Genomic DNA, 42,705 nt, shown 5'->3' with positions numbered 1-42,705 from the left:
TCCCAGACTTGGGGGGTGGGAGGCGATGGGACCCCCGCCGAAGTTCTAGTGGTTGGCGGCCTCGGTCGCGCGGTGCAGGAGTTCTTGGGACATCTGGGAGAACTCCTCGCTTCCTTGGCCTCCGGAGCGGGTTCGTGATGCTTCAGTTCCCGCTCCGAGACCAATCTTCCGAGGCTTGGCACTCCGCTGCTATCCCACAACTGGCTAATAGCCGGGGGAAAATTTGGGTCCCCCAGTAGCGGGGTCCGCGTGTCCCCCGATTGGGGGACAGGGTGCTCGGCGCGAACGTGCGCATGAAATCGCCGTCTCTAGACGTTCGCGGCTACGCAGATCGATTGCGAAACGGGTTAGTGGGCAAACCTTTACCGCACCGTGTTGTGAATGTGACCGCCGCCCAGCAGTGTATTCAGCGATTTATGTGGCACGTGTCCAAGAACCGACAGATGAGAAGGCGGAGATGACGGCATCGATGATGGCCCTTCGACTCTTGGCCTCGGCTGCCGGGGTGCTTGGCATGTCCGCGACCATGGCGGCACCCACGCACGCCGACATGATGGGTAATGCCTTCCTGACGGCCTTGAACAACGCCGGCATTTCATATGGGCAGCCGGCGGCGGCGATGGCGATCGGCCGGTCGGTATGCCCGATGGCAGTCCAACCGGACGGGACGTTCGAATCCGTCGTCGCGAAAATGGCCGAAGACAACGGGATGTCGCACGATGTGGCAGCCGCATTCACCATTGTCGCCATCGCGACGTATTGCCCGGCGGTGATCTACCCGCTGTTGCCCAATCGGCTACAGGCATAGACCGATTGTGAGGACCGATTGTGAGCTGATCGGATGTGCCCGTAACCTCTAGCGGGTGGTCGACGACAGGCATGACCGCAGCGGCGAACGCAGGCCGCGACCGGCATCGGGTGGTGTACCGCGGCGTGGTCCACAGCGAAAGCGTGACGTTCCCTGGTCGGGTCCGGGCCGGGCTCGCCCGGCTCACCCGCGATCGGCACCTTCCGAGGTAACCCGCGAGTCTCGGGACGGGCCGGCGATCCCGCCGGGAGTGGATGCCAAGCAACTGGCGCCGGAGATCCGGCGCGAGCTGAGCACCCTGGACCGGGCCACCGCCGATGCGGTGGCGCGGCACCTGGTGGCCGCCGGGGAGCTACTCGACGAGGATCCCGAAGCCGCCCTGAGCCACGCGCGTGCGGCCCGGGCCCGCTCGGGCAGGATCGCCGTCGTTCGCGAGGCTGTCGGGATCGCCGCCTACCGCTGCGGCGAGTGGGCTCAGGCGCTGGCCGAGTTGCGCGCGGCGCGGCGAATGGGCAGCAGATCCCCGCTGCTGGCGCTGATCGCCGATTGCGAACGCGGTCTCGGCCGCCCGCTGCGAGCTATCGAACTTGCGCGCGGCCCCGAGGCGGCCCAGCTGAGCGGCGATGACGCCGACGAGTTGCGGATTGTCGCCGCCGGCGCGCGTGCCGATCTCGGGCAGCTGGAGCAGGCGCTGACCGTGTTGTCGACGCCCCAGCTCGACCCGGCCCGCACCGGCTCGACGGCGGCGCGACTGTTTTACGCCTATGCCGAGACGCTGTTGGCGCTCGGGCGTCGCGACGAGGCGATGCGATGGTTCTTGCGCGCCGCCGACGCTGACCTGGAAGGCGTCACCGACGCCGAAGACCGGGTCGCCGAGCTGGGTTGAGCATCAGGTGAAAAGTCTTGCGCAGCAGTATGATTGCCTGCTGATCGACCTGGATGGGACGGTATTTCGCGGTCGGCGGGCCACCGAGGGCGCGGTCCAATCGCTGGCGGAGGTGAGCAGCCGCAAACTGTTCATCACCAACAACGCGTCGCGCAGCGCCGACGAGGTCGCGGCGCATCTGCGCGAGCTCGGCTTCGACGCCGCCGGCAGTGACGTGGTCACCAGCGCGCAGAGCGCCGCCCGGGTGCTGGCCGATCAGCTCCCTGCAGGTTCACCCGTGCTGATCGTGGGCACAGACGCGCTGGGGGCCGAGGTCGCCGCGGTGGGGCTGCGTCCGGTGCGTCGCTGGGACGACGGACCGGTTGCCGTGGTTCAGGGTCTCTCGATGACCACCGGCTGGCCTGAGCTTGCCGAGGCCGCGCTGGCCATCCGGGCCGGCGCCCTGTGGGTGGCGGCCAACGTCGACCCCACCTTGCCCACCGAACGCGGCCTGCTGCCGGGCAACGGGTCACTGGTCGCGGCGCTGCGCACGGCCACCGGCGCCGAGCCGCAAGTGGCCGGCAAGCCGGGTCCGCAATTGATGGCCGACGCCGTGGCCCGCGGCGATTGCCGTGCGCCGTTGGTGATCGGCGATCGGCTCGACACCGACATCGAAGGTGCCCACGCCGCGGGGCTGCCGAGCCTGATGGTGCTCAGTGGGGTCAACAGCGCGCGGGACGCGGTGTTCGCGCCACCGCGGCAGCGTCCCACGTATCTTGGCCACGATCTGCGCTGCCTGCACCATGATGGCGAGCTGCTGGCGATAGGGTCACAGCCGGGCTGGCGGGTCGACGTCGCCGACGCGACGGTAACGGTCAGCGCCACCGGTGACCAGGACGGGGATGATCTCTCGGTGGTACGTGCGGTCGCGAGCGCGATCTGGGACGCGCATCCGGACGGACGGCCCGTCAGTATCGGGGCCGGCGACGAGGTGGCCCGCGACGCATTGCGCCGCTGGTCCCTGGAGCGCGGTGACTAGGCGGCAACTAGCGTAGGGAGCGCAATGACTATTGACCCTGATCAGATTCGCTCGGAAATCGAAGCCCTGGTAGCCCAGCTGCCCGATGTCGACGACGCCGAAAACGGGCCGTCTCTTGCCGAGCTCGAGGTCATCGCGCGCCGTCTGTCGGAGGCTCACGACGTGCTGTTGCGGGCCCTGGAGTCGGCGGAGAAGGGCTGAGGGCAACGGTGGCCCGGCGTGCCCGCGTTGACGTCGAGCTGGTGCGGCGCGGCCTGGCGCGATCTCGTCACCAGGCTGCGGAATTGATCGAAGCCGGCAAGGTGCGCATCGACGGCCTGCCGGTGGTCAAGCCGGCGACCGCCGTGGCCGTCAGCGCGGCGTTGACCGTCGCGGCGGATGGCGCCCGCGGCTGGGTTTCGCGGGGTGCCCACAAACTCATCGGCGCGCTGGATGCCTTCGCGGTTCCCGTTCAAGGCCGGCGCTGCCTCGATGCGGGCGCGTCGACCGGCGGGTTCACCGAGGTGCTGCTGGACCGGGGTGCCGCCGAAGTGGTTGCCGTCGATGTCGGCTACGGCCAGCTGGCCTGGTCGCTGCGTAGCGATCCGCGAGTGGTGGTCGTCGAGCGGACCAATGTGCGCGACGTGTCGCCCGGGGCGGTCGGCGGCTGCGTCGACCTCATCGTGGCCGACCTCTCGTTCATCTCGCTGGGCACGGTGTTGCCCGCGCTGATCGACTGTGCGTCGCCGGGCGCAGATATTGTTCCCATGGTGAAGCCACAGTTCGAGGTGGGCAAGGGGCAGGTCGGTCCGGGCGGGGTGGTTTCGGACCCGCAGTTGCGCGCGGACGCGGTGCTGGCTGTCTCGCGGCGTGCGGACGAGCTGGGTTGGCACACCGTCGATGTCGCGGCCAGCCCGCTTCGGGGTCCGGCGGGCAACGTCGAATACTTCCTGTGGTTGCGCGCACAGACCGATCGATGGTTGGCCGGCGACGAACTGGTGGCCGCGGTGCGCCGGACGATGAGCATGGGGCCGCAGTGACTTCACAGACGAGCACCGAACGCACCGTCCTACTGGTGGTCCACACCGGACGCGACGAGGCGACCGAAACCGCGCGTCGCGTCGAGAAAGTATTGGGCGACAACAATATTGGGCTTCGAGTGCTGTCCGCCGAGGCGGTCAACCGCGGATCGCTGCGGCTGGCTCCCGACGACATGCGAGCCCGGGGCGTGCAGATCGAGGTGGTCAACGCCGACCCGCACGCTGCCGATGGCTGCGAGTTGGTGCTGGTGCTCGGCGGTGACGGCACCTTCCTGCGGGCAGCCGAGCTGGCCCGCAACGCCAGCATTCCGGTGTTGGGTGTCAACCTGGGCCGGATCGGATTCCTGGCCGAAGCCGAGGCTGAGGCTATCGACCTGGTGCTCGAACATGTGGTGGCACGGGACTACCGGGTGGAAGATCGGCTGACCCTCGATGTCGCGGTGCGCCACGGCGGCCGCGTCATCGACCAGGGCTGGGCGCTCAACGAAGCGAGCCTGGAAAAGGGCCCCCGGCTGGGCGTGCTGGGGGTGGTCGTCGAAATCGACGGCCGTCCGGTGTCGGCTTTCGGCTGCGACGGGGTGCTGGTGTCGACGCCGACCGGGTCCACCGCCTATGCGTTCTCGGCGGGCGGCCCGGTGTTGTGGCCGGATCTCGAGGCGATCTTGGTGGTGCCCAACAACGCTCACGCGTTGTTCGGCCGGCCGATGGTCACCAGTCCGGATGCCCGGATCGCGATCGAGATCGAGGCTGACGGTCACGACGCCCTGGTGTTCTGCGATGGCCGCCGCGAAATGCTGATACCCGCCGGCGGGCGGCTCGAGGTGACCCGTTGTGACACGCCGGTCAGATGGGCACGATTAGACAGCGCGCCGTTCACCGACCGTCTGGTGACCAAGTTCCAGTTGCCGGTGACCGGTTGGCGCGGGAAGTAACCGGTGCTCACTGAGATCCGAATCGAGTCGCTGGGCGCCATCAGCACCGCCACCGCCGAGTTCGATCGCGGGCTGACCGTGCTCACCGGCGAGACCGGTGCCGGTAAGACCATGGTGGTCACCGGGTTGCAGTTGCTGGGCGGTGCGCGGGCCGACCCGACCCGGGTGCGGTCCGGGGCTGATCGCGCCGTTGTCGAAGGCCGTTTCGTCACAACCGATCTCGACGATGCCACGGTCGCCAAGCTCGACGAGATCCTGGACGCCTCCGGGGCGCAGCGCGACGAGGACGACAGCGTGATCGCATTGCGCTCGGTCAGCGGTAACGGCCCGTCGCGTGCTTACCTCGGCGGTCGCAGCGTGCCCGCCAAGTCGCTCAGCGGTTTCACCAACCAACTTCTGGCGCTGCATGGCCAAAACGACCAGTTGCGGTTGCTGCGACCGGAGGAACAACGCGGCGCGCTGGACCGCTTCGCGGCCAGCGGCCACGCGTGCGAGCGCTACCGCAAGCTGCGCGACGCGTGGCTGTCGGCGCGGCGGGACCGGTCTGACCGGCGTAACCGGGCGCGCGAGCTGGCCCAGGAGGCGGACCGTTTGCAGTTCGCCCTCAACGAGATCGACGCGGTGGACCCGCAGCCGGGCGAGGACGAGGCGCTGGTCGCCGACATCGTGCGGCTCTCCGAGCTGGATACGCTGCGCGAAGCCGCGTCGGGGGCGCGCGCGGCGTTGGCCGGCGGGCCCGACGACACGTACGGCGTCGGTGCCACCGAATGCCTCGGGCGTGCCCGGGCGGCTCTGGAATCGACCGACGATGCCATGCTGCGGGCGCTGGCCGAGCAAATCGGCGAGGCGCTGACGGTGATTGTCGATGCGGCCGGGGAGCTTGGCAACTATGTCGACGAGCTGCCGGCCGATGCCAGCACCCTGGACGCCAAACTGGCCCGCCAAGCCCAATTGCGTACTCTGACACGCAAGTATGCCGCCGATATCGACGGGGTGCTGCGGTGGGCTCGGGAGTCCCGGGACCGGCTGGGCCAACTCGACGTCTCCGAAGAGGGCTTGGCGGCGCTGGAACGCCGCGCCGAGCAGCTGGAGCGCGAATTAGCCCAAGCGGCAGTCGATCTGAGCAAGATTCGGCGCAAAGCGGCCAAGAAGTTGGCCACCGAGGTCACGGCAGAGCTGTCCGCCCTGGCGATGGCAGACGCCGAATTCACCATCGGCGTGAACACCGACCTGGCCGAGCACGACGATCCCGTCGCGTTGACGTTGCCTTCGGGCGAGCCGGCCCGCGCCGGTGCCGATGGCATCGACAACGTCGAGTTCGGCTTCGCCGCACACCGCGGTATGACCGTGCTGCCGCTGGCCAAAAGCGCATCCGGCGGTGAGTTGTCCCGGGTGATGCTGGCGCTGGAAGTGGTGCTGGCGACCTCGCGGAAACAAACAGTCGGCACCACGATGGTGTTCGACGAGGTCGACGCCGGGGTCGGCGGCAGAGCGGCCGTCCAGATCGGGCGACGCCTGGCGAAGCTGGCGCGCACCCATCAGGTCATCGTGGTCACGCATCTGCCCCAGGTGGCTGCGTATGCCGACGTGCATTTGACGGTGCACAGCACCGGACGCGGCGGCGCCAGCGGGGTACGCCGGCTGAACGACCAGGAGCGCGTCGCCGAGCTGGCCAGGATGCTGGCCGGACTGGGTGAGTCGGACAGCGGCCGCGCCCACGCTCGTGAGCTGCTCGACGCCGCGCAGAACGACCAGATCTAGCCTCCCAACGTCGACGTCGTGTTGCCATCTGGTCGCGATCGGCCAACAACTCGGCGCCGCGCGGCGTCGTGTGTGACAGTTGTGACTCTATATAACTTATGGGGCTGATGTTACGGCGCGCCTCCCGGCTCCGGCCGTGCATCCCCGACAGAATCGCCCCCATGAAGATGTCCGCACTTCTGTCTCGTAACACCGCCCGGCCAGGTCTGGTCGGCACCGCCCGCGTCGACCGGAACATCGACCGCCTGCTGCGGCGGGTCTGTCCCGGTGACATCGTGGTCCTCGACATCTTGGATCTGGACCGGATCACCGCGGACGCACTGGTGGAAGCTGACGTCGCCGCCGTCGTCAACGCATCGTCGTCGGTTTCGGGTCGCTATCCGAACCTGGGCCCCGAGGTATTGGTCAACAACGGGGTCACCCTGATCGACGAGACCGGGCCCGAGGTCTTCAAGAAGGTCAAAGACGGTTCGAAGATCCGGTTGTACGAAGGCGGCCTGTATTCGGGCGATCGCCGGCTGGTCCGCGGTACCGAGCGCAGCGACCACGACATCGCCGACCTGATGCGGGAGGCCAAGAGCGGGCTGGCCGCCCATCTGGAGGCGTTCGCCGGCAACACGATCGAGTTCATCAAGAGCGAGAGCCCGCTGCTGATCGACGGAATCGGCATCCCCGACATCGACGTCGACATGCGCCGCCGGCACGTGGTGATCGTCGGGGAAGAGCCTAGGGCCACCGACGACGTCAAAGCGCTCAAGCCGTTCATCAAGGAGTACCAACCGGTGCTGGTCGGCGTCGGTACCGGCGCGGACGTGTTGCGCAAGGCCGGGTACCGTCCGCAGCTGATCGTCGGCGACCCCGACCAGATCAGCACCGAGGTGCTCAAGTGCGGCGCCCAGGTGGTGTTGCCCGCCGACGCCGACGGCCACGCGCCCGGCCTGGAGCGCATTCAGGATCTCGGTGTCGGGGCGATGACGTTCCCGGCCGCCGGCTCGGCGATCGACCTGGCGTTGCTGCTTGCCGATCACCACGGCGCCGCACTGCTGGTCACCGCCGGCCACACCGCCAACATCGAGACGTTCTTCGACCGGACGCGGGCGCAAAGCAACCCGTCGACCTTCCTCACCAGGCTGCGGGTGGGGGAGAAGCTGGTGGACGCCAAGGCGGTCGCGACGTTGTACCGCAACCACATTTCGGCTGGAGCCATTGCGCTGTTGGCGTTGACGATGCTGATTGCCATCATCGTCGTCTTGTGGGTGTCACGCACCGATGGTGTGGTGCTGCACTGGATCATTGACTACTGGAACCGCTTCTCCCTCTGGGTGCAGAACCTGGTGACCTGACCCCTTCGAGGACGGTGCCTTCATGATCTCGTTACGTCAACATGCGATTTCGCTGGCTGCCGTCTTCCTGGCGTTGGCGATTGGAGTGGTGCTCGGTTCGGGCTTCTTCTCCGACACGCTGCTGTCCAGCTTGCGTAACGAGAAGCGGGACCTGGCCGCCCAGATCACCGGACTCAACGACCAGCGCAACGCGCTCAACGAAAAGCTCAGCGCGGCAAATAGTTTCGATAACCAGGTGCTTGGGCGGATTGTGCACGACGCGTTGGCGGGCAAGTCGGTGGTGATCTTTCGGACCCCGGATGCCAACGACGACGACGTCGCCATGGTGTCGAAAATTGTGGGGCAGGCCGGAGGGTCGGTCGTCGGCACTGTGTCGCTGACCCAGGAGTTCGTTGAAGCCAACTCGGCGGAAAAGCTGCGGTCGGTGGTGAATTCGTCGATCCTGCCCGCCGGTACCCAGCTGAGCACCAAGCTCGTCGACCAGGGTTCACAGGCCGGTGACCTGCTGGGGATCGCCATGCTGACCCCCGCCAACTCCACCAATCCGCAGGCCCCGCCGGTGGACGACGCCCAGCGCGGCACCGTGCTGGCGGCGCTGCGCGAGACCGGCTTCATCACCTATCAGCCCGCGGATCACATCGATGTGGCAAACGCCGCGATCGTCATCACCGGCGGGGGCTTGCCCGCGGACGCCGGCAACCAGGGGGCCAGCGTGGCGCGGTTCGCCGCCGCGCTGGCGCCGCACGGTTCCGGCACCGTGCTCGCCGGCCGGGATGGTTCGTCGACCGGCAGCGCGGCGGTCGCGGTCACCCGTGCAGATGCCGGCATGGCCGCCACCATCAGCACCGTCGACGACGTCGACGCCGCGCCCGGCCGCATCACGGCGATCCTGGCCCTACACGACCTGATCAATGGGGGTCACCCGGCCCACTACGGCACGGGCCACGGGGCCACCTCGGTGACGGTCCCCCAGTAGTCCCCGATAGTCACCGGCTACGACCGGTCGGGCGTGTTCGCCGCGAGCGGGCGTCGCGGGTGTTAGGGTGGGATTCCGTGGGTCGGCAGGCCCAGCTAGGTCAGGCTAGAAAGGCAAGCCCTGCCCGTCTTCACGGAGGTCGCCCAGGTGCGCAAGCATCCGCAAACTGTCACCAAGCACCTCTTCGTCAGCGGCGGGGTCGCATCCTCGCTCGGCAAGGGATTGACCGCGAGTAGCCTCGGCCAGCTGTTGACCGCCCGCGGGTTGCAGGTCACGATGCAGAAACTCGATCCGTACCTCAACGTCGACCCGGGCACCATGAACCCGTTCCAGCATGGCGAGGTTTTTGTCACCGAGGATGGCGCCGAGACCGATCTCGACGTCGGCCACTACGAACGCTTTCTCGATCGCGACCTGTCCGGCTCCGCGAATGTAACGACCGGACAAGTGTATTCGACGGTGATCGCCAAAGAGCGCCGAGGCGAATACCTCGGTGACACCGTCCAGGTGATCCCGCATATCACCGACGAGATCAAGCGTCGCATCATGGCGATGGCCCAACCCAACCCGGACGGACACCGCCCCGACGTCGTCATCACCGAAATCGGCGGCACCGTGGGCGATATCGAGTCACAGCCCTTTCTGGAGGCGGCGCGCCAGGTGCGCCACGACCTCGGCCGGGAGAACGTCTTCTTTCTGCACGTGTCGCTGGTGCCCTACCTGGCCCCGTCGGGCGAGCTCAAGACCAAGCCGACCCAGCACTCGGTGGCCGCACTGCGCAGCATCGGTATCACCCCGGACGCGCTGATCCTGCGCAGCGACCGCAACGTCCCCGAAGCGCTGAAGAACAAGATCGCCCTGATGTGTGACGTCGACATCGACGGCGTGATCTCCACTCCCGACGCGCCCTCGATCTACGACATCCCCAAGGTGTTGCACCGCGAGGAACTGGACGCGTTCGTGGTCCGCCGGCTCAACCTGCCGTTCCGCGACGTCGACTGGACCGAATGGGACGACTTGTTGCGCAGGGTGCACGAACCGCACGAATCGGTCCGAATCGCCTTGGTGGGTAAGTACGTTGAGTTATCCGACGCTTACCTGTCGGTGATCGAGGCGTTGCGGGCCGGCGGGTTTAAGCATCGGGCCAAAGTCGAGATCCTCTGGGTGGGTTCCGACGATTGCCAGACTGACGGCGGTGTCGCGGCGGCGCTGGGCGATGTCCATGGGGTGCTGATTCCAGGAGGGTTCGGCATCCGCGGCATCGAGGGCAAGATCGCTGCCATCTCATACGCCCGGGCTCGGGGCCTGCCGGTGCTGGGACTATGCCTGGGTCTGCAGTGCATCGTGATCGAGGCCGCCCGTTCGGTCGGTCTGAGCCAGGCCAATTCGGCGGAATTCGAACCCGACACCCCTGATCCGGTCATTTCCACGATGGCCGACCAGCAGCGCATCGTGGCCGGCGAGGCGGATCTGGGCGGCACCATGCGCCTGGGTGCCTACCCCGCGGTGCTGGAGCCGGATTCCATTGTGGCGCAAGCGTATCAATCGACGAAGGTGTCGGAGCGGCACCGGCACCGCTACGAGGTCAACAATGCCTACCGGGATCAGATCGCCCGAAGCGGCCTGCGGTTTTCCGGGACCTCACCCGACGGCCGGTTGGTCGAGTTCGTCGAGTACCCGCGTGACCAGCATCCGTTCCTGGTCGGCACCCAGGCTCACCCCGAGTTGAAGAGCCGGCCCACCCGCCCGCATCCGCTGTTTGTCGCATTCGTCCGAGCGGCCATCGACTATAAGGGAGGCGAGCTGCTGCCCGTCGACATCCCCGAGATGGCCGAGCCCGTGTCAAACGGAAACGAGCGGCGGAACGAGCATCGAGACGGCGTCGCGCCGCCGCTACCTGAGCCCGCGACTCGTGGCTGAGCACGACTTCGAGACGATATCGTCCGAAATCTTGCATACCGGAGCGATTTTCGCGCTGCGCCGGGACCGGGTGCGAATGCCGGGTGACACCATCGCCGTGCGAGAGGTCGTCGAGCATTACGGTGCCGTCGGTGTCGTCGCGGTCGACGATGGCGGCAACATCCCGTTGGTCTATCAGTACCGCCACCCGTTCGGTCGGCGGCTGTGGGAGCTGCCGGCCGGATTGCTGGATGCGTCGGGGGAGCCGGCGCATCTCACCGCCGCCCGTGAATTGCGGGAGGAGGCGGGTTTGCGGGCCGCTATCTGGCAGGTGCTCGTCGACCTGGACTCCACGCCGGGCTTCAGCGACGAATCGGTGCGGGTCTATCTGGCCACCGGGCTCAGCGAGGCGGAGCAACCCGAGGCGCACCACGAAGAAGCCGACATGACGGTGCAGTGGTTTCCCCTCGCGGAGGCGGCGCGGAAGGTGTTCAGCGGCGAGATTGTCAATGCCATTGCGGTGGCCGGGATTTTGGCCGCGCAGGCCGTGACCGGTGGGCTGGCTCAACCGCGTCCGGTGGACAGCCCCTGGATCGACAAGCCGACGGCCTTCATGGCGCGAAAGAACGCGCGTTGACGACGCTGCCCCTGGGCACACAACTGCAGGGCTACCTTGACCATCTGGCGATCGAACGGGGCGTGGCGGCCAACACCCTGAGTTCTTACCGGCGCGACCTGCGCCGCTACACCAAGCACCTCGAAGACCGGGGAATCACCGACCTGGCCGCCGTCGGCGAGGACGACGTCAGCGAGTTTCTGGTGGCACTGCGGCGCGGTGATCCTGAATCGGGGGCGACGGCGCTGTCCGCGGTGTCAGCGGCCCGCGCGCTGATCGCGGTGCGCGGCCTGCATCGGTTCGCCGCCGCCGAAGGCCTGGCCGAGCTGGATGTGGCGCGCGCGGTCCGGCCGCCGACACCGGGCCGGCGGCTGCCCAAGAGTCTGACGGTCGACCAGGTGCTGGCTCTGCTGGAAGGTGCCGGCGGCGACAACCCGGCCGACGGACCGTTGACCTTGCGCAACCGGGCTCTGCTGGAGCTGTTGTATTCCACCGGGTCGCGAATCTCCGAAGCCGTGGGTCTCGACGTCGATGACGTGGACACGCACGCCAGGTCGGTGTTGTTGCGCGGCAAGGGCGGTAAACAACGGCTGGTGCCAGTGGGGCGCCCGGCCGTGCACGCGCTGGACGCCTACCTGGTGCGCGGGCGCCCCGACCTGGCCCGGCGGGGCCGCGGCACCGCGGCCATTTTTCTCAATGCCCGCGGCGGCCGGTTGTCACGGCAAAGCGCCTGGCAAGTGCTGCAGGATGCGGCCGAGCGTGCCGGCATCACCGCGGGTGTGTCGCCGCACATGCTGCGGCATTCGTTTGCCACCCACCTGCTCGAGGGCGGCGCCGACGTCCGGGTGGTGCAGGAATTGTTGGGCCATGCCTCGGTGACGACGACACAGATCTACACGCTGGTCACCGTTCATGCATTGCGGGAGGTGTGGGCCGGGGCGCATCCCCGCGCGACGTGACGGGTGCCGTCGGGCAACTGCTGTGCGCGCCGGCGCCCAAAAGCGTTGGCGCGATGCTGGCTGCGGCAATAACACTTGAAATTTGTTGCAAGTCATATGTCCACCCTCAAGCGGACCAGAGGACGTCGATAGGGACGGCGGCGAAGCGATCGCCGAATGGCTGGGCTTGTGGGCCGGTGTGGAGGATGAGGCCGGCGGCGAAGCGTTTGCCGAGTTTGTCGCGGAGTTTTGTGATCCAGCGGGTGTCTCGGCCACGGAGGGTTGCTGCCGACTTGATCTCGATCGCGGCAATGAGGCCATCTGCGGTTTCCAGTATGAGGTCTACTTCTGCGCCGTCTCGATCGCGGTAGTGGAACATTCGAGGCGACTGTTGCGACCATCCGAGTTGTCGCCGGAGTTCTGAGATTACGAAAGTTTCGACGATGGCTCCTGCCGCGTCTGGGTTGGCATTTGGTCCGACTCCGGCAGGTGAGACGTTGACAAGGCGAGCGGCCAGTCCAGAGTCGAGGAGGAGGACTTTCGGTCGATCGACGACACGCTTCGAAAGGTTAGTCGACCATGAGGGTATGCGGTCGATGAGATACAGGATCTCGAGAAGGTCGAGATATGGTGGCAGGGTACGCACGGGGATCTCGGCGTCGGCAGCTAGGGAGCTCAGGTTGAGTTCGGATGCACTGCGTGCGGCTAAGAGTCGGATGAGGCGCGGCAGGTCGGCGATGCGCTGCAGATTGGAGACGTCCATCGCGTCGCGCTTGACGATGCGGTCGATGTAATTATCCAGCCACGCATTTCGGCGTTTGGTTGACTTTCGGCTGACAGCCTCGGGGTAGCTGCCGGTACAAGCGCGGGCGAGATAGTCGTGACGTGCCAGGTTACTCTCGTGACCGAGGAAGAGGTCGCCGGCTAATAGCCGGTCGATGAAGGTTTCAGTGACTCCTTCGAGTTCGCCTTGGCTGAATCCGAAGGGTTCAAGGCTCTCAGCCCTGCCGGCGAGGCTGTCCTCGGTCGCCAGGAGCTGTAAGAGATTGGCGGACCCGGTGAGCAGATATTGACCCGGCCGATCGTTGGCGTCAACGCTGGTCTTGAGCGCAAGAACCAGTTCCGGAACCCGCTGCACTTCGTCGATCGTGAGTAGTCCGTCTGGGAATTGGCGAACGAAACTGTAGGGATCTGTGGCCGCTGTTGTTCGGGTCACGTCATCGTCAAGTGTGACCAATCGTCCGTCGAGCCGGCGCGTGATCTCGGCCGCAAGGGTTGACTTGCCAACCTGACGGGCGCCCTGAACGACGACGATCCGTGTGTCGCTGAGTGCCTCGTCAACCCGCGGAAGCAGGTTCCGGGCAATGCGAGACGGCGGATTCACCTCAACCGTGTATCCGATTTTCGCCGATTTGCGAGCATATTGTCGCCGATATGCGCCTGTACTTTCGCTGATTCGCGGATACGTGCTCGCCGATTCGCGATATCTGACGGGACCGGTGGTCTCTCGGAGCCAGGGATGTCGGGGCGGACCGGCGGCGGTCGCACGACAGCTTGGACCATTGCGCGGCAGCACGTGATCTCATGTTCAGCAGCCGGTTGACGTCAGGCATGTCGAAGTCGCGGGTGTGCCGCGCGCCGGGCGGGCGCCCAGGGCAGTTACTCGGTGCGGATCCAGCAGTCGGGACAGTCCATCTGGAGGATCCCGCCGATCAGCCAGTGCCGCATGCCCCGAGAACTGCGGCAGACGGTCAAATGCGGTGTTGACGCGTACCGGGCGGGCGTCCTCGGGATTGAGGTTGGTGTGGTAACCCCGAAACCTAGAGCCGCACCGCGTGCGCGTCCCTCACTTCACCGATAAAGCGCTGACACGCATTAGCCAATCAAACCGCCCTGAACAGCACGAAAACCCTGGAGCGCCGCATGCATTCGGTCATGGCGCGCGGGTACGGCAAGACAACGCCCGGACCTCAGCTCAGCAGTCCGCGGATGTCGTCGGCGGTCAGCGCGGAGGCGAAGGCGTTGCCGTCATCGATCACGCTGGCGAAGAGCTTGGCTTTGCGCGCATTGAGCGCGACGACCTTGTCCTCGATAGTGTCGCGGGCGATAAGGCGATACACCATGACATTGCGCTTCTGCCCGATGCGGTGGGTGCGATCGACAGCCTGGGTTTCGGTGGCCGGATTCCACCACGGGTCGAGCAGGAAGCAGTAGTCGGCCTCGGTAAGGTTCAACCCGAAACCGCCGGCCTTGAGACTGATCAGGAAAACCGGCGCAGTCCCTTCCTTGAACTGCTGAATCACCTTGGGGCGGTTGCGGGTTCGCCCATCCAGGTAGCAGTAATCGATGCCCTCGGCGCCGAGGCGATCACGCACCCGGCCAAGGAAGCGAGTGAACTGGCTGAACACCAGCGCGCGGTGGCCGCCGTCGGCGACGTCGCGCAGTTGCTCCACCAAGACATCGATTTTCGCGCAGGTCATCGCGTCATGCGTAGCGTCGACAAGGCCAGGGTGCAGCGCCATCTGGCGCAGCACGGTCAGAGATTTCAGGATCGTGAATCGGTTGCGCTGCATGTCGTCGAGCAAGCCGAGCACCTTCTGGCGTTCGCGGTGCAGTCGCTTGTCATAGAGCGAGCGGTGTCTGGGCGGCAGCTCGATATCGAGCGATTGCTCTTGCTTGGCTGGCAATTCGGCCGCCACCAGTCCCTTGGTGCGGCGCTTCACCAGGGGCTTGATGCGGCGGCGAAACAGTGCGAGCAGTTCCGGATCGCCGGTCTTCTCGATGGGTTTGGCGTAGTAGTCGGCGAACTTCGTCGGGCTGGGAAACAGTCCCGGGGCGGTGATCGATAGCAGCGACCACAGTTCCATCACGTTGTTTTCCATCGGCGTACCCGTGATTGCCACCTTGATGGGGGCGGGTAGCCGGCGCGCGCACTGGTAGGTCTTGGCGTGCCGATTCTTTACGTACTGGGCTTCGTCCAGAATGAGGCCGGACCAGATTTGGGCGGCGTAGGCGTCGAAGTCGAGGCGAAACAAGGTATAGGAGGTAACGACGACGTCGGCGCCGGCGACCAACTCGTCAAGGTCGATGCCGCCACGGCGCAGGGTATCGCTGATCGCAGCCACCGACAGTTCCGGTGCGAACCGCGCGGCCTCCGCGGCCCAGTTTGAAACCACACTCGAGGGCGCCACCACCAAGAACGGGGCCGGACTCGGATCCTCTTGCCGGACATGGCAGATCAATGCAAGCGACTGGAGCGTCTTGCCCAGGCCCATGTCGTCGGCGAGGATCCCGCCCAGCCCGTGCGCGTGGAGCGTGGCAAGCCACGAGAAGCCGTCGGCCTGGTAGGGCCGCAGCTCGGCGCGCAAGCCGCTGGGCATCGGCACCGGTTCAACTCCCTGTAGTGCGCGCAGTCCGCGAACCTGCCGACGCCACTCGTCGGCCTGTTGGGTGACCACTCCCAGTGCGGCGAGTTCGTCGAACAGCCCGGCCTGGAACCGGCTGATCCGGGGTGGACCCTCGTCGGCATCGGTGAGCGCGCGAGCCTCCTCGATCAGCCGGCGCAGCTTCACCAGCTCCGGCTTGTCCACCGCAAAGTAGGCGCCGTCGGCCAGTAGCACATGTGACTGGCCGGAGGCCAGCGCGGTGAACACGCTGACGAACGGAATCTGCTTGCCTTCAAGGCTGATTGTGATGTTCAGGTCGAACCAGTCCGTCTGTCCAGGCACCGCATTCGTGGCCACGCCGATGACCAGGGACTCGCCGGCCTCCCGATAGTCGACGGGGTCGCCGGTCACCTCCAGCATGACGTCGGACAGCCCGGTGAGCAGCGGTTGGAGTTCGGTGGTGAACCGCATCGTCTCCAAGCCGCACAATTGGGCTCGGGCAATCAGCCTGCCGTCGGGGGCGCGGAGCCCGAACCGCTCCAGCGGGGCGTCGATGCCGCGCGCAAGCCCATTCTCCGTGTCCGGGTCGCGGTAGCCTCGATCACCAGACGCGTCCACACCGACGCGAAACTCGCTGTCGCCCACCCGGTACGCCCACTGCAGCGTCAGCTCGACCTCGTGCTCGCCGCGATAGTCGGCACGTAGCACCAGCGTCGGCCCGGTGATTGTCGGCGGCGTGAACGAGCTGTCCGACGATGTGATGGCCGCGATGTGCCGCAGCTTCGGGTAGTACTCGGCGGTGAACTGCGCCGCCTCAGCTGCGGGGATGGTCAGGATCTGATCGCCAAGGGTCATCCGCTGCAACGTCACCGAGACCGGCTGGTCCATCCGTGCCAGCCGCAGCCCGCCGTCGGAGCAGACCACGCCATGGCCCGACGACCCGATGAAAGCCACCGCTTGCGCGGCCGCTCCGTCGACTTCAAGCAACGGCATGACCGTGAGGTTGCCCGATGGGTCGGCGGTGACATCCAAGGACAGGCGTGCCGAAGCATACGGCAGCACGTCGTGGTGGTCCTGCGCCTGCACTAACCGCACGCCGACTCGGCGCACCTCGTCCAGTAGCGGCCACAACTGGGGCGATTCGAACTTCAGCAGCGAGATTGTCTTCACGTCCCCGTACGAGGTATACGAATAGCTGTGGTAGCCAGTCGAATTCGGGGCTGACGTCCGGTAGGCGGCATAGAACTCTTGTAGCACCTGGATGTGCGCGTCGGGATAACCGTAGTGCCGCAGCGCGGCCAAGCGGCCCCAGCTCAGGTCGGCGGCGACCCAGCCACCGCGCTTACCCGGGCGCACCACCCGCGCGTCCAAGCCGCTCGCCGACAGGTTCAGCTCGATAGCCAGCGGCGTGCCGACGACGCTGCCCGGCGACGATGTCGGGAACAATGCGTCCAGCGACGTGCGCCACGGCGATGGAGCCGGGGGCAAGGCCGATGGGCGTTGCGATCGTGTCTTCGTCGTCCCGCTGGCCGCGATGAGGATCGCGGCCACATGCTTGCAATCCACCTGCATGGGGCAGGTGCACAACCCGATCTCGAGACACCAGGAGTCGGCGTAATCCATCGACAGTTGCGCGGTGGTGGTATAGGTGCGGCCCCGATTACCACGAACGCTCCCCGTGAGATTGTCGTCGCCGGGGTTCCACAGACAACGCACCACTCGTCCTTCGCGGGCGTAGGCCAGGCCGCGACGGTAGGTGTCGGCGCCCAGATGCGATTCGGCGTCGTCGAGGTCGATCGAGGGATACATCAGTGACTGCACGCCCGCACCGTAACGACCCGGTCCGACAAAAACCGATAGCCACGCCCGCCCACTAGGCAAAGTGGTGCGGATGAGGCTCAGGTTTCGGGTGTGGCGACACTGCTCGCCGGGCGACTAACTCAGGTACTCCGATTCCAGCACCAGGTCGGGCACCAGGGTCTGGTATTCCAGGTGAGCCTTGTGTTCCACGGTGTTCCACAGCCTGCCCTGCTCGCGCCGCATGTAGGCGCGGTACTTCGGCGCGCCGGGCACCAGGACGTTGTCGGCTACCACGATCGCACCCGGATGCAGCCAGTCGCGGTCCAGGATGGCCTGCAGGTCGTCCAGGTAGACCTTCTTGTCATGGTCGATGAACACGAAATCTAAAGTGCCAGAAGAGAATCCGTGTTCGTGCGCCAGCACGTCCAGGGTGCGTCCGCCGTCGCCGATGGTGCCGACCACACAGGTCACCCGGTCGGCGACGCCGGCATGAGCCCAGATCTGCCGGGCATTGGCGGCGTTGGCTTCGGCCAGTTCGACGGAGTACACCCGGGCCGTCGGCGCCGCCCGGGCGATCCGCAGTGCGCCGTAGCCGCAGTAGGTGCCCAGCTCCAGCGCCAGCGCCGGGTTGGCCCGCCGCACCGCCGCGTCGAGCATCGGCCCCTTTTCGTCGCCGATATTGATCAGCATCGACTTTTCATAGGCGAACTTGTCGATGGTGGCCAGCACGTCGTCGATGTCGCCGGCACGGGCGTGCCGGAGTACGTAGTCGACAGCGGCCGCTTCGCGACCGTCACCGATCTGACCCGTCCTGGTGAGGTTGCGGATCCCGGGTGCCATGCGCCAGACCGACCACCGCAACGGGGCCATGCGTGCTCTGAAGCTCATCGTTGCCAGCTTACGTACAGTCATTGATCAGCCGAGACCAATGCGCGGTGTTAGCATCCTTTGCTTAGAAAAACCAATTTGTCACGCGCGAGACATCAGATTTTTGCAGCGTTCGGCGATCGAGGACGGCGCGATGGACCACGACGACACCACATCCCGGGTGACCGCGCAGCCCCGCTGCGGCCTGTGGCTCAGTGGCGCGCGGGGGTCAGTGGCGACCACGTCGATCGTGGGTCTGTATGCGCTCAGCGCCGGTCTGATCCCCGAAACCGGCTGCGTGACGGCGACTGCCGACTTCGCCGGCGTCCCATTGCCGAAATATGCCGACTTCGTGGTCGCCGGACGTGACCTTTCGACCGCTCCGTTGGCCAAACGCGCCGAGGCTCTGGTCGAGGCGGGACTGCTGCCGCACCGAGTGGTCGCGGCGGTGTCAGATCGCCTGGCGGCCACCGAAGACGAGATCGTCGGTCCGTCCTGCGTGGCCACGCCGGATCCGTCCACCGTCGGTGCCAGCACCCAAGCCGAGCTGATCGACCGGCTCAGCGACGCGATGGGCTCGTTCATCTCGCGCAACGCACTTGACGTCTTCGTGGTTATCGACGTGGCATCGACGCAGCCGCCGGTGCCGGACCGCCCCGAGTACCACGACCCTGACCTCTTGCGGGCCGCGCTGTGTGAAAAGGACCGCATGGTGCTGCCGGCGAGCGCGCTGACCGCCCTGGCGGCGATCCGCAATGGCGCCGCCTACTCCTGCTTCACCCCGTCGCCCAGCATGGGCGTTCCCGCATTGCGCAGCTTGGCCGATGAGGCCGACATTCTCTACGCCGGCCAGGACGCCAAGACCGGCCAGACCTTGCTGCGCACCGTGCTGGCGCCGATGTTCGCCAGCCGGGCGATGACGGTGCACTCCTGGGCGGGAACGAATCTGCTCGGCGGCGGCGACGGAGCCACGCTCGCCGACCCGGTCGCCGTGCAGTCCAAGCTCGCCAGCAAGCAGCGTGGCATCCAGCAAATGCTCGGCGGCGCCGTCAATGCTCCGCTGCATATCGACTACGTGCCCGATCTCGGGGAAACGAAGGTTGCGTGGGACCACATCCACGCCACCGGATTTCTGGGCGGTCAGATCACCCTGCAAACCATCTGGTCCGCGCCGGATTCCGCTTTGGCCGCGCCGTTGGTTCTCGACGTGGCGCGGCTGCTCGCGATGGCCCGGATGCGCGGTGCGCACGGTGTCGTCGGGCAACTCGGCTTCTTCTTCAAGGAACCATGGGGCTCGTCGACGCATTCACTTGCGGCGCAATACGAGGCACTGGTGCATTGGGCCAAGTCCTTTGCGAACCCGGTTTCGGCCGGGCAGTGAAGATCAAGGCATACCTGGACCTGATGCGGGCGCCTGCTGCGCTCACCGTGCTGGGTGACACTGCGGTGGGCGCCATCTGGGCGGGGTATCCGCTGACCGGACGCCGGCTCGCGCTACCGCTGGCGTCGGCGCTGCTGTATTGGAGCGGCATGGTGCTCAACGACTGGGCCGACCGGGAGCGCGACGTCGTCGAACGCCCGGAGCGGCCGATTCCGTCGGGTGAAGTGTCGGCCGCTACGGCGCTGTCGGTCGCAGCCGGCCTGGCCGGGGCTGGGCTGGCGACCGCAACGGCGGTCGGCGGCCGCCACGGCCTGGCCGCCGCGGGCCGAATCACGTTGTGCGTCGCCGCTTATGACCTGGTTGCCAAGGACACCGCCGCGGGGCCCTTGGTGATGGCGGGCTGCCGGTTCCTCGATGTGATGCTCGGCGCCGGCCCGAATTATCGGCGCGCGCTAGTGCCGGCGTCGGTGATCGGCGGGCACACCACGGCGATCACGGTGCTGTCCCGCAGTGAGGTCACGGGTTCGGAACCGAGATTGCCGGCGATCGTCGGTGGTATGGCGACGGCGGTGGCCGCCGCGGCGATGGTGAGCACGCCGGGGTTTCGCGCCGCACCGGCCGCGGCGGTGTACGCGTGGTCGTTTGGCCCCGGTTTGTGGAAGGCGTGGCAGCAACCGACCGCCGAGGTTCTTCGCAGCGCGGTGCGCAGTGGCATCGCGTCGACGATCGCGGTACAGGCGATGTTGGCCGCCCGGGCGCCGCGCACCATGCTGGCGTTGTGTGGGCTGGCAATTGGATTGCGGTTCAAAGTTTCTGCGCCCCGACCCACTGAGGTGACCTGATGCACGTTGGCTACAACACGAATGGCTTGACCGATCACCCGCTTGCCGACGCGCTCGCGCTGATCGCCGATCACGGGTATACCGCCGTCGCGCTGACCATCGGCTACCCGCATGTCCGACCGTTCGACTCCGATCTCGGTGCGCAGCTGGGCGCGTTGCGCGCGCTGCTGGACACTCACGGATTGCAGGTGGCGATCGAAACGGGGGCACGCTATCTGCTGGATCCGCGGCTCAAGCACAAACCTGCGCTGGTCGATATCGCCGCCGAACCCCGCGTCGAATTCCTGCGGCGGGCAATCGATATTGCCGCGGACCTCGGGGCCACCTGCGTGTCGCTGTGGTCGGGCTATGCCGTTGACTACAGCGACCCCGACACCACCCGGGAGCTGCTGGTCGGCAGGCTGGCGCAGGTGGTCGACTATGCGGACCGCAAGTCGGTCACGCTCGGATTCGAGCCCGAACCCGGCATGTTCGTCGAGACGGTAGAACACGCCCTCGAGGTGTGCCGGGCACTGGGCGATCCGCCGCGACTGGGGATCACGCTCGACGTCGGTCACTGCGTGATGACCGAGCCGGGCGGTGCGCACGCGGCCATCGCCGACCTGGGCGACAAGCTCGTCAATGTCCACCTCGACGACATGACACCGCTCAAACATGAACACCTCGAGTTCGGCCATGGCGCCCTCGATCTCGGGGCGGTGATGGATGCCCTGCAGACCAGCGGCTTCGCCGGTGTCGCCTCGGTCGAATTGCCACGTCATTCCCACGACGCACCGAATGTGCTGCGGCGCAGCATGTCCGCCATCAATCGCGCCAGGCTGCCGAACGCGGCACGCTCCTGGATCTACAACGCCGCGGCCGTGATCCGCAGCGGCCCGGACAAGATCCTGGAAATCTTCCCCAAGGCGCAGCGCTGGATGTCGCAGATTTCCGGTGACGCGACCCTGATGGCCCGGGTGCAACTGCTGACCACGCTGGTGGCCGAAATTCCCGACGAGACAGCGGGTCCGCTCGTCGAAAGGCTGTACCAGTGGGGGGATAGCGACGAACGCCTGGCGGTGCTGCGCGGCCTGGAGACGGCGGCGCTGGACGGCAACTTCGGACCGGTTACCACAGCGGCCGGCGTGACGCTGGCCGAGGATGCGTTGCGGTGCAACGATCCACGGCTGGTCGGCGCGGCGCTCGGCGGATTCGGAACCCGGTTCCTGGCCCAGCCCACCTGGCGTCATGGCGTGATGAAGCTGATCTTCATGGAGGTGCCGTTGCGTGCCGTACCCGGCCTGCGCATCCGGGCCGATGCGGAATTAAGCCGGATGGCAACCGATTACATCAGCGAACGGACTGCCGCCGGACGGCCGGTGTCGGCCGACGTGCGGATGCTGCAGCAGCTGGCCGCCACGATGACGGAGGTGCCGGAGTGAGGATCTTCGACCCGCACATTCACATGACGTCACGGACCACCGACGATTACCAGGCGATGTATGCCGCGGGCGTGCGTGCCGTCGTGGAGCCGGCCTTCTGGATGGGCCAGCCCCGCACCTGCGCGGGATCGTTCGTCGACTACTTCGACAGTCTCATCGGCTGGGAGCGTTACCGCGCGTCCCAGTTCGGTATCGCCCACAACTGCACGATCGCGCTGAATCCTAAGGAGGCCAACGACAGCCGCTGCCGGGCCGTGCTCGAGCAGATCCCGCGGTATCTGTCGAAGAGCGGTGTGGTCGCCGTCGGTGAGATCGGCTACGACTCCATGACACCGGAGGAAACCTCGGTGTTCCACACGCAATTGGAGATGGCCGCCGAGCACGGCCTGCCCGCGTTGGTGCACACCCCGCACCGGGACAAGCTCGGGGGCACACTGGCCAGTATCGAGCTGGTGAAGCGGGTCGGAATCGATCCGGGAATGGTGCTGCTCGACCACCTCAACGAGGTGACCATTGAGCCCGCCCGAGACAGCGGATGCTGGATGGGCTTCTCCATCTATCCGGACACCAAGATGGACGAAGCGCGAATGGTCGTCTTGATGCAGCGTTTCGGCCTCGAACGCATCATCGTCAACTCGGCCGCCGATTGGGGACGATCCGATCCGCTCAAGACGGTCAAGACCGCCAAGGTGATGCTGGCGGCCTCGTTCAGCGACGACGACGTCGACCGGGTAATGTGGCGCAACCCGGTCGAGTTCTACGGCCAAAGCGGGCAACTTCGCCTGTTGAGCGAAGAGCAGCAGGCGGCCTTTGCCGGCAACACCATCAACCGCGGCGAAAAGCGCTGATGCTGTCCTACTGCAGCAACGTCGTCGCTGCCGACAGTGTGCAGGCGCTGGAGCACCGACTGCTGTCGGTGTTCGCGCCGGCTCGGCAACGCGCGGGTCTGGAACGCCTCGGCGTCGGCCTGTGGTTGCCGGCCGCCACCATGGCCCGGTTGGCCGCTGATCGAGCAGCGCGCAGCCGGCTGGCCGCGATGCTGGCCGACAACGGGCTTGCCGTGGTGACCATGAACGCTTTCCCCTACGGGGTCTTTCACGGCGACTCGGTGAAACATAAAGTATACCAACCCGATTGGACGTCGCCGGCCCGGCTGGAATATACCCGCCACTGCGCCGAGGTGCTCAGTGACCTGCTGGCCGGCGCCGAACACGGCACCATCTCGACACTGCCGCTGGGCTGGAGCACCCCATGGGACGACTCGGCCGATGCCCGGGCCCGGCAGACGCTGGCGGCGCTCAGTGACGATCTGCGGCGCATCGAAGAAGAGTCCGGGCATCGAATCAGGATGGCCATCGAACCCGAGCCCGGCTGCGTGATCGGATCATGCCGTGACGCCATCGGTTGGTTCGGCCGCGGCAGCGTCGATACCCGCTACATCGGGCTGTGCCTGGACACCTGCCACCTGGCCGTGATGGATGAGAACCCGGCCGAGGTGGTGGCCGGCCTGGCCGACATCGGCATCGACGTGGTGAAGATCCAGGCCTCCAACGCAATTGCGATCGACGACCTGGCCGCCGACGGGGTTGCCGAAGCCTTCGCCGAGTTCGCGGGCTCCCCGTATCTGCATCAGGTCAACGGCATCGACGCCGACGGGCGCCAGTGGTTCCGCGACGACCTGTCCTTTGCGGACCCGTCGACACCGCGAACCGGCAGCGCCCGGGTGCACTACCACGTCCCGCTGCACCTCGCTCCGCCCGCACCATTGGGCAACACGTCGCACGTACTGGCCGACGTGATGGCAATGCTGGGCGAAGGGGCGTTACCTCAACCCATCGACGTCGAAATCGAAACCTACACCTGGGAAGTTCTTCCGTCGTCGCTGCGGAAGGGCAGCCTGGCCGAGGATATCGCGGCCGAAATCCGTTGGCTGAAAGACCTGTTGCGCGAACGGGACGCGGCATGACCCGACGAGTTCTGCTGGTCAACGTGGTCGGGCTTACCCAACCGCTGCTGCGGCAGATGCCGAATCTCGCCGCGCTCGCCGCCCAGGGAGCGATGCGACAACTGGCACCGGTGTTCCCGGCGGTCACCTGCTCGGTGCAGTCGTCGATGGTCACCGGCCTGATGCCCAACCAGCACGGAATCGTCGGCAACGGCTGGTATTTCCGTGACCTGGGCGAGGTGCTGCTGTGGCGCCAGAGCAACAAGCTGGTTGCGGGGGAGAAGGTTTGGGAGACCGCCGCCGGGCGCTTCGACGGATACACCTCGGCGAACGTCGGCTGGTGGTATGCGATGAACGCGAGCAACGACGTGATCGTCACGCCGCGGCCGGTGTATCACCAAGACGGACGCAAATCGCCGGACTGCTACGTCGTGCCGTCGGATCTGCACGACATCCTGACCGACAAGCTGGGCGTGTTCCCGCTCTTTCAGTACTGGGGCCCGACGGCCGACATCACGTCGTCGCGCTGGCTGGTGGACGCCTCTCTGGAAATCCTGCAACGGTATTCGCCCACCCTGCTCACCGCGTATATCCCGCACCTGGACTACGACTTTCAGCGCTACGGTCCCCGGTCACCGCAGGCAATCACCGCCGCCGCCGACGTCGACGCGGCGCTGGCGCCCTTGCTGGCGGCGGTCGCCGAGCACGACATGACGACCATCGTCGTCTCCGAGTACGGGATCGCACCGGCTGAGCGCCCGGTGGATATCAACCGTCAACTCCGGCGGGAAGGGTATCTGAATGTCTACACCCAGCAGGGCCGGGAATACCTGGACCCGTGGACATCGCGGGCGTTCGCCGTCGCCGACCATCAGGCCGCCCATGTCTATGTGCGCGACCCGTCCGATATCGCCCGGGTAGCGGGCCTGGTCGCAGCGCTTGACGGGGTGGACCAGGTCATGGACCGAAACGCGCAGCAGCGCTTGGCAATTGATCATCCGCGGGCAGGTGAGCTGGTGGCGGTCGCCGAACCGGGCGCCTGGTTCACCTACTACTACTGGCTCGACGACGCCCGGGCTCCGGAGTTCGCGCCGTGCGTGGACATCCATCGCAAGCCGGGATACGACCCCGCCGAGTTGCTGATGAACCCCGACGATCGGACCGTCAAAGCCAAAGCCGCCGCGGCACTGGCCAAGAAGGCGTTGGGCCTTCGATACACCATGGGTGTGATCGCTCTGAACGGCAGGCATGTCGGCGGCACGCACGGCAGGCTGCCGGATGGCGACGAGGACACGCCGCTGATCATCACCTCGTCACCAGATCTGCTGCCGGATCAGGCCGCGCCCCTGCCGGTCACCGCGGTGCGTGATGTGGTGCTGAAGGCTCACGGCAGGCGGGCACGCTCGGGGCGCGCCGCCGGACCATCAGCCAACCCCCGGTGAGGGTCATGAACCAGAGCGGGACCAACGCCAACGCGACCGCGGTTTCGGTCTTGGTGGTGAGGGTCCAGATCACGAATACAAAGAAAGCCAGGACCGCCCAACACATGCTGACGCCGCCGGGCATCTTGTAGAGGGAGCCGGCGTGCCGCTGTGGGTGCCGGCGACGGTATACGAGGTAGCTGACGACGATCGTCGTCCACACGAACATGAAGAGCAGCGAGGCGACGGTGGTGATCAGGGTGAAGGCGCCGATCACCGAACCGCCCGCGTAGAGCAGCGGTATGGAGGTCAGCAGCAGCGGAGCCGTGAACACGATGGCCGACGCGGGCACCCCCCCGCGGTTGAGCCGTTGGAACACTGCCGGCGCGCTGCCCTCGTCGGCCAGACCGAACAGCATCCGGCCGGTGGAAAACACCCCGGAGTTCGCTGACGAGGCGGCCGCGGTGGTCACCACGAAGTTGACCACTGATGCTGCTGCCGCAAGACCCGCCAGCGAGAACATTGTCACGAACGGGGATTGGCCGCTGGCGAAGCGCCGCCAGGGCACCACGGCCAGGATTGCCACCAGCGCGCCGACGTAGAAGATCGCCACCCGCACCGGAACGGCATTGATCGCCCGGGGAATGGTGCGGGGCGGGTTGGCCGTTTCGCCGGCGGCGGTGCCGACGAGTTCGACACCGATGTAGGCGAAGAACGCGATTTGGAAGCCACTGGCCAAGCCCATGAAGCCCTGAGGGAACAATCCGCCGTCGTTCCACAGGTTTTCGATCGTCGCCCGATCCCCTTGCGGGGAAACGAAGTTGGTCACCACCAGGAATGCGCCCAAGAGGATCAGGCTCAGTATCGCCACGACCTTGATCAACGCCAGCCAAAATTCCATCTCGCCGAAATGGCCGACGCTGAACAAGTTGACCGTCAGGATGAGGCCAACGGTGAGCAGCGCCGGTAACCACATCGGCGAGGCGGGCCACCAGAACCTGGCGTAGCCGGTGATCGCGACCAGGTCTGCGATGCCGGTGACGACCCAGGCGAACCAGTACGACCACCCCAGATAAAACGCCGCGGCAGGCCCCAACAGGTCGGCAGTGAAATCGACGAACGACTTGTAGCTCAGGTTCGACAGCAGCAATTCACCCATCGCCCGCAGCACGAAAAACACGAAGAACCCGATGATTGCGTACACCACCAGGACGGCGGGTCCGGCAAGGGAAATGGTGCGTCCGGAGCCCATGAACAGGCCGGTGCCGATCGCACCCCCGATGGCGATCAGCTGGATGTGACGGTTGGAAAGCCTGCGCTGCAGGTGCGGCATGTGGGGTCCTCATCACGTGGTGGATTGAATTGTGCACCACCGCAGCGGCGGTCATCCCGCAAATGGCGGCCGGGACATCACGGTGACTCGAAACCCGTACTTGGGTCCCGCGCCGGCGGCGGCAGCGCCCGGGCCGGCCAGTGGCAATCCGCCCAGCAGACTTCCCGGCGCACCGGCCTCCGGCGGGTTGACGATGTCGCTGGCCAATGGCGCGGCGTCCGCGACCGCCGGGCCCGGGCCCGGATTGGCGGACCAGGTGGGCGGCACCGACAACTTGCCGAGGGCGGATGCGTTGCCCAAACCGGCGGTTACCGGTCCGGCGCCGCCGAGAGCCGCTGGCGCGGCGGTTGCCGCTGCTGACGCCGCTCCGGCGGCGGCATCGGCGGCCTGCGGTCCGATCCAACCGAGCGCCCGCCACGACGTGATCAGGCTGTTGCCGATACCGATGGCGAAATATGGCAGACCCACGGTGTTGTAGAGGAGTTGCGATATCGGCATATACCAGTCGATGAGCCACTGCAGCCATCCCGGATTCGAGGTCAAACCCCCAGCGGTCAGGACCGATGAGACGGGTGATGCGAGTCCCAGCAGCATGCTCGGCAGCTCAGAAATCAGCCCCGCCAACGTGTTCTGCGCCGCCCCGGCCGAGGTTGCGACGGCTTGGGTGACCGCGGCGGACTGGGTTGCGGCCGCGGCGGGGCTGGTGATGTGCGGCGGCGGGGTGTACGGGGTCAGCTGCGCCGCGCTCGCCGAGGAACCCGCATAGCTGTACATCGCCCTGGAGTCCTGCGCCCACATCTCGGCATATTGAGCTTCCAGGGCCGCGATCGCGGCGCCGTATTGTCCGTACACGTTTTTCGCGATCAGCGATGCCAGCTGAGCGCGATTGGCCGCGATGAGCGGTGGGGGCACGACGGCGGCAAACGCCGTCTCGAATGCCGCCGCCGCCGCCCGTGCCTGAGTTGCGGCCTGCTCGGCCTGCGCGGCGGCGGCTCGCATCCACCCCAGGTACGGTAGGACCGCCTCCATCATCAGCGTCGACGCCGGCCCCAGCCATTCTTCGGCGTGTAGCGTCATCACCACCCGCTCGTAGCCGTCGGCGGCCAAACTCAGCTCGGAAGCCAGCCCGCTCCAGGCCGACGCCGCCGCGACCAGCGGGGCTGATCCCGGTCCGGCGTACAAGCGTCCGGAGTTGACCTCCGGTGGCAGCGCCCCGAAATCCATCGCTATGAGCTCCTTACGTAATGGCGGCTCGCCATGTCGATCACTGAACCGGTTATCCGGCGTTCGGCGGGCGACATGTCACCCGGATTCGTGATCCATACCGGCGGCCGAAGTTGCCGCCGGCCTCAGCCGCTCGCGACCGTGACGGTGATACGCCCGGCAGCAGGCCCGACATTTCACCGGCCCGGACGGCGGCGCGGACGCCACGGGGCGACACCGTCGTCACCTTGGCGCCTGCGGCCGAGGGCACGGGGTCCCACCCCGGTGGCACCGACATCGGTCCGATCTTGACGGCCAGACCGGCACTGATCGCCGCCGGTCCGGCGCCCACTTGCGACAAGCTCCACGCCGCGGCGGCGCCGGGCACGCCGGCCGCCGCTGCGGCCGCGGCGGCCGGCGCTTCGGCGTTGGCAGCGTTGGACCACAACATCGCTCCGGCGACCTGCAAGCCATTGAGGGTCAGCCCGCCGCCGTCGTAAACGAACGCCTCCGTGATGGCCAAGGCGTTCAGAATCGTGGTCCAGTACTCGAGCAGGGTGTCCCACGGAATCGACGTCGGGTAGGGGTTGGCGGCCTTCGGTGGCGGGGTGAACGGCGTCAATGCCGAGGCGATCGCCGCGGCGGCGGCGTATTCGTGCATGGCGGTGGCGTCTTGAACCCACATCTCGGCGTAGTGGGCTTCGGCCGTCGCGATCGCCGGGGTGTTTTGCCCGAACCAGTTGGTCGCGACCAGCGCCGTCAATAACGCCCTGTTGGCCGTGATCACCGGCGGCGGCACCGTCAGCGCAAACGCCAACTCAAATGCGGCTGCGGCCGCGCCGGCCTGAATTGCGGCCTGTTCGGCAAGTGCCGCTGTGGAACCGAGCCAACTGACAAACGGCAGAACGGAAGCCACCATGGCATCGGCGGCCGTACCGCGCCACGGCAGGGCGGTCAGCTCCAGGATCAGCGAACTGTAAGCAGTAGCCGCGGTCTCCAGATCATCCGCAAGGCGGTTCCACGCCGCCGCGGCGGCCATCAGTGGCCCCGAGCCGGGGCCGCTGTACATCCGCCCGGAATTGATCTCGGGCGGCAACGCCGCGAAATCGGACAGCAGCCCGGGGCCGATGCCGCCGACCACCGGCGGACTTGCGGCAACAGGCAAAATCTGTACGCCGGGCACGGCCTACCGTCCGATCGCGACGGCCGATGCCCGACCGCCGACCCCGCCTGAGCGTGCGGAAGCGACGCGACGAGAGCAATCAACGTCGTTGGCAGAGAAATTGACGGTCATCGACACCACCTAGCGCTTGGGACTGACGCGGCCGGTCGCGACGACGATGTCGGCAAGATGTCGGCAATCAGTGCATTAGTTTGTATCCGCAGTCCCTGTGACGCGCAGGCCGAAGTGAAATTACGGCTTTGTTAAATCCCCCGGTAGGAGTAGTTAACGAAGATTAAAATCACCGCTCGTCTAATGTCTGACCCGCGTGTCGGTTCCCGGCAATTAGCGCTGGTAGCGACCTCTCAGACTTGACAAAACTTCATAAGACTTCTTGATAGGTGCCGCCCGCAACGGCCGGCGCCGCTTGCGGTGGAATCGCCAACCGCTCGCGAAGCTCCACCACCGGTACCTCGGCGTAGCGTCGCCAGTCCCAACTCCCGTAGGTAAGGTCGGCTTTGCACTCCAGGCCGCGCCGAAAAGCATCCATATAGCCGGCGGGATCCAGTGATCCGGTCAGCGCCTCGGACCGAAAGTCAATTTTTATGCCGGCCTGAAACTGCAGGAGCACCAGCAGCAGCGGTGCAAATGGGTTGCGGGCCTTATATCCGACCGTGAACGCTCCGGCAAGAATTTCACCGGCAGGCTCCGTCGAATACGCGGACAAAACGTGAGCCACGTCATGCGAAACAATGAACTCGCCCGTGGTGCCTTTCTCTCCCGGAAACCTCAGGTTGTTCCGGACATAGTGGGCCCACAGTTCGCGTCCGAGCAGGCCCGGTTCGAGGAGGCCCAGCTTGTGATAGGACGCAGCCAGCACCGGATCGGTCGAAAGCCCGAGGTAACCCGACATGTTGTCCCAGAAGCCCTTCAGCACCTGAATGCGGGAGGTGCCATGGCTGCTCATGAGCTTTGCCCTGATTCGCATGGCCCCGATGAATTCGCGCCCGCGGGCAATATCGAGTAGGTCATCGAGGAACCCCTCATGGCAACCGAGCGTCCTCGCGATCTTCAGGCTCGCCTCGACTCTCGGCAGCTGAACGCTCCCGTGGGCGAAAATCGCAGCGGTCATCAGGAACAACGCGCAGCGTTGAGCGACGTCGGATTCGAGCCTGGCCGATATGTCGTCGGCCGGGCGCTCGGCAACCTTTCTCCAGTCGATGTCGTCATCGGCCAGATACCTGCTTGCGGCTTCCAGGAGGCTCTCATCGATTGCTGAGAGGCCGTTGGACTTGGCAACACCGGCCATTGCGGCAATGCTGATTTCCACGTCGCGTTTCGTCGGCAACCGTTGCGGATTCTCGCTGGCGATGTGCGACGGTCCTTCCCGCGAAGTCATCGTGCAAGCATATCCAGACGAGCGGCTGGTTATTTCACACTCTGTGACATCTGACCCGCGGGCTTGCGCGGCAGAAATGCCACCGGGACCAGTGTCAACGCCACCAGCACCACCGCTGCCGCGAACACCACGCTGTATGCATGCGAAAGGTCATGCAGCACATTGCCTTTGAAGTCCGGGTTGAGTGCCTGCGGCGGAATCGACGACGGGTCGACCGGTACCCCGCGCCGGGCCGCATCCTCTTGTAGGTCCGCGATCTTGCGTGCGGCGGCGACGTTTTCGCTGCGATTGAACTGGCTGGTCAGGATCATCGACATCAAGGCCGTTCCCACCGATGCGCCCACCTGCTGATTGACACTGACCAGCGTCGAACCCCGCGCGATGTGATGCGGGGCCAGGGTCTGCACCGCGGCGGCGGAAAGCGGCATCATCGTCAAACCCATGCCCAGGCCCATGATCGACAATCCGATGAGCAGCGTCGGCAGGTACGCCGCTTGTCCGGCCACCCCGTAGGCGAAGATGCCCATGCCCGCCGCGATCAGCGTCACGCCGACCAGCAGGATCTTGCCCGGGCCGCGTTTGTCCATCATGGATCCGGCCAGTGGCATGGTCACCATGGCGCCGATTCCCCTCGGCACCATGCTCATCCCGGCCCCTAATGGCGTCTGGTGCAGCAACTCCTGAAAATAGCTCGGGAATAGCAGTCCGGCGCCGAAAAAGGAGACGGCGAACAGAAACATCGCCGAGTTGGCAAGTGCGACCACGCGGTTAGTGAACAACCGCAGATCGATCAGCGGATGCTCGGCGCGGTAACCGGCATGTAAGACGAACCCGACGATCAACGCCAGACCGAGCGCGGCCGGTATCCACACATGGCGATCGGTCACCGTTCCGCGCGCGGGAATAACCGACACCCCGTACAGGAATGTGGCCAGGCCGGGGGAAAGCAGCAGCATGCCGAGAACGTCGAACGACTCCGACGGTGTCGGCTGATCCCCCGGGAAGACGATTGCCGCAAGCAGCAATGTGACCAGTCCGATCGGCAGGTTGATCCAGAAGATCCATTGCCATCCATAGCTGTCGATCAGCCAGCCGCCCAGCACCGGGCCGAACACGGGGCCGAGCAGCATCGGAATGCCCAAGATGGCCAGCACCCGCCCGAGCCGCCGGGGGCCCGCCTCTCGGGTGAGGATGGTCAGCACCAGCGGCATCAGCATGCCGCCGCCGAGGCCCTGTACCACCCGAAACGCGACCAGCAGAGTGATGTTGGGCGCCATCGCGCACAGCAATGAGCCGAAGGTGAACGCCAGCAACGAGCCCATGAAGGGCCGCTTGGTGCCGAACCGGTCGGCTACCCAACCGGCCAGCGGGATCACCGCTGCCAAAGCAAGGGTGTAGCCGGTCATGGTCCAGGCGACCATGGCTTGAGTGGTGTGGAACGTGGCGACGAAGGTGCGCTGCGCGACGGTGACCACCGTCGTGTCCACGATCGACATCATCGAACCCAGGACACACACCCCGGCGATCCGCAGTAGCCGGGCGTCGAGTTGATCGGCGTGGCTTCGTCGGCCGGTGCTCGTGTCGTCCATAGCAGCTCCCAAGAAATGCGCTTGCCGGAGAAGCATGTCACAGCGCCGCGGTCCTGGGGCTGCCGACGACGGCATAGCTCCCATAGTTGCCCGCGGGTCTCCCGGCGCAGGCGGAGGAAGCCGTTAGACTTTCCTGCGATGCCCATCCTGACGCCCGTCACCCTCAGCCGCGACCGGGTATGACCGACCACCCCGACAGCGGCATCGAAGTCGGCCTGACCGGACGGCCGCCGCGGGCGGTTCCTGACCCGGTGCCGCGGACCGCACACGGGCCGGCCAAGGTGGTGGCGATGTGCAACCAGAAGGGCGGCGTCGGGAAAACCACGTCGACCATCAACCTGGGTGCCGCGTTGGCCGAGTACGGCCGGCGGGTGCTGCTGGTGGACATGGACCCGCAGGGGGCGTTGTCGGCGGGCCTGGGTGTCCCGCACTACGAGCTGGAAAAGACTATCCACAACGTGCTGGTGGAGCCGCGCGTGTCGATCGACGACGTGCTGATTCACACCCGGGTCAAGGACATGGATCTGGTGCCCAGCAATATCGACCTGTCGGCCGCCGAGATCCAGCTGGTCAACGAGGTGGGCCGGGAGCAGACCCTGGGCCGGGCGCTGTACCCGGTGCTGGACCGCTACGACTATGTGCTCATCGACTGCCAGCCATCGTTGGGTCTGCTCACCGTCAACGGGCTGGCCTGCGCGGACGGTGTGGTCATCCCGACCGAGTGTGAGTTCTTCTCGCTGCGCGGCCTGGCGTTGCTGACCGACACTGTCGACAAGGTGCGCGACCGGCTGAACCCCAAGCTGGAGATCAGCGGCATCCTGCTGACCCGGTATGACCCGCGCACCGTCAACGCCCGAGAGGTGATGGCCCGCGTCGTCGAGCGGTTCGGTGACCTAGTGTTCGATACCGTGATCACCCGCACGGTTCGTTTCCCCGAGACCACCGTCGCGGGCGAACCCATCACGACCTGGGCCCCCAAGTCCGGCGGTGCCGTGGCCTATCGTGCCCTGGCTCGCGAGTTCATCGACCGATTCGGCGTGTGAACGACACCGCGAATCCAGACACCGTACCTCAGAACGGCTTTCAGGTCCGGCTGACCAACTTCGAGGGTCCGTTCGATCTGCTGCTGCAGCTGATTTTCGCCCACCGGCTCGATGTCACCGAAGTGGCCCTGCATCAGGTTACCGACGACTTCATCGCCTATACCAAAGCCATTGGCGCCCAGCTGGACCTGGAGGAGACCACGGCGTTTCTGGTGGTCGCCGCGACCTTGCTCGACCTCAAGGCGGCCCGGCTGTTGCCGGCCGGGCAGGTCGACGACGAAGAGGATCTCGCCCTGCTTGAGGTGCGTGATCTGCTGTTCGCCCGGCTGCTGCAATACCGGGCGTTCAAGCACGTCGCGGAGATGTTCGCCGAGCTGGAGGCCACCGCGTTGCGCAGTTACCCGCGCGCGGTGTCATTGGAAGACCGGTTCGCCGGCCTGTTGCCCGAAGTGATGCTGGGTGTCGACGCGGAGCGCTTCGCCGAGATCGCCGCGGTCGCCCTGACTCCCCGGCCGGCTCCCACGGTGGCGACCGCACACCTGCACGAGCAGACCGTCTCGGTCGCCGAGCAGGCCCAACACCTACTCGCGATGCTGCAAGCGCGCGGCGGTGGCCAATGGGCCACATTTTCTGAGCTGGTCGCCGACTGTCAGGCGCCGATCGAGGTGGTGGGGCGCTTCCTGGCGCTGCTCGAACTGTATCGGTCCCGGGCGGTAGCATTCGACCAGTCAGAGCCCCTAGGGGTGCTCCAGGTTTCGTGGACCGGGGAACAGCCGACCGGGGGGCACCGCCCGGTTGCGGGGGACGAAGCTGTGGTGGAAGCGCGAGACCAACGATGACCCGCGCCGGCAACGATGTGACGATGCGGCGGGATGAGATGCGGAGGAGCGGCGCGTGACTGACGATGCTCCCGACCCCTACCTCGGGTATGCCATGTCATCGGGCATCCCGGATATCGCTGAGCCCACCGAGATGGATCCCGACGAACTCGGACGGGTGTTAGAGGCGCTGCTGCTGGTCGTCGACACCCCGGTGACCGCCGAGGCGCTGGCCACGGCCACCGAACAACCGGTCTATCGGGTCGCGGCGAAACTGCGGTTGATGGCCGACGAACTCGCCGAACGCGATAGTGGCATCGATTTGCGACACAGCGGTGAAGGCTGGCGGTTGTACACCCGCGCCCGATTCGCGCCTTACGTCGAGAAGCTGCTTCTGGACGGAGCGCGGACCAAGCTCACCCGCGCCGCGCTGGAAACCCTTGCGGTCGTGGCTTACCGTCAACCGGTGACGCGTGCGCGGGTGAGTGCGGTTCGCGGGGTCAACGTGGACGCCGTGATGCGTACTTTGCTGGCGCGCGGCCTGATCACCGAGGTCGGTACCGACGAGGACACCGGTGCGGTGACATTCGCCACCAGCGACTTGTTCTTGGAGCGTTTGGGTTTGACGTCATTGTCCGAGCTGCCCGATCTCGCGCCGCTGCTTCCCGACGTCGACACGATCGATGACCTGAGTGCCTCTCTGGATAGCGAGCCGCGTTTCATCAAACTCGCCGGCGGCCAGCCATCCGACCAGACGCTGACATTCGACGTGGACAACGACTGATGGTTGAGCTGGAGCAGTCGCCGGGCATTCGATTGCAAAAGGTGTTGTCCCAGGCCGGAATTGCGTCCCGGCGGGCTGCCGAGAAGATGATCATCGACGGCCGTGTCGAGGTCGACGGGAAACTGGTGACCGAGCTGGGTACCCGGGTGGACCCGGACGTCTCGGTGATCCGCGTCGACGGGGCCCGGGTGGTGGTCGACGAGTCGTTGGTCTACCTGGCGCTGAACAAGCCGCGGGGGATGCACTCGACCATGTCCGACGACCGCGGCCGGCCGTGTATCGGCGACCTGATCGAGCGAAAGGTCCGGGGCAACAAGAATCTTTTTCATGTCGGGCGGCTCGACGCAGACACCGAAGGACTGATTCTGCTGACCAACGACGGCGAGCTGGCGCACCGGTTGATGCATCCCTCACACCAGGTGCCCAAGACCTATCTGGCCACGGTGGCCGGGACGGTGCCGCGGGGGCTGGGCAAAAAGCTCAGGGCGGGAATCGAATTGGACGACGGGCTCGCCCGGGTGGATGGTTTCGCGGTGGTGGACGCGATCCCGGGCAAGACGTTGGTGCGGGTGACGCTGCATGAAGGACGTAATCGAATCGTGCGCCGGCTGCTGGCGGCGGCGGGGTTTCCGGTGGAGGCATTGGTGCGCACCGATATCGGCCCGGTGACACTGGGCAAGCAGCGCCCGGGCAGTGTGCGGGCGTTGGGTCGCGACGAGGTCGGACAGCTGTACAAAGCGGTGGGCCTGTGAGTGATGCAAGCCAAGCGGGTCGTCGGCCTGTGGCGGCGGCGGTCATTGCCATCGACGGTCCGGCCGGGACTGGAAAGTCTTCTGTTTCAAGGGGATTGGCTCATAGGCTGAGGGCTCGCTTTCTGGATACCGGGGCGATGTACCGGATAGTGACGCTGGCGGTGCTGCGCGCCGGAATCGATCCGGCAGACGCGCAGGCGGTCGGGGACTGTGCGTCGGCCGCGCAGTTGTCGGTTGGCTATAGCCCGCACGCGAGCAGCTTTTACCTTTCCGGAGAAGACGTTTCGGCGGAGATCCGGGGAGATGATGTCACCCGGGCGGTGTCGGCGGTGTCGGCGGTGCCTGCGGTGCGTGAGCGACTGGTCGAGCTGCAACGTGCCATGGCCGAGGGGCCGGGCCGCATCGTTGTGGAGGGCCGCGACATCGGGACCGTGGTGTTTCCCGATGCGCCGGTAAAGATCTTTCTGACCGCGTCGGCCGAAACCCGCGCCCGGCGCCGCAACGACCAAAATGTCGCGGTCGGGCTGGCAGACGACTACGACGCGGTGCTCGCCGACGTGCGCCGGCGCGACCATCTGGACTCCACCCGCGCGGTGTCGCCGCTGCGAGCGGCGGCTGATGCGATCGTCGTCGACACCAGCGATATGACGGAGGCCCAAGTCGTCGATCATCTCGTGGAGTTGGTGACGCAGCATAGCGGAGCCCTGCGGTGACCCACGACGGCACCTGGTCCGACGAAAGCGATTGGGAGCTCGACGATTCGGATCTGACCGAGCTGTCGGAGTCGGCGCCCGCGCCGGTCGTGGCGATCGTGGGCCGGCCCAACGTCGGCAAATCGACCTTGGTCAATCGGATCTTGGGCCGGCGTGAAGCGGTGGTACAAGACGTTCCGGGCGTGACGCGTGACCGCGTGTCCTACGACGCGCTGTGGAGTGGACGGCGGTTCGTGGTCCAAGACACCGGGGGATGGGAGCCGGACGCCAAAGGGCTGCAGCAACTGGTGGCCGAGCAGGCGTCGGTGGCGATGCGCACCGCCGATGCGGTGATTCTGGTGGTCGATGCCAGTGTCGGCGCCACCACTGCCGACCAGGACGCCGCTCGCAGCCTGCTCCGCTCGGGTAAGCCAGTCTTCCTGGCCGCCAACAAGGTTGACAATGAGAAGGGCGAAGCCGACGCGGCCGCGCTGTGGTCGCTGGGACTTGGCGAGCCGCATGCGGTCAGCGCGATGCACGGTCGGGGTGTGGCCGATCTGCTCGACCAGGTGTTGGCCGCGCTGCCCGAAGTGGGGGAATCGGCCTCGGCCGGCGGCGGCCCGCGGCGGGTGGCCCTCGTCGGCAAACCCAACGTCGGCAAGAGTTCCTTGCTGAACAAGCTGGCCGGCGATCAGCGGTCGGTGGTGCACGAGGTCGCGGGGACGACGGTCGATCCGGTGGATTCGCTGATCGAGATGGGCGGCAAGGTGTGGCGTTTCGTCGACACCGCGGGCCTGCGCCGCAAGGTCGGCCAGGCCAGCGGACACGAGTTCTATGCGTCGGTGCGCACCCACGCGGCCATCGATTCCGCCGAGGTGGCGATCGTGCTGGTCGACGCGTCACAGCCGCTGACCGAACAGGATCAGCGGGTGCTGTCGATGGTCATCGAGGCCGGACGGGCGCTGGTGTTGGCCTTCAACAAGTGGGATCTGGTCGATGAGGACCGGCGCGAGCTGCTGGAGCGGGAGATCGACCGCGAACTGGTGCAGGTGCGCTGGGCGCAGCGAGTCAACATCTCGGCCAAGACGGGTCGGGCGGTGCAGAAGCTGGTGCCGGCGCTTCAGAGCGCGCTGGCGTCGTGGGACACGAGGATAGCGACCGGCCCGCTGAACGCCTGGCTAAAGGAAGTGGTGGCCGCGACGCCGCCCCCGGTGCGCGGCGGCCGACAACCCCGCATCCTGTTCGCCACCCAGGCCACCGCGCGGCCGCCGACGTTCGTGCTGTTCACCACCGGTTTTCTGGAGGCCGGCTACCGGCGGTTCCTGGAGCGGCGGCTGCGCGAGACATTCGGCTTCGAGGGCAGTCCGATCCGGATCAACGTGCGAGTGCGCGAAAAGCGGGGCGTCAAGCGCCGCTGAGCGAAACAACCAGCGTATCCCCATCGCGGCAGCTGAGTTCGCTAACCGGCGTCTTTGACGAGCCGTCGCTAGGGTGCCGTGCGATCCACGGACCGCCGCAACCCATCCGGTCGACGCTGACGCTAAATCCCGCAATACGGACACAGCGGCCTACATCACAGGAGTACCTGTTTGACGCCCTCGCGGCAACCCCATACGATCTCTCGCATAACGGGTTAATAAACCCGCATTGCAGGAAAAGGTGAGAGATGGTGACGATGGCACAGCAAGCGCCAAATCCGGGCTTGACGCGGTTCAGCGTGCAAGACAAGTCCATACTGATCACGGGCGCCACCGGTTCGCTGGGCCGCGTCGCCGCCCGTGCATTAGCGGACGCGGGCGCTCGGCTGACCCTGACCGGCGGCAACGCCGCCGGGCTGGCCGAGTTGGTCGACGACGCCGGCATCGACGACGCGTTGGTGGTCGAGCGTCGGCCCCAGACTCCGGCCGACGCCCAGGCCATGGTGGCTGCGGCCATTGCCCACCATGGCCGCCTCGACGGCGTTCTGGTGGCGTCGGGCATGAACCATGTCGCGCCGATCACCGAGATGGCCGTCGAGGACTTCGACAAGGTGATGGATGCGAATCTGCGGGGCGCTTGGCTGGTCTGCCAAGCGGCCGGGCGGGTGCTGCTCGAGCAGGGCGACGGCGGCAGCATCGTGCTGGTCTCATCGGTCCGCGGAGCGCTGGGTCACCCCGCCGGCTACAGCGCCTACTGCCCGTCGAAAGCGGGCACCGATCTGCTGGCCAAATCCCTGGCGGCCGAATGGGGTGCTGACGGAATCCGGGTAAACGCCCTTGCGCCAACGGTTTTTCGGTCCGAGCTGACCGAGTGGATGTACGCCGACGACGAGAGGGGACGCGCCACCCGCGAGGCGATGTTCGCCCGGATCCCATTGCGCCGCTTCGCCGAACCCGAAGACTTCGTCGGCGCGCTGATCTATCTGCTCAGCGACGCGTCAAGCTTCTACACCGGCCAGGTGATGTATCTGGACGGCGGATATACCGCATGCTGACGTCTCACGGGTTCTCTCGGGCCACCGTCGTCGGCGCCGGTTTGATGGGCCGGCGCATCGCCGGCGTGCTAGCCTCGGCGGGGCTCGAGGTCGCCATCACCGACACCAACGCCGAAATCCTCGATGCCGCAGCGGCGGAAGCCGCCGAAGTGACCGGCGCGGAACGCGGATCGGTTACCCCCACCGGTGATCTGGCCGCGGCGGTGCACCACACCGACCTGGTGGTCGAGGCGATCGTCGAGAACCTGGCCGTCAAACAGGAACTCTTCCAACGCCTGGCGGGCCTGGCCCCACATGCGGTGCTGGCCACCAACACGTCCGTCCTGCCGATCGGGGCGGTCACCGAGCGGGTCGACGACGGCAGCCGAGTAATCGGTACGCACTTCTGGAATCCGCCCGACCTCATTCCCGTCGTCGAGGTGGTGCCCAGCGATCGAACCGCGCCGGACACGGTGGAACGCATCGCGGCGCTGCTGACCGAGGCCGGCAAGATGCCGGTGCGGGTCGGACGCGACGTCCCCGGATTCATCGGCAACCGGCTTCAGCATGCGTTGTGGCGTGAGGCGATGGCGCTGGTCGCTGAGGGCGTCTGCGACGCCGAGACGGTAGATCTAGTGGTGCGCAACACCATTGGGCTGCGGCTGGCCACCCTGGGCCCGCTGGAAAATGCCGACTACATCGGCCTCGACCTCACCCTGGCCATCCACGACGCGGTTATCCCCAGCCTCAACAGTGACCCGCATCCCAGTCCGCTGCTGCGCCAACTGGTCGCCGAGGGACAACTCGGGGCGCGCACCGGACACGGGTTCCTCGACTGGCCCGCGGGCGCCCGCGAGCGCACCGCGGCACGACTTTCCCAGCACATCAGTGCCCAACTTGACCAAGACCCACATCGGAAAGGAAGTAAATAGCCATGACTTTCACGTGGCCCCTCGGTGAGGCCGAGTCCAAGCTGGAGCTCTACGACCTGTCACACCCGTGGGGACACGGGGTGCCGGCCTGGCCGTATTTCGAAGACGTCAAGATCGAACGGCTGCACGGCATGGCCAAAAGCCGGGTGCTGACCCAAAAGATCACCACCGTCATGCATTCCGGCACCCACATCGACGCGCCGGCCCATGTGGTGGAGGGAACGCCGTTCTTGGACGAGATCCCGTTGAGTGCCTTCTTCGGCACCGGGGTGGTGGTGTCGATCCCCAAGACCAAGTGGGGTGTGGTTACCGCGGAGGATCTGGAGCGGGCCAGCCCGGAAATCCGGCGCGGTGACATCGTCATCGTCAACACCGGCTGGCACCACAAATACGCCGACAGCGCCGAGTACTACGCCTACTCGCCGGGCTTCTACAAGGAAGCGGGGGAGTGGTTTGCGGCCAAGGGCGTCAAGGCGGTCGGCACCGACACCCAGGCGCTGGACCATCCGCTGGCCACAGCGATCGCACCGCATGGCCCCGCGGAAGCCCAAGGCGGCCTATTACCTTGGGCGGTAAGCGAATACGAACAGCAGACCGGTCGCAAGGTACTCGACGACTTCCCGGAGTGGGAGCCCTGCCACCGTGCGATCCTGTCGAAGGGCATCTACGGTTTCGAAAACGTCGGCGGCGACCTGGACAAGGTCACCGGCAAGCGTGTCACCTTCGCCGCCTTCCCCTGGCGCTGGGTGGGTGGCGACGGCTGCATCGTTCGGCTGGTCGCGATCGTCGACCCCACCGGGAGCTACCGCATCGAGACGGGGGCCTGATGAACGTGACCCGGGTGTCGCAAGCGCCGGAATACACTGCCGCGCTGCACCGTGACGTGCTCACGGTGCGGCTGCAGGGCCACGAAGCCGGACACACCGACCGGTTCTGGGTGGGGCTGTCCACCTACCAGCCGGGCGGGATCGCCGAAAAGGCCGCAGCCCGAGAGGAAACCGTCTACGTGGTGATCGACGGCGAGCTGGTCGTCACCGCCGACGGAACCGAAACGGTCTTGGGCCGGTTCGACAGTGTGCATTTCGCCAAAGGTGAGGTGCGGTCGCTGGAAAACCGTTCCGGGCGTGCGGCGGTGCTGCTGGTGGCCATCGCTCATCCGCAGGAGGTAGCGGCGTGAGCGTCGTCATCACCGTCGCACCCACCGGGCCCATCGCAACCAAGGCCGACAACGCCGCGCTGCCGACCACCCCGGAGGAAATCGCGACCGCGGTCGACCAGGCCTATCACGCCGGAGCCGCTGTGGCGCACATCCATCTGCGCGACGAAAACGAAAGACCCACAGCAGATCTCGCTATCGCGCGGCGGGCCATGGACCTGATCGGCGAGCGTTGCCCGATCCTGATCCAGCTGTCGACCGGAGTCGGACTGTCGGTGCCGTTCGAGGAGCGGGAAAAGCTGGTGGAATTGCGGCCGCGGATGGCCACCCTCAACCCGTGCTCGATGAGTTTCGGTGCTAGCGAATTCCGTAACCCGCCGGATGCCGTCCGTCGATTGGCGGCACGGATGCGCGAGTTGGACATCAAACCGGAACTGGAAATCTATGACACCGGGCATCTGGAGGCCTGCCTGCGATTGCGGGAAGAAGGCCTGCTGGCCGAACCTTTGCAGTTCAGCATCGTCCTCGGGGTGCGCGGCGGAATGGTCGCCACCGCCGATAACCTGCTGACGATGGTGCGCCGGCTTCCTCCCGATGCGATCTGGCAAGTCATCGCGATCGGCCGGGCCAACCTGGAATTGACCGCGATGGGCCTGGCCCTGGGCGGTAATGCGCGAGTGGGCCTGGAGGACACCTTGTACTTGCGTAAGGGTGAGCTGGCGCCAAGCAACCTGGCGCTGGTGACGCGCACCATGCGTCTGGTCCAGGCTCTGGATTTGCCCGTCGCCTCCGTTGAAGAAGCCGAGGCGTTGCTGCGCCTGCCCGGAGTTCGGCGATGAGCGCCAAGGCCGAAGACAGCGACGTCCGCAGCGGTGGCATCCAGGTGATTGCCCGCGCGGCGGAGATATTGCGGGTGCTGCAAGCTCACCCCGGCGGGCTCAGCCAAGTCGAGATCGGGGAGCGGGTCGCAATGGCCCGGTCCACCGTGAGCCGGATCCTCAACGCATTGGAGGACGAGGGTCTGGTGGCCTCGCGCGGGGCGCGGGGACCCTACCGGCTGGGGCCCGAGATTGCGCGCATGGCCAGCACCGTGCGGCTCAGCGTGGTGGCCGACTTGCACCCGTTCCTGACGCAGTTGTCGCGGGAACTCGACGAGACGGTGGACTTGTCGATTCTGGACGGGGATCGCGCCGATTTCATCGACCAGGTGGTTCCGCCGCGGCGGTTGCGCGCGGTGAGCGCGGTGGGCGAGTCCTTTCCGCTGTACTGCTGCGCCAACGGCAAGGCGCTGCTGGCGACACTGCCGCCGGAACGGCAGGCACAGGCGCTGCCCAGTCGGCTGCTGCCGTTGACTGCCAACACCATCACCGATCGGGCAGCGCTGCGCGAGGAGCTCGCCCAGATCAGCCGCGACGGCATCGCCTATGACCGGGAGGAGCAGACCGATGGCATTTGCGCGGTCGGCACGGTGCTGCATGGCGTGACCGATCAGGTGGTGGCCGTCAGCGTGCCGGTGCCGGCGCAGCGGTTCTACGGCCGCGAGGAAGAGCTGGCCCAGGCATTACGGGCGTGGGTGGCGAAAGTGAACAGCTGGTTCGAAGCATCATGAGGAGCATTGGAATGGTTGGAAATGGTTGGAAATGGTTGGAAATGGTTGGAAATGGTAAAAGCATTGCGTGACAAGCTGGTTGGAGCCTGGGAGCTGGTGTCCTACGTCGAGCGGGACAGTCTCGACGGCCCGGTGCGATACCCCCACGGCGCGGATGCGCAGGGTTTGATCATCTACACCCCGGACGGGTACATGTCGGCGCAGATCCAGTCATCCGGGCGACCCGACTACGACCGGCCCGTGGCCGGCGGCGGCACCACCGAGCAGGCGGCGGCCGCGGCGCTGGGGTATCTGGCCTACAGCGGACGGTACTTCGTCGACGAGGCCACGGGCGATATCCGTCACGAGGCGAAGCTGTCCCTGGTTCCCAACTACCTGGGCCAGTTTCATCTGCGGCACAGCGACCTCGACGGCGACAAGCTGACCCTGTCATCGGAATTGACCTTGCCCGACGGGCGGACGGTGTACTCGTCTCTGGTGTGGAAGCGTGCCGAGCGGGCCGGGTCGCAGGTGGCCTAAGGG

Annotated in this window: 39 protein-coding genes; 31 read left to right on the top strand and 8 right to left on the bottom strand. The window is 66.4% G+C overall.

Features of this window, described 5'->3' with window-relative positions; all coding sequences use genetic code 11:
- Positions 1-457: 457 nt before the first annotated feature.
- From BST40_RS15090 to xerD, 12 genes are all read left to right on the top strand, one after another.
- Positions 458-808: a DUF732 domain-containing protein gene (locus BST40_RS15090; protein ID WP_089025167.1), complete on the top strand. Its 351-nt coding sequence runs from the start codon at positions 458-460 to the stop codon at positions 806-808.
- A 55-nt stretch (positions 809-863) separates the two neighbouring features.
- Positions 864-1,694, top strand: coding sequence for a tetratricopeptide repeat protein (locus BST40_RS15085; protein ID WP_089025166.1), 831 nt, complete (start codon positions 864-866; stop codon positions 1,692-1,694).
- A 7-nt stretch (positions 1,695-1,701) separates the two neighbouring features.
- On the top strand, positions 1,702-2,712 hold the full coding sequence (locus BST40_RS15080) for an HAD-IIA family hydrolase (protein WP_075549562.1): 1,011 nt from the start codon (positions 1,702-1,704) through the stop codon (positions 2,710-2,712).
- Positions 2,713-2,736: 24 nt separating this feature from the next.
- A complete protein-coding gene (locus tag BST40_RS28985) occupies positions 2,737-2,913 on the top strand; it encodes a hypothetical protein (RefSeq protein WP_089025165.1) in 177 nt (58 codons plus the stop codon).
- An 8-nt stretch (positions 2,914-2,921) separates the two neighbouring features.
- On the top strand, positions 2,922-3,731 hold the full coding sequence (locus BST40_RS15075) for a TlyA family RNA methyltransferase (RefSeq protein ID WP_083154612.1): 810 nt from the start codon (positions 2,922-2,924) through the stop codon (positions 3,729-3,731).
- A complete protein-coding gene (locus tag BST40_RS15070) occupies positions 3,728-4,663 on the top strand; it encodes an NAD kinase (protein WP_075549560.1) in 936 nt (311 codons plus the stop codon). The genes BST40_RS15075 and BST40_RS15070 overlap by 4 nt, the downstream gene beginning before the upstream one ends.
- A gap of 3 nt (positions 4,664-4,666) precedes the next feature.
- Positions 4,667-6,424 (top strand): DNA repair protein RecN, encoded by a 1,758-nt coding sequence (gene recN / locus BST40_RS15065; RefSeq protein ID WP_083154610.1) that lies wholly within the window; start codon positions 4,667-4,669, stop codon positions 6,422-6,424.
- A gap of 161 nt (positions 6,425-6,585) precedes the next feature.
- Positions 6,586-7,767: a putative cytokinetic ring protein SteA gene (gene steA, locus BST40_RS15060; protein ID WP_075549558.1), complete on the top strand. Its 1,182-nt coding sequence runs from the start codon at positions 6,586-6,588 to the stop codon at positions 7,765-7,767.
- Between the two features lie 22 nt (positions 7,768-7,789).
- Complete coding sequence (locus tag BST40_RS15055; protein ID WP_083154609.1) at positions 7,790-8,743, top strand: copper transporter; 954 nt, start codon at positions 7,790-7,792, stop codon at positions 8,741-8,743.
- Positions 8,744-8,890: 147 nt separating this feature from the next.
- The gene (locus tag BST40_RS15050) at positions 8,891-10,663 is read left to right on the top strand and encodes a CTP synthase (RefSeq protein ID WP_075549556.1); all 1,773 of its coding nucleotides are present in this window, start codon (positions 8,891-8,893) and stop codon (positions 10,661-10,663) included.
- Positions 10,656-11,279 carry an NUDIX domain-containing protein gene (locus tag BST40_RS15045; RefSeq protein ID WP_075549555.1) on the top strand — a complete coding sequence of 208 codons (624 nt, stop codon included), beginning with the start codon at positions 10,656-10,658 and terminating at the stop codon, positions 11,277-11,279. Before BST40_RS15050 ends, BST40_RS15045 begins: the two co-directional genes overlap by 8 nt.
- Positions 11,276-12,217 (top strand): site-specific tyrosine recombinase XerD, encoded by a 942-nt coding sequence (xerD, locus tag BST40_RS15040; RefSeq protein ID WP_075549554.1) that lies wholly within the window; start codon positions 11,276-11,278, stop codon positions 12,215-12,217. The genes BST40_RS15045 and xerD overlap by 4 nt, the downstream gene beginning before the upstream one ends.
- Positions 12,218-12,323: 106 nt before the next feature.
- Here xerD and BST40_RS15035 read toward each other — a convergent pair whose 3' ends face one another.
- From BST40_RS15035 to BST40_RS15025, 3 genes are all read right to left on the bottom strand, one after another.
- Entirely contained in the window at positions 12,324-13,580 is a 1,257-nt protein-coding gene (locus BST40_RS15035) for an ATP-binding protein (RefSeq protein ID WP_082275670.1), read from the bottom strand.
- A 586-nt stretch (positions 13,581-14,166) separates the two neighbouring features.
- Positions 14,167-17,391, bottom strand: a complete 3,225-nt coding sequence (locus BST40_RS15030; RefSeq protein ID WP_083154614.1) for a DEAD/DEAH box helicase — start codon at positions 17,389-17,391, stop codon at positions 14,167-14,169.
- Positions 17,392-17,517: 126 nt separating this feature from the next.
- Entirely contained in the window at positions 17,518-18,270 is a 753-nt protein-coding gene (locus tag BST40_RS15025) for an O-methyltransferase (RefSeq protein ID WP_075549553.1), read from the bottom strand.
- 133 nt (positions 18,271-18,403) lie between these two features.
- Between BST40_RS15025 and BST40_RS15020 the strand changes: the two genes are divergently transcribed.
- The 6 genes from BST40_RS15020 to BST40_RS14995 are packed head-to-tail and all read left to right on the top strand — an operon-like array spanning position 18,404 to position 25,280.
- Positions 18,404-19,630: an inositol-3-phosphate synthase gene (locus BST40_RS15020; RefSeq protein WP_075549583.1), complete on the top strand. Its 1,227-nt coding sequence runs from the start codon at positions 18,404-18,406 to the stop codon at positions 19,628-19,630.
- Entirely contained in the window at positions 19,627-20,472 is an 846-nt protein-coding gene (locus BST40_RS15015) for an SCO3242 family prenyltransferase (protein WP_082275669.1), read from the top strand. The genes BST40_RS15020 and BST40_RS15015 overlap by 4 nt, the downstream gene beginning before the upstream one ends.
- A complete protein-coding gene (locus BST40_RS15010; protein ID WP_075549552.1) occupies positions 20,472-21,893 on the top strand; it encodes a TIM barrel protein in 1,422 nt (473 codons plus the stop codon). The genes BST40_RS15015 and BST40_RS15010 overlap by 1 nt, the downstream gene beginning before the upstream one ends.
- Positions 21,890-22,741 (top strand): TatD family hydrolase, encoded by an 852-nt coding sequence (locus BST40_RS15005; protein WP_075549551.1) that lies wholly within the window; start codon positions 21,890-21,892, stop codon positions 22,739-22,741. The genes BST40_RS15010 and BST40_RS15005 overlap by 4 nt, the downstream gene beginning before the upstream one ends.
- The gene (gene eboE / locus BST40_RS15000; protein ID WP_075549550.1) at positions 22,741-23,859 is read left to right on the top strand and encodes a metabolite traffic protein EboE; all 1,119 of its coding nucleotides are present in this window, start codon (positions 22,741-22,743) and stop codon (positions 23,857-23,859) included. The genes BST40_RS15005 and eboE overlap by 1 nt, the downstream gene beginning before the upstream one ends.
- Positions 23,856-25,280: an alkaline phosphatase family protein gene (locus BST40_RS14995; RefSeq protein WP_082275668.1), complete on the top strand. Its 1,425-nt coding sequence runs from the start codon at positions 23,856-23,858 to the stop codon at positions 25,278-25,280. Before eboE ends, BST40_RS14995 begins: the two co-directional genes overlap by 4 nt.
- Here BST40_RS14995 and BST40_RS14990 read toward each other — a convergent pair.
- The 5 genes from BST40_RS14990 to BST40_RS14970 form a co-directional block, all read right to left on the bottom strand.
- On the bottom strand, positions 25,192-26,592 hold the full coding sequence (locus BST40_RS14990) for an amino acid permease (RefSeq protein ID WP_075549547.1): 1,401 nt from the start codon (positions 26,590-26,592) through the stop codon (positions 25,192-25,194). The genes BST40_RS14995 and BST40_RS14990 overlap by 89 nt on opposite strands.
- A 51-nt stretch (positions 26,593-26,643) precedes the next feature.
- The gene (locus tag BST40_RS14985; protein ID WP_075549546.1) at positions 26,644-27,816 is read right to left on the bottom strand and encodes a PPE family protein; all 1,173 of its coding nucleotides are present in this window, start codon (positions 27,814-27,816) and stop codon (positions 26,644-26,646) included.
- A gap of 52 nt (positions 27,817-27,868) precedes the next feature.
- Complete coding sequence (locus tag BST40_RS14980) at positions 27,869-28,864, bottom strand: PPE family protein (protein ID WP_075549581.1); 996 nt, start codon at positions 28,862-28,864, stop codon at positions 27,869-27,871.
- 475 nt (positions 28,865-29,339) lie between these two features.
- Entirely contained in the window at positions 29,340-30,356 is a 1,017-nt protein-coding gene (locus tag BST40_RS14975) for a hypothetical protein (RefSeq protein WP_075549545.1), read from the bottom strand.
- A gap of 29 nt (positions 30,357-30,385) precedes the next feature.
- On the bottom strand, positions 30,386-31,945 hold the full coding sequence (locus tag BST40_RS14970) for a DHA2 family efflux MFS transporter permease subunit (RefSeq protein WP_075549544.1): 1,560 nt from the start codon (positions 31,943-31,945) through the stop codon (positions 30,386-30,388).
- 179 nt (positions 31,946-32,124) lie between these two features.
- On the opposite strand from BST40_RS14970, the gene BST40_RS14965 reads away from it, so the two are divergent.
- From BST40_RS14965 to BST40_RS14905, 13 genes are all read left to right on the top strand, one after another.
- Positions 32,125-32,988, top strand: coding sequence for a ParA family protein (locus BST40_RS14965; RefSeq protein ID WP_075549543.1), 864 nt, complete (start codon positions 32,125-32,127; stop codon positions 32,986-32,988).
- On the top strand, positions 32,985-33,827 hold the full coding sequence (locus BST40_RS14960; protein ID WP_075549542.1) for a segregation/condensation protein A: 843 nt from the start codon (positions 32,985-32,987) through the stop codon (positions 33,825-33,827). Before BST40_RS14965 ends, BST40_RS14960 begins: the two co-directional genes overlap by 4 nt.
- Positions 33,828-33,921: 94 nt before the next feature.
- Positions 33,922-34,590, top strand: coding sequence for an SMC-Scp complex subunit ScpB (gene scpB / locus BST40_RS14955; protein ID WP_089025162.1), 669 nt, complete (start codon positions 33,922-33,924; stop codon positions 34,588-34,590).
- The gene (locus BST40_RS14950; protein ID WP_089025161.1) at positions 34,587-35,342 is read left to right on the top strand and encodes a pseudouridine synthase; all 756 of its coding nucleotides are present in this window, start codon (positions 34,587-34,589) and stop codon (positions 35,340-35,342) included. Before scpB ends, BST40_RS14950 begins: the two co-directional genes overlap by 4 nt.
- Positions 35,343-35,371: 29 nt before the next feature.
- Complete coding sequence (cmk, locus tag BST40_RS14945; protein WP_075549539.1) at positions 35,372-36,055, top strand: (d)CMP kinase; 684 nt, start codon at positions 35,372-35,374, stop codon at positions 36,053-36,055.
- Positions 36,052-37,452 (top strand): ribosome biogenesis GTPase Der, encoded by a 1,401-nt coding sequence (gene der, locus BST40_RS14940; protein WP_083154607.1) that lies wholly within the window; start codon positions 36,052-36,054, stop codon positions 37,450-37,452. The genes cmk and der overlap by 4 nt, the downstream gene beginning before the upstream one ends.
- Positions 37,453-37,700: 248 nt before the next feature.
- Complete coding sequence (locus tag BST40_RS14935) at positions 37,701-38,507, top strand: SDR family NAD(P)-dependent oxidoreductase (RefSeq protein ID WP_089025160.1); 807 nt, start codon at positions 37,701-37,703, stop codon at positions 38,505-38,507.
- On the top strand, positions 38,501-39,418 hold the full coding sequence (locus BST40_RS14930; RefSeq protein WP_075549537.1) for a 3-hydroxyacyl-CoA dehydrogenase family protein: 918 nt from the start codon (positions 38,501-38,503) through the stop codon (positions 39,416-39,418). Before BST40_RS14935 ends, BST40_RS14930 begins: the two co-directional genes overlap by 7 nt.
- A gap of 2 nt (positions 39,419-39,420) precedes the next feature.
- The gene (locus BST40_RS14925) at positions 39,421-40,245 is read left to right on the top strand and encodes a cyclase family protein (RefSeq protein ID WP_075549536.1); all 825 of its coding nucleotides are present in this window, start codon (positions 39,421-39,423) and stop codon (positions 40,243-40,245) included.
- On the top strand, positions 40,245-40,595 hold the full coding sequence (locus BST40_RS14920; RefSeq protein WP_075549535.1) for a beta-D-galactosidase: 351 nt from the start codon (positions 40,245-40,247) through the stop codon (positions 40,593-40,595). Before BST40_RS14925 ends, BST40_RS14920 begins: the two co-directional genes overlap by 1 nt.
- The gene (locus tag BST40_RS14915; RefSeq protein ID WP_075549534.1) at positions 40,592-41,413 is read left to right on the top strand and encodes a beta-keto acid cleavage family enzyme; all 822 of its coding nucleotides are present in this window, start codon (positions 40,592-40,594) and stop codon (positions 41,411-41,413) included. The genes BST40_RS14920 and BST40_RS14915 overlap by 4 nt, the downstream gene beginning before the upstream one ends.
- Positions 41,410-42,183 (top strand): IclR family transcriptional regulator, encoded by a 774-nt coding sequence (locus tag BST40_RS14910; protein ID WP_075549533.1) that lies wholly within the window; start codon positions 41,410-41,412, stop codon positions 42,181-42,183. Before BST40_RS14915 ends, BST40_RS14910 begins: the two co-directional genes overlap by 4 nt.
- Before the next feature lie 51 nt (positions 42,184-42,234).
- Positions 42,235-42,702, top strand: a complete 468-nt coding sequence (locus BST40_RS14905; RefSeq protein WP_075549579.1) for a lipocalin-like domain-containing protein — start codon at positions 42,235-42,237, stop codon at positions 42,700-42,702.
- Positions 42,703-42,705 lie beyond the last annotated feature (3 nt).

This window comes from Mycobacterium persicum (assembly GCF_002086675.1).
In the GTDB taxonomy this organism is placed as follows: Bacteria; Actinomycetota; Actinomycetes; order Mycobacteriales; family Mycobacteriaceae; genus Mycobacterium; species Mycobacterium persicum.
This window is presented reverse-complemented; position numbering and strand designations above follow the sequence as displayed.

Bases quoted from the DNA above. Each gene is read 5' to 3' on its own strand.
- BST40_RS15090 (WP_089025167.1), top strand. From the start codon at position 458: ATGACGGCATCGATGATGGCCCTTCGACTCTTGGCCTCGGCTGCCGGG.
- BST40_RS28985 (WP_089025165.1), top strand. From the start codon at position 2,737: ATGACTATTGACCCTGATCAGATTCGCTCGGAAATCGAAGCCCTGGTA.
- steA (WP_075549558.1), top strand. From the start codon at position 6,586: ATGAAGATGTCCGCACTTCTGTCTCGTAACACCGCCCGGCCAGGTCTG.
- BST40_RS15055 (WP_083154609.1), top strand. From the start codon at position 7,790: ATGATCTCGTTACGTCAACATGCGATTTCGCTGGCTGCCGTCTTCCTG.
- BST40_RS15030 (WP_083154614.1), bottom strand. From the start codon at position 17,391: ATGTATCCCTCGATCGACCTCGACGACGCCGAATCGCATCTGGGCGCC.
- BST40_RS15025 (WP_075549553.1), bottom strand. From the start codon at position 18,270: ATGAGCTTCAGAGCACGCATGGCCCCGTTGCGGTGGTCGGTCTGGCGC.
- BST40_RS15020 (WP_075549583.1), top strand. From the start codon at position 18,404: ATGGACCACGACGACACCACATCCCGGGTGACCGCGCAGCCCCGCTGC.
- BST40_RS15010 (WP_075549552.1), top strand. From the start codon at position 20,472: ATGCACGTTGGCTACAACACGAATGGCTTGACCGATCACCCGCTTGCC.
- eboE (WP_075549550.1), top strand. From the start codon at position 22,741: ATGCTGTCCTACTGCAGCAACGTCGTCGCTGCCGACAGTGTGCAGGCG.
- BST40_RS14995 (WP_082275668.1), top strand. From the start codon at position 23,856: ATGACCCGACGAGTTCTGCTGGTCAACGTGGTCGGGCTTACCCAACCG.
- BST40_RS14990 (WP_075549547.1), bottom strand. From the start codon at position 26,592: ATGCCGCACCTGCAGCGCAGGCTTTCCAACCGTCACATCCAGCTGATC.
- BST40_RS14985 (WP_075549546.1), bottom strand. From the start codon at position 27,816: ATGGATTTCGGGGCGCTGCCACCGGAGGTCAACTCCGGACGCTTGTAC.
- BST40_RS14980 (WP_075549581.1), bottom strand. From the start codon at position 28,864: ATGTACAGCGGCCCCGGCTCGGGGCCACTGATGGCCGCCGCGGCGGCG.
- BST40_RS14975 (WP_075549545.1), bottom strand. From the start codon at position 30,356: ATGACTTCGCGGGAAGGACCGTCGCACATCGCCAGCGAGAATCCGCAA.
- BST40_RS14970 (WP_075549544.1), bottom strand. From the start codon at position 31,945: ATGGACGACACGAGCACCGGCCGACGAAGCCACGCCGATCAACTCGAC.
- BST40_RS14965 (WP_075549543.1), top strand. From the start codon at position 32,125: ATGACCGACCACCCCGACAGCGGCATCGAAGTCGGCCTGACCGGACGG.
- scpB (WP_089025162.1), top strand. From the start codon at position 33,922: ATGTCATCGGGCATCCCGGATATCGCTGAGCCCACCGAGATGGATCCC.
- BST40_RS14935 (WP_089025160.1), top strand. From the start codon at position 37,701: ATGGTGACGATGGCACAGCAAGCGCCAAATCCGGGCTTGACGCGGTTC.
- BST40_RS14930 (WP_075549537.1), top strand. From the start codon at position 38,501: ATGCTGACGTCTCACGGGTTCTCTCGGGCCACCGTCGTCGGCGCCGGT.
- BST40_RS14925 (WP_075549536.1), top strand. From the start codon at position 39,421: ATGACTTTCACGTGGCCCCTCGGTGAGGCCGAGTCCAAGCTGGAGCTC.
- BST40_RS14920 (WP_075549535.1), top strand. From the start codon at position 40,245: ATGAACGTGACCCGGGTGTCGCAAGCGCCGGAATACACTGCCGCGCTG.
- BST40_RS14910 (WP_075549533.1), top strand. From the start codon at position 41,410: ATGAGCGCCAAGGCCGAAGACAGCGACGTCCGCAGCGGTGGCATCCAG.
- BST40_RS14905 (WP_075549579.1), top strand. From the start codon at position 42,235: ATGGTAAAAGCATTGCGTGACAAGCTGGTTGGAGCCTGGGAGCTGGTG.